This is a genomic window from Robiginitalea insularis (assembly GCF_052497835.1).
Map to the genome: position 1 here is coordinate 1,523,024 of NZ_CP199296.1, position 57,671 is coordinate 1,580,694.

Genomic DNA, 57,671 nt, shown 5'->3' on the forward strand with positions numbered 1-57,671 from the left:
TTCCAACCCGCATATTGCCATACTGGGCAGGATTAAAGGCACTAATTACTTTAAGAATATAAACCGCTTTTCGGAAAATATTGAGGTCTTTAACGACTTTCTGATCCTGAGATTTGACGGGCAATTGTTTTTCGGGAATAAGGACTATTTCAGGGTCCGCCTGGAATCTGAAATTAAGCGGAAAGGCCCACTTTTAAAATATGTTATCCTGAATGCCGAAGCTATCAGTTATATAGACAGTACGGCGGTTTTTATGCTTCGCGCTTTGGTAAAGGAGCTTAAATCCAGGAATATACGCCTGTTACTGGCCGGGGCCATTGGGCCAACACGGGATATTCTCTACACTAGCGGCTTAATTGACGATATCGGACGGGAAAACCTTTTTGTACGAACCTATGAGGCCTACGAACATTGCCTGGATGCCAGTGAGAAAACCGAGATGGAGCGGCAAATTTCAACTCAATCCGGGAAACGCCTTGTGTAACCTAAGTAACTGAATTTCAGTTTGCCAATTCCTACTTTTATAGGAAACATCATTTCCAAAAAATTAAACAAATGAAAGTAGAACAAATTTATACAGGCTGCCTGGCCCATGCGGCCTACTACATCGAAAGTAAAGGCGAAGCGGCCGTATTTGATCCGCTAAGGGAAGTACAACCCTATATTGACCGGGCCCAGATTGACAACGCGGAAATCAAATATGTCTTTGAAACGCATTTTCATGCAGATTTTGTGAGCGGACATCTGGATCTCCGGAAAAAAACAGGAGCTGAAATCGTATTCGGACCCAATGCGAAACCCGGCTATGAAGCTACGGTTGCCAAAGATGGGCAGGTATTTAAAGTAGGTGATTACAAGGTTAAGGTTATTCATACCCCGGGGCACACCATGGAGAGCACCACCTATCTCCTGATTGATGATAAAGGAAAGGAACACGGGATTATAACCGGGGATACTTTGTTTATAGGGGATGTTGGAAGGCCTGACCTGGCCCAGCATGTGGTTTCAGATTTAACCGAGGAAAAACTGGCAGGACATTTATACGATAGCCTTCGCAATAAGATCATGCCGCTTTCAGATGACCTTATTGTATATCCCAATCATGGCGCAGGTTCTGCCTGTGGCAAAATGATGAGCAAGGAAACTACAGATACCCTAGGACACCAGAAAGAGGTAAATTATGCCCTGCAACCAGATATGAGCAAAGAGGAATTCATTAAAGAATTGCTTACCGGGCTGACTGCACCTCCAGGATATTTTCCCCAAAATGTGCTTATGAATATCAAAGGATACGAGTCCCTGGATACCATTATGGAAAGGGGTACTCAGCCGTTGTCTGCCGAGGCTTTTGAGGCAGCGGCCAATGAAACCGGTGCCCTGGTCCTGGATACCCGGAATGCCGAGGATTTTGCCAAAGGTTTTATTCCCAATAGCATCAATATAGGGTTAGAGGGTAGTTTTGCCCAGTGGGTTGGCGAGATGATCCCGGATGTAAAACAACCTATCTTACTAATCACAGAACCCGGTAAAGAAGAAGAAGCGGTTACCCGCCTTTCAAGGGTTGGTTACGACAATACCCTTGGATACCTCAAAGGGGGTATTGACAGCTGGAAGAAATCAGGCAAAGACATGGAGCAAACCCGCAGGTCAACTGTTGAGCAGGTAGTAGATCAATATGAAAAGCATCAGCTCCCTATGGTTATTGACGTTCGCAAAAAGAGCGAGTTTGATTCGGAGCACCTTATCGATGCAGTCAATATTCCTTTGAATGAGATAAACCAACATTTGGCAGAAATCCCAAAAGACAAGCCGTTCCTGCTTCACTGTGCCGGGGGCTATCGCTCTATGATTGCTTCTTCCATACTGAAGCAAAGAGGCTGGGATAATTTCGCAGACATCAGAGGCGGCTTTGATGCCTTAAAGGAAACAGAACTTCCTAAATCGGAATATGTTTGCCCTACCACTCTCTTGTAATAACAGATGAAAGTATAAAAGCCCGGCTCTGTTAGCCGGGCTTTTTCTTGTGTAACTGTGGTTACTGTAAGATTGCGGACATCTTTGTTTTTTTGTATAGAATTTTAATACAGTATTTATGAAAATCGAACAGATTTATACCGGTTGCCTTGCCCAGGGAGCTTATTATATTGAAAGTGAAGGGGAAGTTGCTATAATAGACCCGTTGCGGGAGGTGACCCCCTATATCATGAAAGCACGGCAGGAAGGAGCCGAAATTAAATACATTTTTGAAACCCATTTTCATGCAGACTTTGTAAGTGGGCATGTTACCCTTTCAGAGAAAACCGGGGCCCCCATAATCTATGGTCCTTTGGCCAACCCCAGCTTTGAAGCCATCATTGCGGAAGACGGACAGGAATTCAAACTGGGAGCGATTAGTATCATTGTATTGCATACCCCGGGCCATACCATGGAAAGCACTACTTACCTTTTAAGGGATGAAAACGGGAAGGACCACGCTATATTTAGTGGGGACACTCTTTTCCTGGGTGACGTTGGACGCCCAGACCTTGCTCAGAAGGCAGCCGATATGACCCAGGAACAATTGGCGTCTACCCTTTTCGACAGCCTGAGGGAGAAAATCATGCCCCTGGCCGACGATGTAATTGTTTATCCTGCTCATGGTGCAGGCTCTGCCTGTGGGAAAAACATGATGAAGGAAACCGTGGATACACTGGGGAATCAGAAGAAAATGAATTATGCGCTCCGAGCCGATATGAGCCGGGAAGAATTTATTAAGGAAGTTACCGATGGCTTGCTGCCACCTCCGCAATACTTCCCTTTAAATGTGAAATTGAATAAAGAGGGATATGAGGATGTGGAAAAGGTATTAGAACGTGGAACACGCGAACTCAGCCCGGAGGCTTTCGAAGCGGCAGCCAACGAGACCGGGGCACTGGTTCTGGATGTCCGCAGCGAGGATGAATTTTCTAAAGGGCATATCCCAAGATCCGTATTTATAGGGCTTGACGGAAGCTTTGCGCCCTGGGCAGGAGCCCTGATTGCCGATGTAAACCAACCCATTCTCCTGGTTGCCCCTGAAGGAAGGGAAGAAGAAGCCGTTACCCGTTTATCACGCGTAGGGTTTGACAATACCCTAGGCTATTTAAAAGGGGGATTTTCGGCCTGGAAAAATGCGTCTATGGAATACGATATCGTGAGCCCGATTAAGGCAGATGCGTTAAAAACCCGCTTAAAGGAGGAAAATATTCAGGTGTTTGACGTACGCAAAGAAAGCGAATACCTTTCTGAACACCTGGAGGGGGCCGAGAACACACCTCTCGATTTCCTCAACGATCACCTGAGCGCTTTCCCCAGCGAAAGAGTTTTCTACCTGAATTGTGCCGGGGGGTATAGAAGTATGATAGCCGCTTCCATTCTCAAGAGCCGGGGGATACACAACCTGGTGAATATTGAAGGAGGCTTTAAGGCCATGAAGGAGGCCGGGCTGCCGGTAACAGATTACGTGTGTCCGTCAACCCTGTAGGCCGTTTGCCTGGAGTTGAAGAAAATAACAGCTTGTGTAACCATTGTTACTGTGCCCGGAAGTTGGAAGTAGTACTTTAGAGTTATAAGTGTTAAGAGCACCCTGTCTTCGACAGGAAGACTTTTAGAATGGTTGAGTTGATTGTTTTTAGTGAAGAGCGGCCTGTCAGAATGCAGGCCGCTTTTTTTGTTCAAATCTTTAAAAGAAATTAGTATGAGAACCATAGGACTAATAGGAGGGACCTCATGGCACTCCACTATCCCTTACTACCGCCTGATTAACGAAGGGGTTGGAAAAGTCATAGGTGAACAGGCCAATCCTGAACTGATCATTTACAGTATTAATATTGAATTGATGCGGGAGCAAGACCGGCCAAAAATTTATCGGAAATATACTGAGGTGGCACAGAAGCTTGAAGCGGCAGGAGCAGAAGCTATTGTGATCTGTGCGAACACCCCGCACATGGTTTATGAACATGTACAGCCAAAAATAGGGATACCGTTTTTACATATCGCCCATGCAATTGGGGCCGAAGCGAAGCGCCTGGGGCTTAAAAAGCTTGGGTTGCTGGGCAATAAACCCACCATGACCGGAGATTTTATCCCTAAAATCCTCGAGAGGTCTTATGGTATTGAAACCATCATACCCGAAGCCCACTCCCTGCAACAGTCACATCGATATGTTTCAACGGAGTTGACACAAGGTAAATTCACACCCGAGGCAAGAAAATTCTTCCTCGATCAGGTACATTTGCTAAAAAAGAGGGGGGCTCAAGGAATTATTTTGGGCTGCACAGAATTACCACTTTTGTTAAAAGAAGGGGATGCAGATATTCCGCTGATCCCTACCACCCAGTTACACGCTCAGATGGCTGTAGATTACATTTTGGAAAATGACCATAACACATAGACTTTTATCAGTAATATTTTCAGCAGCCTGCTTTATTTCTGGCCTGACCGGGATTATGGCACAGGTAACGGATGCTGCCTACGAGGCTACCCTGAAACGCTTACTCTCAGACCGGGTTCCCACCATTGGGGTATCCGAGGCAGTAAAACAAGACAACACCATTTTTCTGGATGCCCGGAAAAAGGAAGAATATGAGGTTAGCCATATCCCAGGGGCTATTTGGGTGGGGTTTAGCAAGTTTGATTTTGAAAATATCCCTGAAGGGCTTAAAGGGAAGGATCTTGTGGTCTATTGTTCAGTAGGGTACAGAAGCCAGAAAATTACACAAAAACTCAGGAGGGCTGGATATACCGGCGCACGTAATTTATACGGGGGGATTTTTGAATGGATAAACCAGGGCCATCCTGTGGTTGATCAGCAGGGGGCCACCCAAAACATCCATGGGTATAGCAAAAAGTGGGCGATCTGGCTCCGCAACGGGAATATCGTCTACTGAGTGGACACAAAAAATAACCATCTGAATGTTGGGAAACCCCTAAAACAAAACTTCTTTAGTTGGACTTGTCCCGCTTGCCAAAACCGTAAATATTCTGATGTACAAAATCCTTTGGGAAGTTTTCATCGCCGGGGAAACCCAGGGGTATGGTGCCGCTGTCTTCCGGGATATAATTGGTTTTAAAAAGGTAATCCCAAAGACTGAGGCTGATCCCGAAATTGACTCCGTATTTCCCCTCGGGCAAGGTGTATGAATGGTGATACAGATGCATGACGGGATTATTGAAAATATATTTTAACGGCCCCCAGGTAATTTTAATATTGGAGTGGTTCAGGTGGCCGATGGCGATTGCTGCAAAATGGACAATATAAGCCTGTTCCGGTTCAAAGCCACCCAGGATCATAACCCCAAAAGTCTTCAGGGGCTTATACAGGATGTTTTCCATCCAGTGATATCGCAGGTGCGCTGCAAACCCCATTTCCTTAACACTGTGGTGAACCTTGTGAAACTGCCATAGAACCGGGTATTTATGCAGTAAAATATGGGTGAACCACTGTACAAAATCCAGCACAATAAAAAACACAAGTAATTGAACCCAGGCGGGCCAGGCTCTGGTGTCGATAATAGCCAGGGCGTTGGCCGCAATGCCAAGATCTCTGAAAAGGACTTCCAGTAATTTATAGAATCCGCTGATGGCAATAGCAAAGAGGAAAAAATTGAAAAACATATAAAAGGCATCCAGCCAGAAATCCTTGCGGAATATGGACTGTTCTTTTCGCCAGGGGAATAAAATTTCCAGCCCCCAGACGATAAGGGAAATTGCGATCAATCCCCAAAAATAATTGGTATACCAGGGGACCTCAAAAAGGATGGATTTCCAGGTCCAGTTTATCGTTCCCATAAATGCTTTGCCAAAGGCTTCCAGATACTTTTCCATAACTATTGAAATATTGTTGTAATGCTGTCTTTTGTTACCGGTGCTGAAGGATCAGCACTCCATTCGAGCCAGGAACCGTCATAATTCCTTACCTGTCGGTATCCCAGCAATTCGGAGAGCACAAAGCTGGTATGTGCAGACCGAACCCCGGAATGGCAATAGGCTATAATATTAGATTTACTTTTTAACTCTCCGTATATGTTTTGAAGTTCTTCCGGTTTTTTAAAGGTTTTATTTCCATTATAATCCACTGCACTGGCCCAGTCCAGGTGCAGGCTTCCGGGAATCCTCCCCGCCCGGGCGGCTCCTTTCTTCTGTCGTTTCCCACAGTATTCATCTGCCGTCCGGGCATCCAGGATCGCCCAGTTTTCGTCCCCCAGGATGGCTGTTACTTCTTCCTTGTTTATGAGTAAGTCCGGATTTGAAGGCCCTTCGAAATGAAAATCCCCGGCTTCCATACGGGTGTAAACGTCTGTGATTTTGCCACCGGTGGCCTGCCAGGCATGCAGCCCGCCATTGAGCAGGCGAACCCTGTTAAAGCCGTATACCTTCAGCACCCACCAAAGTCTTGCAGCGTCGCAATTCGCCTGGTCATCATAAAGGATCAACTGATCATTTTGGCCAACCCCAAGCCCTGAAAGCAGCGATTCAACAGCCTCCTTTCTGGCCATCAGCCCTTTTCCGGGAAACTGCTGATCCTCTATATCACTTCGCCACATTGGAATGGAATTGGGAATGTGACCCGCATTGAAATCCGCCATTCTGCGAAAATCGATGATTTTTACTCCGTCACTGCCTATGATTTCCTGCAAATCCGCAACCTCAATCAGAGCCTCCTCGTTGTAGTATTTAAGTACAACCGGCTCGGCTTCCTGCCTGCAGGAAGCCATGACCAACCAAAGAATCACTATGTATTTAGTCTTCCAGGGCATACCACTCTATATCTTCTAAGTTTTGTCTGCGGCCTTTGTTTTCAGGGGCATAATAAGTAGCCAGGTAGTTTACTATAATGGCTTCATTATTCCCGAGGTCCCATAAATTCTGAGTTTCCTGCATCCAGCGTATGGTGGCGGTCCACCCTTCTGCTGACATACGGTTTTGGGTTACCAGCCGTGCAGAATGGCAATTGGTGCAATTATTGACCACGGTCATCAGGCCCTCTCCTTCAACAAAGCCGGTACGCAAGTGTACCCCGTTTTCAATCTTATCAAAGTCATCTTCAGCAACCACAGTTTGTTCGGCTATGGCCATCTCGGGCTGTGGTTTAAAAGCACTGAGGTCCGGATCGATCATCAGATAGACCAAAAACCCGCCTATAAGAGTAAACACCGCAAATACAACTCCCATCATACGGTAAATCTGCCGGGCGCTCTCCTGAAATTTGTCTGGACCTTCCATCAGGTTATTTTTATTGCAATCCGGTGGCAGGCATTATTGAGGTATCCTTTTGGATTCCACCCGGGGAGCACCATGGGTTGTGAGTTCCCCTGGCTGTCTTCTGCCTTTGCCCATAGCTCGTAATAGCCTTTTTTTGGAAATCTCACCGAGCCCGAAAAACGCTGCCAGGCCAGCCGATTAGCCGGAGGTTCCAGGCGGCATTCCTGCCAGCTGCTTCCGAAGTCTATGGAATAATAGACTTTGCTGACTTCCAGTTCCCCTGCCCAGGCATGTCCTCTGAATTCCAAAGACCGACCCAGTGGAAGGGTGGCACCTGTTTTGGGATAGGTGATCAACGATTTTACAGGCATGGATTCAATAATGCACATATCTTCATCTGCCACTTTTTCGCCCGGGGCAACTGGTGTGCAGGGAACCCTGTAAGAGGTTCCGCCCATTTTTTCCCCATCGTGTACTTTGTTTCGTATACTGAGCCGGTTAAGCCATTTCCCGGATACCGAAGCAGGCCATCCGCCGGCGACTAGTCTGAGAGGATATCCATGTGCCAGGGGGATATCAGCCCCGTTCATTTGGAAAGCTACAAGAGTTTCATCCTGCAGTGCTTTTTGCATAGGAATCCCCCTTGAAATGGGCTCCTTTTCAGGATCTCCGCTGAGGTGCTGGTCGGCAGCGTGGTAACCTATATAGACTGCATCCGATTGGTAACCCACATCCTCCAGCAGGTCTTTGAGTCGAACCCCTGTCCACTCGGCACAACCCACTGCACCAACCGTCCATTGGTTTCCCTTTGCGGGTGGGTTAAATTCACTGCGACCATTCCCACCACATTCCAGTGTTAACTGATAGGTATAATGCGGGAACCTGGACTTCAATTCCTGCAGGCTGTAGGTTTTTGGATTTTTGACCGATTCCCCGTCAAAACGGAGTTCCCAATTTGCCACATCGATATTTTCAGGAATCTTGCCATTATTGCGAATAAAAAGAACCTTATTAGGGGTAATGGCGTCATCCAACAAATGGGCCCTGGCCTCAATATTCCAGGGTTTATCGTTAAGCACCACCATGTCGGGGTCCTTGTTGAACATTTTAAAGGGATCGGGATCCTGTAGCCCCAATAGCGGAATACCCGGAGGCAAGTAATTCCCAAATACGATTTCCGTTCCCAGGGCAGCGGCAAAAACGGACAGTGTGGATCTCTCAATAAATTTACGACGTTCCATAGAGACTGATGCTTGAATTTATAAACTTAGGTTTTTTTCAAAAAAAGCTTTGTAACCTTTGTTACAGATTTGAATTTTAGGGTTGCCCGGGGCTTATATACGGCTGTTCCCAGTGGGATGAAACGTGATTGATTCAGAATAAAAACGGGAGTGCAGAATAAGGGTACCAATGTAACAAAGGTTACAATTTTCCGATAGAGGGTTTCGTAAATTTACTGTTGAATAAATGACTTAGCCATGGATAAACATTTTGAAATTTTAGTTATCGGTGGAGGAACGGCTGGCATTATGACATCAGCCCAGTTTCTTCAAAAAAACAAAGCCCTGAAAATCGGGATTATTGACCCTTCTGATACCCATTATTATCAACCTGCCTGGACCCTGGTCGGAGCGGGTACATATGATTACAAGAAAACCGCCCGCCCCATGAAATCCGTTATCCCAAAAGGGGCAACATGGATACAGGACAGCGTTGAGGCTTTTAAGCCTGAATCCAATTCAGTGACTACTGTTTCCGGAGCGCAATACACATACGATTATCTGGTAGTGGCCCCCGGGCTGACCTATGATTTAAGCCTTGTACCCGGTCTGGCAGAAGCGCTTGACAAAGGAGTAGTTTGTAGCAATTATACCGACCCGGAACATACCTGGGAGGTACTAAAGAATTTTAAGGGAGGCACAGCCCTGTTTACGCAACCAACCACACCCATAAAATGCGGGGGTGCCCCACAGAAAATCATGTACCTGGCCGAGAGCCATTTCAGAAAAGCAGGGGTTCGCGAGAATACCACAGTGGTCTTTGCAACACCGGGGACAACCATTTTTGGGGTCCCTGAGGTCAAGAAAACCCTTTTAGAAGTAGTAGACCGAAAAGACATCAATTTGCGTTTTGGATATAAACTGGTTAAGATTGACGGGCCCAATAAAATTGCCTGGTACCAGTTTGCCGATCACGAGCACGAATACAACCATAAGAATATCAAAATCGAAAAGGATGGAGACCTGACCGGAATTCATTATGACATGCTTCATTTGGCACCTCCCTCGGTAGCCCCCAAATGTGTACGGGAATCTTCCCTGGCCAATGAGGCTAAGTGGCTTGATGTGGATAAGCACACCTTACAGCATCACAAGTTTCCGAATGTGTTTGGTCTGGGAGACGTTGCCGGGATACCGGCATCCAAAACAGGGGCTGCTATCCGCAAACAGGTTCCTGTGGTAGTTGCCAATATAATGGCGCTTATTGCTACCCGGAATATCACTGAGAAATCCTACAACGGTTATTCCTCATGCCCCATTGTAACTGACTATGGGAAAATGGTGTTGGCTGAATTCGATTACGACAACAATTTTACTCCGGACCCAAAACTAAAGCAGATGCTGATCTGGGATTCTTCCAAAGAACACTGGAGGTTATGGATGCTCAAGAAGTATGGCCTTCCCTATCTTTACTGGAACAAAATGCTGAAGGGGAAAGAGGTTTAACATTTAGCCTGTGTGACTCAGGTTACACGGGAATCACATAAATGTTGCTAATATTGCGCTTTTAATTAATACAAAAACAACAAACTCTGATGGACTGGATTATGCAACCCTGGCCCTGGTACGTATCCGGGGCGGCCATTGCAATTGTAATGTTATTACTGATGCTGGTTGGCAAAAACTTTGGTATGTCGGCCAACCTGCGTACGTTTTGTACCATTTGCGGGGCCGATAAAAAATCTGATTTTTTTAAGTTCGACTGGGCCACCCAGAAATGGAACCTGATCGTAGTTGCCGGGGCAATTATCGGTGGATTTATAGCCTCTCAATGGCTGACGGCAGATCCGGCAGTTATGATCAACCCGGATACGGTCGCCGAATTACAAACCCTTGGATTTAACAGTGCTGGAAAGGCCTATATGCCAGACGAACTATTCTCCCTGGACGCCATGACAAATGTTAAAAGTATCGGCTTACTGGCATTAGGAGGGTTTTTGGTAGGTTTTGGCGCGAGATATGCGGGGGGCTGCACCTCCGGGCATGCCATTTCGGGACTGAGCGACCTCCAATGGCCGTCTCTGATAGCCGTTATCGGATTTTTTGTAGGCGGTATGATTATGATTTACTTCCTGTTCCCCTTAATATTTTAAAAAATGAGAAGCTTTATATACTTATTGATCGGAATCTTTTTCGGGATTACCATGTTTAAATCGGAGGCAGCTTCCTGGTTCAGGATTTACGAAATGTTCAAGTTTGATGCCTTCCATATGTATGGTATTATCGGCACGGCAGTGGTACTAGGGGTCATATTTGTTCAGATACTAAAAAGGTTCCGCCTGAAATCCTTTTACGGGGAACCCATAGAATTTTGTCCCAAGGCCAAGAGTGTCCCCAGATATGCTATTGGCGGGGTGCTCTTTGGTTTGGGATGGGCCCTTGCGGGAGCTTGTCCCGGCCCGATGTTTACCCTCGTAGGGGCGGGCTATGCACCCATTTTAATCGTGATTGTGGCCGCAGTTCTGGGCACTTTTGTATATGGTCTGTTACGGGATAAATTACCACATTAATACTATCGGAATAACAGTATAACTGCACCGGCGGCCGTAAGGATGAGGATCATTTTCCGGTAGAAGTTGTCCGTTATCCACCTGACCAGGCGGATCCCTGCAAATAATCCCGCCAACAAGGCCGGGAGCAGGAAAAAATTGGTTTGGATTACCTCAAAAGTGATGGTTTCCCAGACAAAAATATGCAGTGGCAATTTTACCAGGTTGATGATCAGGAATAGCCAGGCGGCTGTTCCGATAAAGACGTTTTTGGGTAATCGCATCGCCAGGAAATAGATGTTTGAAAACGCCCCGGCAAGGTTCCCGATCATGGTTGTAATTCCTGCCATGATTCCCATAAAGCCTGCAAAAGCCCAATGGGAAGGCACGCTTTTGGACCTTCGCAAATCCCACCAGTACATCATAAGCACACTAAACATAATGATTCCGGCCATCGCCCATTTGAACTGTTTTTCCGGAAGGTCTTTCCCGATTAGCATGCCAAAGAAAATTCCCAGAAGTATCCAGGGCAGGAACCTTCTGATATATTGCCAGCGGGCATGACGGTTGTAATACACCACGGCGAAAATATCACCGCAAATCAAAAGGGGTACCAGGGTACCGGTTGATTGTCGCGCCCCAAAGGCAAGGGCCATAAGGGTAACGATCAAAACCCCAATCCCCTTGATCCCGGACTTGGAAAGCCCCAGCACAAAACTTCCCGAAAGCGCGAGAATAAATGTAGCAGCCGTAAGGTTGAGGGCGTCTGGGAGGATGCTCATAGGTTGGTTTCCTGCTGTAAAGGTATCCCAAAAAATAATATCTTTATCGCGTAACCACAACCAACCTATGCAACTCAGCACCTTAGATTACGCACTGATCATTGGGTTTTTCAGTATCGTTTTAATCATTGGGATTGTCGTTTCCAAGAGGGCCGGAAAGGACACTACCGAATTTTTTCTCTCCGGTAGGAATATGCCCTGGTGGCTGCTGGGCTTCTCCATGGTTGCCACTACCTTTTCTACTGATACCCCAAACCTGGTGACCGATATTGTGCGCAGCAACGGGGTGTCCGGGAACTGGGTTTGGTGGGCTTTTTTGCTTACCGGGCTGTTAACTGTGTTTGTATACGCCAAGTTATGGCGGCGTTCCAATGTGGCAACAGATATGGAATTCTATGACCTGAGATATGGCGGAAAACCAGCTCACTTTCTAAGGGGCTTCCGATCTATTTATCTCGGGATTTTCTTCAATATAATGGCCATGTCGGCAGTAACCCTGGCTGCGATTAAGATCGGGCAGGTAATGCTTGGGCTCAGCCCGGTGCAAACGGTCCTGATCGGAGGGGTAATTACAGTTATTTTTAGTGCCGTCGGAGGATTCAGAGGGGTAGTCTATACAGATCTGATCCTCTTTTTTGTTGCTATTATCGGAGCGGTTGGTGCGGCGATTTATCTGGTAAATCTGCCTGAAGTAGGGGGTGTTTCCGCCCTGGTCAACCATGAAAATGTACGGGGGAAAATATCTATTTTACCCAATTTTTCGGATACTGAGGCCCTGATTGGGATACTGGTAATCCCACTTGCAGTACAGTGGTGGAGTGCCTGGTATCCGGGAGGAGAACCTGGAGGAGGGGGTTATATAGCCCAGCGGATGCTGGCTGCAAAAAATGAAAAACACGCTATTGGAGCGACCTTCTTTTTCAATATCATGCATTATGCACTCAGGCCCTGGCCCTGGATCCTGGTGGCCCTTGCATCCCTTATTGTATTTCCGGACATCGCCAGTATACAGGAGGCCTTTCCCAATATTGACAACTCCAAACTGGGGAACGACCTTGCGTATTCCGCCATGCTGACCCTTTTGCCCAGCGGCCTGCTGGGGATTGTTCTGGCCTCGCTGGGAGCAGCTTATATGTCTACCATATCTACCCACCTGAACTGGGGTTCTTCATATGTCGTAAACGATTTTTACAAACAACAAATACATCCCGGGGCGTCGGAAAAGGAACTTGTACTGGTGGGACGAATTACTACAGTGCTCCTTATGGTCTGTAGCGCCATCTTTGCGCTGTTCCTGACCAATGCCCTGCAGCTCTTTGATATTATCCTGATGTTTGGAGCCGGAACCGGCTTGATTTTTATCCTGAGATGGTTTTGGTGGCGCATCAATGCCTGGAGTGAAATATCTGCCATGTTTGTGAGCGGGCTGGTTTCATTGCTTTTCAATCTGAGCGACTTGGGATCACAGCTTTTCGGGGGTGAACTCAGCAATGGTGCAATGGCTGAAGGACTGTTGCCGGGATGGAGCAAATTCCCTTCAGTTGTCCTGATTACAACGGTGGTATGGCTGGCAGTAACTTTTCTGACCCCTTCCGAAAAACCGGAGATCCTGCGTTCCTTTTACAAAAAAATCCAACCGGGAGGTCCGGGCTGGAGAAAGGTGGTTGAGGATGCTGCGGCGGAAGGAGAGCAGATCGTATTGCAGCCGGGGAAATGGAGTGTCCCCAAGGGTGTTCTGGCCATGATTCTGGGCTGCATCCTGGTATATAGCTGCATGTTTGCCACCGGGAACTGGATTTATGGAAATTATACCCTGGCACTGATACTTACAGCAGTGGTGCTCCTGGCAGGCTGGCTGTTATTGAAGGTTTGGAAACAATTAAAAGGCGAAATACTGTAAAACTATGAAGGAAAGAATCATTTCGGTTGACATTTTCAGAGGGCTTACCATTGCCCTCATGATCCTTGTGAATACCCCGGGTACCTGGTCTGCGGTTTACCCACCACTGCTGCATGCCGAGTGGCATGGGTACACGCCAACAGACCTCGTATTTCCCTTCTTTCTTTTTATTGTAGGGACTTCAATTGTATTTGCCTACCGCAACAAACAGGCCGGGCCGGCAGCTATCCGAAAGATCAGCATCCGCAGTTTGAAGTTGATTGGCCTGGGGATTTTTCTGGGGGCTTTCTCCCTGGATTTCCCATTTTTTGTACCCTTTGAGGAAATACGGTTTCCGGGGGTGCTACAGCGGATTGGGGTCGTTTTCTTTATCACTGCCTTATTGTTTCTCTATACGAATTGGAAAGTCCTTTTTGGGGTAAGTATCAGTGTCCTGCTCGGTTATTGGATATGGATGGGATTTATCCCCCTGGATGGAGTGGCACCAACCCTGGAACGGGCTGCAAACAACTGGGCCAACTATATTGATTTGCAGGTATTCGGTACGCATATGTACAAAGAGGACTATGACCCGGAAGGCCTTCTCAGTACCTTGCCAGCCGTGGTCACTGCCATTCTCGGGGTCTTTACCGGCTTGCTGCTTTCATCAAAGAAACAGGGAAAACTCAAATGGATGATTGTAATGGGCATCGCTTTGTTGCTGCTGGGCAGTCTGTGGCATATGGTTTTCCCGATCAACAAAGCCCTCTGGAGCAGTAGTTTTGTACTGGTTACTGCCGGCTGGGCGAATCTGGTGCTGGCCCTGATCTATTATCTTACCGATATCCGGGGGATACAGTTTGGGAGCATCTTCAAATATGCGGGGGCAAATGCTATAACAGTCTATTTCCTGTCCAGCTTTTTTACCAAATTGTTTTACCTGATCGATATGGGCAATGGACAATCCCTGCATGAATGGTTGTTCAGGAACATTTATGTGTATGAGGGGGTATCCATGAAATTTTCGTCCCTGATGTACGGGCTAACAGTAGTTTCCTTTTACCTGCTGCTGGGCCTGTATATGTATAGAAAGAAGATCTTTATCAAGGTCTGAGCCTAGTTTTTTTCAAGCAATCGGGCCACGTATTTCCCGATGAGGTCAAATTCAAGGTTTACGATACTGCCTACCTCATACTCCTTAAAACGCGTATGTTCATAGGTATATGGAATTATCGCCACACTGAACTCACCGGGGGAGGAATGTACGACGGTCAGGCTAACCCCATCTACCGTAATGGAGCCTTTCTCAATAGTAACCTGCCCGTTTTCTTGCGGGTATTCAAAAAAATATTCCCAGCTTCCATCCCGGGTTTCGATCCGGGTACAACGCGCGGTCTGGTCTACATGCCCCTGAACCAAATGCCCGTCCAGGCGGGCTCCCAGTACCATGGCCCGTTCCAGATTAACCAGGCTGCCTTGTTTAAGAGACCCCAGGTTGCTTCTGTTAAGGGTTTCTTCTATGGCGGTAACGGTATAGGTGTCGCCACTAATTTCAACTACCGTCAGGCAAACCCCGTTATGTGCCAGGCTTTGGTCTACTTTGAGCTCTGGAGCCAGGGAGGAGGTCAGGCTGATATGCAGGTTACTGCCTTCTTTTCTTAGTTCACTCACCTTCCCGAGGGTTTCGATTATTCCGGTAAACATAGTATAGCTAAATTGAGTAAGTTTGCGATGCTTTCTAATTCGCAAAGTTACATCTTTCATGCAGGACCGCGAGGATAAAATTAAAGTTGGAATATCCATTGGAGATCTCAATGGTATCGGGGGCGAGGTTATTTTAAAAAGTTTCGAGGATACCCGAATGCTTGATTTTTGCACCCCGGTGATATTTGCCTCCACCAAAACCATTTCTTTCCAGAAATCCCATTTGGGCATGGAGATGAATTTTCATGGAATACAGGATGCTTCGGATGCCATCGACGGGAAAATTAATGTTGTAAACGTGTGGAAAGACAGCCCGGATATTCACTTCGGAAAGGCAACCGAAACGGGCGGAAGTTATGCCATACAGTCTTTGAAGGCAGCAGTAAAGGCCCTTCAAGAGGAAAAGGTGGATATTTTGGTCACTGCACCTATAAACAAAAAGACCGTTCAAAGCGAAAATTTCAGTTTCCCGGGACATACGGATTACCTCGCAAAGGAACTGGGAGGGAAAAGCCTGATGTTTATGGTTACCGATACTTTAAAGATCGGGCTCTTAACAGACCATGTTCCCGTAAAGGATGCCCCGTCACTTATTAGCCCTGAACTGATAAATGATAAGGTGAAGGCCATGGATGATTCTCTTAAGCGGGATTTCGGGGTTCGAAAACCCCGGATTGCCGTTCTGGGAATCAATCCGCATAGTGGGGATGATGGGGTCATCGGAAAGGAAGATGAGGAGGTCCTGAAACCCAGCCTTAAAAAACTAAACGATTCCGGCTATCTGGTATACGGACCCTATGCGGCGGATACTTTTTTTGCCTCGGATAACTATCTCAGCTTTGACGGGATCCTCGCCTGTTATCACGACCAGGGATTGATCCCCTTCAAAACCCTGTCTTTTGGAAAAGGGGTTAATTTTACTGCCGGTCTGTCCCGCATCAGGACGTCTCCCGATCATGGAACAGCTTTTGAGATAGCCGGGCAAGGCAAAGCAGATCCCTCGTCCTTTAAAGAAGCAATATTTACAGGGATACAGATATACCGCCATAGATCAGAATTTGAAGAGCTTCATAAAAACCCCCTGAAAAAGCAAAAATTAAGGCGGTCCGGAAAGGGAGCGAAGGAGTCATAAATAAGTGACAGAATAATTGACTTTTTACAAAAAAAGGGTATCTTTGCACGCCCTAATTGAATGGATACGACGATGAGGCATAAGGAATTTACGATTCCTTTTTCGGGTTTGAAACTAGGGAAGCATCATTTTGAATTTCAAATTGATAACGCGTTCTTTGAGTCTTTTGATTACGATGAGTTTAATGCAGCAAGTATTAAACTCGATGTAGTTCTCGAGAAAATGAGCACCATGATGGAATTGGAAATCCGGTCTTCGGGCTGGGTAAACCTGGCGTGTGACATCACCAATGAGCCGTATGACCAGTCCATTTCATCTACCCTGGAATTGGTAATTAAGTTCGGGGAAGAGTACAATGATGAGGATGACGAAATATTGGTTTTACCCCACGGGGAACACCAGTTCAACATCTCGCAGTACGTTTATGAAATGCTTGTTCTGGCAGTACCTACAAAACGGGTCCATCCCGGGGTTGCCGACGGAAGCCTTAAGTCTGAGGCTTTAAAAAAACTTGAGGAATTACAACCCAGAGAGACCAAAGGAGATAAAGAGAATACCGATCCCAGATGGGACGCTTTAAAAAATTTATTAACGGATAAAAAATAGATTAGAATGGCACATCCTAAAAGAAAAACTTCGAAGACCAGAAGGGATAAGAGAAGGACGCATTACAAAGCATCTGCTCCTACGCTTGCCACTGACCCGACTACCGGTGAAGTACACTTGTACCACCGAGCGCACTGGCATGAAGGTAAGCTGTATTATCGCGGCCAGGTTCTGGTAGACAAGACTGAGGAGGCCAGCGCCTAATCAAGAAAATGTTGTGTATTGAACTCCCACTTAGAGAAGTGGGAGTTTTTTTATAGCCATGCTACATTCAAAAAGGCTTATTTTTGGGATGGAATTCCCAAAAAATACTTATTTTTCACGAATTTTGAAGGATTTTCAAAGGCTTCCTTTACAAAAACGACGATTGTAATGAGTACTATTTCGGCAGCGATTACCGCTGTAGGAGCATATGTTCCCGAATATAAACTTACCAATGCCATTCTTGAAACCATGGTAGATACCAATGACGAGTGGATTACCACCCGCACCGGGATCAAGGAACGAAGGATTTTAAAGGATAAAGATAAAGGAACCTCCTATCTGGCAATAAAGGCAGCTGAAGACCTTATAAGGAAGCGCAATCTGGACCCGGCAGAGATAGACCTGGTACTTTTGGGAACAGCTACACCGGATATGCCCGTTGCCGCTACTGCCGTTTACGTTGCCGCCAAAATAGGAGCCGTAAACGCTTTTGCTTATGACCTGCAGGCAGCCTGTTCCAATTTCCTCTACGGGATGTCCACCGCTGCCCGATATATTGAATCCGGTCGTTACAAAAAGGTACTGCTTATCGGTGCTGATAAAATGTCATCCATAATTGATTACACAGACCGAACCACCTGTATTATTTTTGGAGATGGTGCGGGTGCCGTTTTATTTGAACCCAATACGGAGGGCCTGGGCCTGCAGGATGAATTTTTGCGGTCCGATGGTAACGGGAGGGAGTTTTTAAGGATTGAAGCCGGGGGGTCGCTGATGCCACCTTCCGAAGAAACCGTAAAAAACAAGCGGCACTATGTATATCAGGATGGAAAATCCGTATTCAAGTTTGCAGTATCTAATATGGCCGATGTTTCTGCTAAAATAATGGAGCGCAATAATCTGACACATGCAGATGTGAACTGGTTGGTTCCGCACCAGGCCAATAAACGTATTATTGATGCTACGGCAAAGCGGATGGGCCTGGAACATTCCAAGGTAATGATGAATATTGAAAAATACGGGAATACCACTTCCGCAACGCTTCCTCTTTTGTTACACGATTATGAGAAGCAGCTTAAAAAAGGAGACAACCTGGTATTCGCCGCTTTCGGAGGCGGATTTACCTGGGGAGCCATTTACCTGAAATGGGCATATAATTCGTAAATTACTAACAACAAACTAAACCTTAACTCATGGATATCAAAGAAATTCAAAGCCTGATCAAGTTTGTGGCCAAGTCAGGAGCCAGTGAAGTAAAGCTGGAAACGGATGATATTAAGATAACCATTCGCACAGGGGGCAGTGGTGGCAGCGGAGAAACTACTTACGTACAGCAAATCCCGATGCCTGCACAGGCGATGCCTCAGATGGGGGCCGCACAACCTGCTGCACCAGCCACTCCGGCACCTGCTGAACCCAAAAAGGAATCGGAAGAAGACTCCAAATACATAACTATAAAGTCTCCCATTATCGGAACTTTTTATCGCAAACCCTCGCCGGATAAACCTTCTTTTGTTGAAGTGGGGGACACCATCTCTAAAGGAGATGTACTCTGTGTGATTGAGGCGATGAAACTCTTTAACGATATTGAGTCTGAAGTTTCCGGGAAAATCGTAAAAGTACTGGTAGACGATTCGTCTCCTGTTGAATTTGATCAGCCACTCTTCCTGATAGATCCTTCTTAGGCATTGTTTACGCAATTCTGGGAACTCTGGACTGAGTAAAAAAAAGAACTACCAAGAGAAGAAGCACTATGTTTAAAAAGATATTGATTGCCAACCGGGGAGAAATAGCCCTCAGGATTATCAGAACCTGCAAGGAAATGGGCATAAAAACGGTTGCAGTATATTCCAAGGCCGACGAGGAAAGCCTGCATGTTCGCTTTGCAGATGAGGCAGTTTGTATCGGGCCTGCCCCCAGCAGTGAATCCTACCTGAAAATACCAAACATTATTGCAGCTGCCGAAATCACCAATGCTGACGCAATTCACCCGGGTTACGGATTCCTTTCCGAAAACTCAAAGTTCTCCAAAATCTGTGCGGAACACGAGATAAAATTTATAGGGGCTACAGGGGATCAGATCGATAAAATGGGGGATAAGGCTACCGCAAAGGCTACCATGAGGGAGGCCGGGGTACCAACCATTCCCGGTTCGGAAGGCCTGTTAAAGGATGCTGCAGACGCCAAGAAGATTGCTAAAAAAATGGGTTATCCCGTTATGATAAAGGCCACAGCCGGAGGTGGAGGAAAAGGGATGCGGGCCATCTGGAAAGAAGAAGACCTGGAGAAGCAGTTTGAAAGTGCTGTAAAGGAAGCAACCGCAGCCTTCGGAAACGGAGGGATGTACATGGAAAAACTTATTGAGGAGCCCCGCCATATTGAAATACAGGTTATCGGAGACCAGTACGGGAAGGCCTGCCATCTGTCTGAGAGAGATTGTTCCATACAGCGACGCCATCAAAAACTTACTGAAGAGACCCCGTCCCCTTTTATGACCGATAAATTGCGGGATGCTATGGGGAAAGCAGCTGTAAAGGCTGCGGAATATATCAAATACGAAGGAGCGGGGACCGTTGAATTCTTGGTGGACAAGCACCGTAACTTCTATTTTATGGAGATGAATACGCGGATTCAGGTGGAACACCCCATTACGGAACAGGTGATCGATTACGATCTGATTCGCGAGCAAATCCTTGTAGCCGGAGGTGTCCCCATTTCCGGGAAAAATTATACGCCAAACCTGCACTCCATCGAATGCCGGATAAATGCGGAGGATCCCTACAATGATTTCAGGCCGTCCCCCGGAAAAATAACTACCTTACATACTCCCGGAGGGCATGGTATCCGCCTGGACACACATGTTTACAGTGGTTATACGATTCCTCCAAATTACGACTCCATGATTGCCAAACTGATTACTACTGCCCAGACCAGGGAAGAGGCGATCAATAAGATGAAAAGGGCTTTGGATGAGTTCGTGATCGAAGGGATTAAAACCACCATCCCCTTCCATCGCCAGCTGATGGACCACCCGGATTATCTTGCGGGGAATTACACCACCAAGTTTATGGAGGGCTTTAAAATGGCCCCTCCGCCTGAAGACTAGTCTCAGAACAGAAAAAGAATAGCTTAAGCCAACAGCCGGATGAAAATCAGTTACTGGGAATACCAAACCTGGCTTTCAGAGCTGGATTACTGCATTATCGGCAGTGGTATTACGGGTATATCCTGTGCCCTGGAACTACGTGAAAAGGAACCCCAGGCCAGGATACTCATCCTCGAGAAGGGAAGCTTCCCCCAGGGAGCCAGTACCAAGAATGCAGGTTTTGCCTGTTTTGGCAGCCTTACCGAAATCCTGGATGACCTGAAAACCCATTCTGAAGAAGAAGTCCGGGATTTGGTTACCCGTCGCTGGAATGGAATCCGAATGCTCAGAGACCGTCTTGGGGACAGGGCAATAGGATATGAAGGGCTGGGCGGCTACGAATTGTTTCAGGAATCAGAGAGCGGGGAAACTTCGCGATACTTGGATAAGATTAACTATATAAATGCTCTCCTCAAGCCGGTTTTTGGAGCTAATCCCTTTAAAATTGTCCCGAATACTTTTGGTTTCAAAGGGGTTTTACCTCAATTGGTCTATAATCCTTTTGAAGGTCAGATTGATACGGGAAATATGATGAATGCCCTTTTAAGTAAGGCAGGCGAAAAAGGTGTTCATATATTAAACGGGGTTTCCCTGCACGAATTTGAAGACTGCCCTTCAGGAGTCTTCCTGCAAACATCAATAGGTGAGCTCAGTTGTCGAAAATTGTTACTGGCAACAAATGGCTTTGCCGGGCAGCAAACAGAGCTACCCGTATCTCCTGCCAGGGCTCAGGTGTTGGTTACCACGCCTGTCGTAAATTTACCGTTCAGGGGGGCCTTCCACCTGGATAAGGGCTATTACTATTTTCGAAATATCGGAAACAGGGTATTGTTTGGAGGAGGGAGAAACCTGGATAAAGCTGGGGAGACCACCACAGAGTTTGGGCAAACAGAGCTGATACAGTCACAGTTGGAGAAATTGCTCAGAGAGGTTATCCTTCCGGATACAACCTATGAAATCAGTCATCGCTGGAGTGGAATCATGGGAGTTGGCAGTCAGAAAAAACCCATTCTCCGTAAGCTTTCAGACAATGTTAGTTGCGGGGTCCGGCTGGGCGGTATGGGCGTAGCCATCGGGAGTCAGGTAGGAGCCGAATTGGCTCAATTGGGAATGCAGCACTAATGGAAGATGTTAAGGCCTTTTTAAGGGAATATTGCAGTAAGTGGTTGCATTCAAAAGAATCCCTTTTACAGGCAAGGATAGCCGAACTAAAACAGGCGCTGGATTCCGAAACAAAAAGCTCTGCCGGAGACAAACATGAAACCGGGCGGGCAATGCTACATTTGGAACTGGAGAAAACAGCCCGGGCGCTTGCGGAGCTACAGCAAATGTATGCGGTGCTAAAACGCATTCCGCAACCCATATCCAGACAGGAAATCGCAGGACTAGGCAGCCTGGTGATTTCGGATTCGGGACTATATTATCTGGCTGTATCTGCCGGAGCAGTACGCTTTGAAAATACGGATTACTGGTGTATTTCCACGGCCAGTCCGGTAGGTAAAGCCCTGATTGGGAAGGCTGCCGGGGAGGAGGCTGCCTTCCAAAACAAGCAAGTCAGAATTCTTGAAATTTTCTGAAGCAGGGGAACCTCTTCTAAAAGCCGGGATTTTTTTTGCTGGATTTTTTAGCTGATATTAAGGGTGCTGAAAACCTATCCCCGTCATGGAAATCTTCTTGTTAGTCCTTGCCGTTATCGTAATCATTTACCTGACCACACGCCTTAGTTTGCATCCCTTTCTGGCCTTATTCCTGGTTTCCATAGCCTATGCGCTGGCTGTCGGGATGCCCCTGGAGGCAATTATCCTGGCCATAAATGACGGCTTTGGGGGGACGCTGGGGAAGATAGGCCTGATCATCGTTCTGGGGATCATTATTGGGGCATTTTTGGAGCACAGCGGCGGAGCGCGAACCCTGGCAGAGAGAGTGCTTAAATGGATTGGCAGCAAACGGGTCCCATTGGCTATGGGAATTCTGGGGTATATAGTATCTATTCCCGTCTTTGCGGATTCAGGCTTTATGTTACTGGACCCCCTGGGGAAAAGCCTGAGCCGGAAAGCGCGAATTTCCCTGGCCGGAGCGGCCATTGCCCTCGGACTGGGCCTGATGGTGTCACACACCCTTGTGCCACCTACCCCGGGGCCCATAGCTGCAGCCGGAATCCTGAATGCAGATCTGGGGATGGTGATTCTTTTTGGGTTACCGGTCAGCTTGCTGGCACTATTCAGCTCCGTCCTGTTTGCAAGCCGCTATGCGTCACGTACCCAACTTGACCCGGGCACCTTGCCGGAAACTACAGCGAATGCGGAAGCTACTGTAAAGGCTCCGGGATTTGCCAAGGCAACCTTGCCTATTGTGGTCCCTATTTTACTGATCGTCTTAAAATCGGCATTCATTCGCCCGGGCGATTCAGACTTATCCGGGATAATGACGCTGATCGATTTTCTTGGGGAACCGGTCATTGCCCTGCTCATAGGGGTTTTCTTTTCGCTCCTACTACCTTCAAAACTCAAAAAAGATATGCTTTCCAGCAGCGGATGGGTCGGGAAAGCCATACGGGATTCTGCTTCCATTCTGCTGATAACCGGAGCCGGAGGAATTTTTGGGACCGTATTGCAGCGTTCCGGCATTGCAGAAACCCTGGGGACTGCGCTGGTGGAATTCAATCTGGGAATATTTCTTCCCTTTATCCTGGCAGCAGCCCTGAAAACGGCACAGGGATCCTCTACGGTTGCCCTGATAACCGCCGCCTCCATTTTGTTGCCAATGATGCCTGCACTGGGGCTGGAAAGTGAGGTGGAGAAAGCGCTGGCAGTAGTCGCCTTAGGGGCAGGATCCTCTGTCATTTCCCATGCCAATGATAGTTTTTTCTGGGTGGTTACCCAAATGAGCGGGATGGATGTTAAAACGGGATACCGGCTCTTTGGGCTGGGCACCCTGGTTTTGGGAAGCACAGCTGCTCTGGGCGTATTTATATGCTCTTTATTGTTTGCTTAAGGGGTACTTAAGTCTCAGATAGGCATTCGCTTGTTTATAGTATTCAAAGAAACATTCAAAAAGACTTTTTTCCCGCCTTGAACGGGCGTCTCCGAATTGAAATAAACGCCTCTGTCTCCATCAAAAGTTCCATATACCCGATAATACCCTCCCAGATAATAGGAATGGGACACTACCACTTCCAAACCCGATTTGGCGGATACCTTGAGTTCGTGGGCATACACTACGATGTTGCGGGTAGTGGAGGCATATGATTTGAGAATATTGATTGGGATCAGGTTTGCCTCCCCAAGCAGGGAAGCTGTATACAGGTTTCCGGGCTGTTCATAGATTTCCTTGACAGGCCTCAGATCAAGGACCTGCCTGTCCTTTAAAACCATTATTGAATCCGCATAGGGCAGTACATCGTGGTAATCGTGGGTGGCACAGATACAGCTGATCCTTTCTTTTTTCAGATAGGCAAAAAGACTGCGACGCAGCTGATTTCTCCTGAAATGATCTATATGTCCGAAAGGCTCGTCCAGTAAAAGCAATTCTGGCTTTTGTGCAAGAACGCGGGCAAGGGCCACGCGCTGTTGTTGGCCCCCGCTGAGGTATTTAACTTTTTTATTCCGGTATTCCGTCAGCTCCATGGTATGCAACAACTCATCTATACGGCGGGCTGTATCTTCGGGATAATTAACAGAAAGGTATTTTCCGATATTTTCTTCAACGCTGATAAAGGGCATCAGGTCAAAGTCCTGAGCCAGGTATTTCAAAAAAGGGGCTCCGGGAAGCAGTTGGAATGCAGGGCCTTTTATGGCCTGGTCTTTCCAATGGATGCTGCCTCTTTCGAAAGGCAGCATCCCGTAGAGGATCTTAAGCAGTGTACTCTTTCCACATCCGCTTTCCCCCATCACGGCAAGATGTTCCCCTGCCTGAAGTGTAAAACTGATATCTTCCAGCACTGGCTCCTGCTCATACCCAAAGTATATTTCAGAAACGTTAAGCATACCTACAAAAAAATCCGTTTCCCGGGAAACGGATTTTTGATCCTTTTGGTTATCCTAATTTTTAAATTCTTTTAGTACCAACTGGTTGGGGAGGGATTCGAATCCCATATTGTACAGGGTGAATCCAAAAACATCTGCGTATTGTTCAATTGATTTGCTGATAGGAGTCCCCGCCCCGTGTCCGGCCTTGGTCTCAATGCGGATGAGCACCGGGTTTTCCCCTGCTTGTTTTTCCTGCAAATTGGCTGCAAATTTAAAACTATGTGCCGGTACTACCCTGTCATCATGGTCTCCTGTGGTAACCAGGGTTGCCGGGTAGGATACGCCTTCTTTCACATTGTGTACCGGGGAATAGCCCTTAAGGTACTCAAACATTTCCGGGCTGTCTTCAGCAGTTCCGTAATCATAAGACCAACCGGCTCCGGCTGTAAAGGTGTGATAGCGCAACATGTCCAAAACCCCTACTGCCGGCAGGGCCACCTGCATTAGGTCCGGGCGCTGGGTCATTACGGCGCCCACCAGCAGGCCGCCGTTGGATCCTCCGCGTATGGCCAGGTACTCCTTGGAAGTATAGTCTTCTGCAATTAAATATTCCGCCGCCGCAATGAAGTCATCAAAGACATTCTGTTTTTTCATTTGGGTTCCTGCATCATGCCATTCTTTGCCATATTCCCCGCCGCCCCGGATATTGGGAACAGCATAGATACCTCCCTGTTCCATCCAGATGGCGTTAGGGGTGCTGAAACTGGGGGTCAGACTAATGTTGAAACCGCCGTATCCATAAAGGATGGTTGGGTTCTTCCCGTTTCGTTCAATCCCCTTTTTATAGGTGATGATCATGGGGATTTTAGTTCCGTCTTTGGAATTATAGAAAACCTGCTCGGACACGTATTCCGAGGAATTAAAATCGATATCAGGTTTCCAGTACAGCTCGTATTCCCCGGTATCCACATTGTATTTATAGGATGAAGTAGGGGTGTTGTAATTCGTAAAATAGAAATAGAATTCCTTTTCTTCTTTTTTACCGCCAAAACCGCCTGCACTTCCCACCCCGGGCAGTGGTACTTCGCGGACGAGTTTTCCATCGTAATCAAACTGTTTTACCTGTGAAATGGCATCTACCATATATTCTGCAAAAAAGTAACCTCCACCGGTGCTGGGGCTGAGGACGTTTTCGGTTTCAGGAATAAAATCCACCCAGTTTTCCGGACCGGGATCCGAGGCGTCTACGGTAACAATTTTCTGGTTGGGCGCATTGAGGTTGGTAACGATATAGAGTTTGGAACCAACATTTTCGATTATATAACTCTCAGTGTCTTCATTATTCAGGATAGGGATTATTTTCCCATTGGGATCTTCGAGGTCTTTTATAAATAATTTATTGCCTGAAGTAGTGTTTGAGGCCGACAGCACCAGGAATCGATCATCTTCGGTAACCCGGCCACCTATATAACGATGTTTTTGATCAGGGCTTCCTCCGAATATCAGTTCGTCTGCTTCCTGGGGGGTTCCAATTTTGTGATAATAGACCTTGTGCTGATCCGTTTTTGCGGAAAGCTCACTCCCATCCGGTTTATCGTAACTGGAATAATAGAAGCCCTCCTGGCCCTTCCAGGAAATACCGCTGAATTTTACATCTACCAGGGTATCCTCGACTATTTCCCTGCTTTCTGCATCCAGAACAATGATCTTGCGCCAGTCACTGCCTCCTTCTGAAATGGAATAGGCAGCCAGGGAACCATCTTTTGAAAAACTGAGCCCGGCCAGTGAGGTGGTCCCGTCTTCTGAGAAACTGTTTGGATCCAGGAAAACTTCGGCTTCCTCTTCCTCGCTTTTTTGCCTGTAGACCACAGATTGGTCCTGAAGGCCATTATTCTTGTAGAAATAGGTAATGCCACCTTCTTTAAAAGGGGTTCCCAGTTTTTCGTAGTTCCACAACTTTTCGAGCCGTTGCTTGAGCTGGTCGCGGAAAGGAATCTGATCCAGGTAACCAAAGGTAACCTCGTTCTGGGCGCTTACCCAGGTCTCCGTTTCGGCAGACATGTCGTCTTCGAGCCAGCGATAGGGGTCCGGTACTTCATTCCCGAAATAGGTATCCACGGTATCTACCTTATTGGTTTCCGGATAAGCAATTGCCATTTTATTGTTTTTTTTGGTATTGCAGCCCAAAAGGAACAGGGCGGCACAGAAAATAGTTGCACAGTATTTCATAAGGGTTTTTTAAATGTGGTCTTCTCAAAAATACCATATTTAAGGCGCTCAACCCGAATCTGAAGGTTGTATTTAACAGTATTTTAAGGAGATTCAAACAAGGCTTTGCGCCAGGAGGTATTCTGCAATTTGAACTGCATTGGTGGCGGCACCTTTCCTGAGGTTATCTGCCACAATCCAAAGGTTCAGGCTGTTTGCCTGGCTCTCATCCCTGCGTATCCGGCCCACAAAAACCTCATCCTTATCGTGGGCTGTTACGGGCATAGGATACCGGTTTTGGGAAGGTTCGTCCTCCAAAATGACACCTGGGGTGTTAGCCAGGATATTCCGGACCTCAGCCAGTTCAAAATCGTTGTGGAATTCAATATTTACAGCTTCGGAATGCCCGCCCGCCGTAGGGATACGAACGGCAGTGGCTGTTACTGAAAAGGTTGGGTCGTCGAGAATTTTCTGTGGTTCGCGGGCCAGCTTCATCTCTTCTTTCGTATACCCGTTGTCCATGAAAATATCGCAATGGGGGAGGGCATTTCTGTGTATAGGATACGGATAGGCCTTCTCACCCTCGATTCCAGCCATCTCATTTTCCAATTGACGGACCGCTTTAATACCTGTTCCGGATACCGACTGGTAAGTGGAAATCACGACCCTTTTAAGTTTGTATCGCGCATGCAGCGGAGCCAGGACCATAACCAGCTGTATGGTGGAGCAATTGGGGTTTGCGATGATCTTATCCGATGCCTGCAGTGTGCCGGCATTAATTTCGGGCACAACCAGTTTTTTATCTGGATCCATCCTCCAGGCGGAAGAATTATCGATGACTGTTGTCCCTGCCTCTGCAAATCTGGGCGCCCACTCCAGGGAGGTGTCACCCCCGGCTGAGAAAAGGGCAATGTCGGGCCTTGCCGCCACCGCTTCCTCCAGGCCGATGACTGTGTGCTCCTTTCCCTTGAAGGGTATCTTTTTACCTATTGATTTTTCAGAAGCTACCAGCAGTAACTCCCCAACCGGGAATTTTCGTTCTTCCAGAACCCGAAGCATAATCTCTCCCACCATTCCGGTGGCTCCCACAACTGCAAGTTTCATAAATGAATGATTCAAGTGGTAAAGGTAGTCAAGCCCCGGATTCCGGACAAGAAATCATAGGGCGACATTTAAAAATTAAAACATATTGTTTAATTTGTAACAAAAGTATTTTCGTACTGATCAAAAAAGAACCGCCGTGAGGTCTTCACAGCGGTTTGATTAAAATGGTGTAGCGGTTTCCGCTGAGCGGATTATTTCTTTTTCAGCAAATCCCGGATTTCTGCAAGTAACTCTTCCTGGGAAGGGCCTTTTGGAGCCGGAGCTGCTTCTTCTTTGGGCTTTTTGGTCTTGTTGTACGCCTTTACGATCACAAAAAGGACAAAACCAACAATCACCAAATTGATGAGTGTATTTACCCATGCGCCATATCGGATCGCACTTTCAGGGGTAGTTACGCTACCATCTGCTGCCACCACAGCTTCGGAGAGGATGATCTTCATATCTGAAAAATCAACTCCCCCGGTAAAATACCCCACAATGGGCATCATAATGTCATTTACAAAGCCGCTTACCACAAGGCCTGCCGCTCCTGCAAGTAATACCGCAACCGCCAGGTCAATGACGTTTCCGGTCATGATAAAATTCTTGAATTCTTTTAGCATGGTTATAGTGTTTAATGTTTTACGGGTAGGAAGATACTAAAATATTTAACTGATTTTAAGGCTAATCGGTATCTAATATTACCCTCGGTACCCGTTGGGAAATCCCGGCAAGTAGCTCATAAGATATGGTCTGCGCCCCTTTGGCAAATAATTCTGCCGAATGCATGTTTCCAAATAAGATGACCTCATCCCCCTCCCGGCAATCGATCCCACTAATATCCACCATCAGCATGTCCATACACACATTGCCGATAATTGGTGCTTTTTTGCCCTGAATCCAGACAAAGCCCCTGCCCTGTCCGTACTGCCGGCCAATCCCGTCGGCATGACCGATGGGCAGGGTAGCCGTGTTGCGGAAATCGGGGGCTACATACCCCTTATTGTATCCTACCCATTCTCCTGGCTCGATCTGGTGGATCTGGGAAATTCGCGTCTTCAACCGGGCCACCGCCTTTAATTTGGAATCTGTTTCCAAATCATTCGAATATCCGTATAATCCGATCCCGCTGCGAACCATATCCCATTGGGCCTCGGGATAATTGAGAATGCCCGATGTGTTTAGCAAGTGTTTTAAAACCGGAGCCGGGAAAAGGGTTTCATACTGCCCGACTATCTTCCCGAAGGCTTCTATCTGCATGCGGGTAAAGCCTTCCTGATCCGGATCATCTGAGGCGGCCAAGTGAGATAAGATGGAACGCACCTGCAGGCAGGAGGTATCTTTTAACTGGTCTTTTATCCAGTTGAGGTCATTTTCCCAAAATCCAAGCCGGTTTAGTCCTGTATTAAACTTTAAGTGTACCGGATATTCTTTCTGCTTCAGAGCTTCCAGGGTTTCAACAAATAATTTCAGGATACGGGGGGCATACAATGCCGGTTCCAGGCAATGTTCGATAAGGGCATGGAATCCGGATGGCTGCGGATGCAAGACCATTATGGGTAATCGCACCCCTCCTTTTCTCAATGTAACCCCTTCTTCCGTATAGGCTACAGCCAGATAGTCTGCCCCCAGGCTTTCAAGTTTACGGGCAACAGCCAGGGATTCACTCCCATAGGCAAAGGCTTTTACGACCCCTAAAAGACGGGTGTCCGGATGAAGTCGGGAGCGTATGAACTGGTAATTGTGAGCGAGAGCCCCAAGGTCTATTTCCAGAATAGTATCACTGGTTTGCAGCATTCCTGGGGTTTTTAGGGGTCACTTCTTCTGCATCGGTAACATCCAGTTTGCGAATTTTTTCTTTGAGCATGGCTTTGTAGAATGCTGCCCGGCTCAAGGGTTCATATTCATCCGTTTCCCCTAAAAGGACCAGTCTGTCGTTCTGGGATTTGCGATAGCTGTAATTGGCAAGGTTTCCGGTTCGGGTACAAATAGCGTGTACTTTGGTTACATATTCTGCCGTGGCCATAAGGGCTGGCATGGGGCCGAAAGGATTGCCTTTGAAGTCCATATCCAATCCGGCGACCACTACCCTTACCCCTCTGTTTGCCAGATCATTGCATACCGTAACGATTTCGTCATCAAAAAACTGAGCCTCATCTATGCCCACAACATCGCAATCGTCTGCCAGGAGCCGGATGTTAGCGGCGGCAGGGACGGGGGTGGACCGAATCTCATTTTCGTCGTGCGAGACTACCATTTCCTCATGGTAGCGGGTATCTACTATGGGCTTGAAAATTTCTACCTTCTGCCGGGCGAACTGGGCCCGTTTCAGGCGGCGGATTAATTCTTCTGTTTTCCCCGAAAACATGGACCCGCAGATCACTTCGATCCAGCCGAATTGTTCTTTGTGATTAACTGTATTTTCGAGAAACATTTCGTAATTTTAGACGAAAGTTAGCACTTTGTCCGTTCAATAAACAAACGGATACATAAAAGTATTAAAAAAGCAACACCTTCCCGGAGGAGTACAAGGCTAAATTGCTATGAAGCGAAAATTAAGAGAGGAATTGATCTTGCTGGCTACGGATATTATAACCAGCAGGGAGGAAATGGATATCCCGCGGCTGTATACCCGCTCACAGCGTTTATATGAAAAATTGGCGGTTCTAAAATTGATTGAGGAAAAGCTACAGCATGTGGAGATCGATGTGAGTAAAAGTGAGATGGCTTCCAAATTCGAATCTATTGCTTCCGCTGTAATCAATGAAAACAGGATGGTCCCGGAATCCAACCCGCATGAAGAGGATATTATTATTCCGGGAATAGATACCATAAAGCATATGGTATCTGAAATGCCGGGGGGCGAGGAACTGGAGGAAGTACTGGAGAAATTCCTTTCCCAGAATGACTTTATTAAGAACGACAAAGAGATCCTGACACCGGACATTCCCGAAAAAACCGGGATGACCGATAAAAAGTCACTGAACGATACGCTGTCTGCCAGGGAAATCTCTGTAGGGCTGAATGATCGGCTGGCATTCGTTAAACACCTGTTTAACGATAGTACGGAAGATTTCAACCGTATCCTTTCCCAATTAAACACCATAGAATCTCAACAGCGTTCAGTCGAATTTATTGAGAAGATGGTTAAGCCCGAGTACGGGAACTGGAAAGGTAAAGAGGAATTTGAAGCCCGGTTTATGGCACTTATAGAAAGACGTTTCGCCTGAAAGCAGGCTTTATGAATGTTTTGGCCGAAACCATCTGATGTGGTTCGGCCTTTTTTATTGTTAAATGGAGCAGCAAGGGATTCTTTATATTGTACCAACCCCTATCGGCAACCTTGCCGATATTACTCTGCGGGCTTTGGAAGTCCTGAAGTCTGTAGACCTCATTCTCGCGGAAGATACTCGGACTAGTGGAAAATTATTAAAGCATTACAACATAGAGACCCCTTTGCGGCCCTATCATATGCATAATGAGCATAAAGTGGTGCATCAGATTTGCAGTGATTTGGCTTCCGGTACTGCCATGGCGCTGATATCGGATGCCGGTACCCCTTCCATTTCAGACCCAGGCTTCCTGCTGGTTCGCGAATGCTTACAGCAGGGGGTAGCGGTGAATTGTCTGCCTGGAGCAACCGCACTGATTCCTGCTCTGGTCAATAGTGGTTTCCCGTCGGACCGTTTTATTTTTGAAGGCTTCCTGCCCCCTAAAAAGGGCAGGCAAAGCAGAATGGAAGCCCTGGCTTCTGAGCAGCGAACGCTTATCTTTTATGAATCACCTCATAAACTTTTAAAAACCCTGGACCAGTTTATAAGTGTTTTTGGCCCGGACAGGGAGGTGGTTGTAAGCAGGGAGCTCACCAAATTATATGAGGAAACTGTCAGGGGCAGCCTGGAGGAAGTGGCAGCACATTTTCGCGATGCCCCGCCAAAGGGGGAATTGGTAATTGTGTTAAAAGGGTCGGGTAAATAAACCTCTCTCTTTGAGTAAGCTCAGGCGTGCTTCCCTTTTTCCCAGCCGTGTTTTCCGAGGTATTTTTCACCACTTTCAACGGCCCCGGATTCAATGGTAGTGCCCATAGAATCATTCCAGCGATTCAGGTAGCCGAAAAGGGAAATAACCCCCAGCATTTCAACAATTTCGCCTTCATTCCAGTGCTTGTGCAAGCGCTCTTTGATCTTACCATCAACCGCATTGGGTACCTGCGAGGCCGCCAGGGAAAAATCCAGGGCAGCCCGTTCGGCTTCGGAAAAAGCGGGATGGGTTCTATATTCCCATATATTATCGAGTTGTTCCTGTTCGGCCCCGTAGCGCTCTGCAGCCCGAATGGCGTGGGCCTGACAGTACCGGCAGCCTGTGGCATTGCTGCTTACCCAGGCTATCATGCGCTTCAGGGCTGATGTAACCCTGCCCTGGTTGGCCATTACGGCCTTGTTTAGATTGATAAACGCCTTGGAAATGGCAGGCCTGTGCTGCATGGTAAGGATCGAATTCGGGCAGAACCCAAGGGTTTCATTAAAGAATTCGGCGAGCTTTCTGGTTTCCGGGTCGGCTGCAGGATCCAGGGGGTTAACTAAGGGCATAAGGGATATTTTTATTGTATTTTTAGGCTCACAAGAAACAAAAAATATATGGCTTCAACCAATCGTGTTACTACTAAGTGGCTGGGAGATATGGCATTTGAAAGTAATAATCCCTCAGGATTGAAATTCAAAATAGATGCCAGCCCGGAAGATGGAGGAAAAGGAGAAGGGCTTCGCCCCAAGGCACTAATGCTGAGTTCCCTGGCGGGTTGTTCAGGCCTGGATGTGGCTTCTCTTATCCGCAAAATGAAATTGGACGTTTCGGGTTTTCATATAGAGACCAATGCCGATCTTAGCGATACCCATCCCCAAACCTATACGAAGGTATCTTTGGAATTTCATTTTTTTGGAAAGAATCTCAATAGAGCCAAGCTCGAAAAGGCCGTAAATTTGTCTGCCGAAAAATACTGCGGGGTAATGGCTATGTTTCGGGAATTCGCACAGATGGGTGTGATCTGCCATTTTCACGAGGAATAAAAAACGAAAAAGGGATGTTGTTTGCCAAGCCGCTGGAATGGTGCAGCAAATGGATCTAATTTTATTGCGCAGTCAGAGAATATGCGATGGATTTATAAAGATATTCCAACGGAAGCTGCGACTTCCAAGTTGGCTTCTGCACTAAAAGTAGATCGCCTGCTGGCGGCTTTGCTTTTACAACGGGATATTTACAGCTTCGAAGAGGCAAGACTTTTTTTTCGTCCGGAACTGAGCCATTTGCACGATCCTTTCCTGATGAAGGACATGGACAGGGCCGTTGCCAGGATACAGAAAGCCATTGAGGAGGAAGAACGCATCCTGGTCTATGGCGACTACGATGTGGATGGTACTACTGCCGTTTCCCTGATGGTAGCCTATTTGAGATCATTCTATTCCCATGTAGCCAGTTATATTCCCGATCGCTACAAGGAGGGTTATGGAGTGTCTATAGAGGGGATAGACTTTGCTGCGGATAATGGGATTGGTCTGATCATCGCCCTGGATTGCGGTATTAAAGCAAACAAACAGGTAGCCTATGCCGCTGAAAAAGGGATCGATTTTATTATTTGCGATCATCACAGGCCAGGGGCAGCACTCCCTGCAGCCGAGGCCATCCTGGACCCGAAGCGGGAGGATTGTACTTATCCCTACCCGGAATTATGTGGTTGTGGGGTAGGCTTTAAGCTCATACAGGCCCTGCATGTGTCCAGAGGAAATTCAATGGAATCCCTTTTGCCCTACCTGGACCTGGTAGCAACGGCAATAGCGGCCGATATAGTGCCTATTACCGGTGAAAACAGAATTCTTGCCACCTATGGCTTGAGGGTTATAAATGATTCACCCCGTCCCGGGATTCGTGCCCTGATGCAACAGCAGGAGAAAAAGGATTTTAAGATTTCAGACCTAGTTTTTCAATTGGCGCCCCGGATCAACGCAGCCGGGCGGATGCATCATGGAGAACAGGCAGTGGAATTATTGATTGAAACAGATTTCCAGAGGGCCATAGCCCTGGCCGGAGTTATAGATTCAATGAATGCTGAACGGCGAGACATGGACCGTCAGATTACCCTGGAGGCCCTGGAGATGATTCGCAGAAACGGGGAGGAAGAAAGCTGGAGTACTGTAGTCTACAAGGAAGACTGGCACAAAGGGGTAATCGGGATTGTAGCATCCCGCCTTATCGAGACCTTCTATCGTCCCACCCTTGTATTTACCAGAAGCGGCGATAAGCTGGCTGCCTCTGCACGGTCGGTCCGGGGATTCGATTTGTATGAGGCCCTGGAAGCCTGTTCGGATTGTATAGAGCAGTTTGGAGGGCATACCTACGCAGCGGGTCTGACCATTGATAGTTCCCGCTTTGAAGAATTTAAGCTTCGCTTTGAGGAACAGGTGGCCCGCACTATGGACCCGGCCCTGCTGCAGCCCGAAATATCAGTAGACCTGCCTATAGAGCTGAAAGACATTAACGAACGCCTGTTGCGCATCCTTAGTCAATTTGCACCTTTTGGCCCGGGGAATGCTACACCCGTTTTTGGAGCAGCCCCCCTGATGGATACCGGTTATGCGAAAAAAGTGGGACAGGATGGGGCACATCTAAAACTCGCTGTAAAACAAGGGGATTCGGCTGTTTTTCAAGCCATAGGATTTGGCCTGGGGGATCGTCTCGAAATCATAAAAGGGGGCAAACCTTTTGAGGCCGTTTTTTCAATTGAAGAAAACCATTGGCAGGGCAAACGGAATATTCAGCTAAGGATCAGGGATATAAAGCCCCTATAAAGGCTTTTTATGGTATTCCAGGGTCATGGACTTACCGTCAAAAACCCCATAGCTGAAATAGCGTATCCAGTCACCGAGGTTTATATACCGGGATTGGGGAGTGAGGGAAATATCCAGCGGTAAATGGCGGTGGCCAAAAACAAAATAGTCATAGGATTTTTGCTGAAGTTTACGACGGGCATACTGTACCAGCCATTCGTTTTCTTCCCCCTGGAATTCGGCCTGTTCATCTCCTGAAATCAGTTTGTTCTTTACTGAAAAGTATTGCCCCATGCGAATGCCGATATCCGGGTGCAACCACCTGAAGAGCCATTTGGATAGCGGGTTTGTAAAGACCTTTTTCATCCGCTTAAACCCCTTATCTCCCGGACCCAGTCCATCACCATGACCTATCAGAAAATGCCGGTCGTTTAATTGGAATTCCTGCGGGCTGTGATATACAGGAATCCCCAGTTCTTCTTCAAAATAACCATTCATCCATAGATCGTGATTGCCCACAAAGAAGTAAACGGGAATGCCCTGGTCTGTAAGATCGGCAAGTTTCCCCAGGGTTCTTGTAAATCCTTTGGGCACCGCATATTTATATTCAAACCAGAAGTCAAAGAGATCGCCCAGCAGGAAAACGGCTGCTGCATCCTTTTGAATCTGCCCCAGCCAATTGACAAAATGCCGTTCCCGGGGAAGGCTCTCCTTTGAAGTTGGCGCCCCAAGATGGTTGTCACTGGCAAAATAAATCTTTTTGCCTGAAGGGATGTCAATTCTTTTCATGCCGGGTCAAAGATACAAATCGGAAAACCAATCCGACTCTAAAAGCGTTATTCCGGATTGTCACTTGCATACCATTCGGCAAAAGCAGTTCCGGTTTCCCTGAGTTTTAAGCTGTGCAATCGAATATTATCCGGCAGGCGCGTCTTTATTTTGGAAGCAAAATCAAGGACCATATTCTCACTGGTAGGCTGGTAATCGGCAAGGATTACTTTATGACCTTCGGCTGCCAGGGTATTTGCTAAAGCCACATGCGGGGTATTCTTATTAAAAATAGTGGCGTGATCGAAGGGGTCTACTATTTCTTCCTTTACAATTTCTTTAAGGTCACCAAAATCCATAACCATTCCCAGTTTAACTTCTCCGGGGGTTTCAATGGGCGTACCGATAATGGTTACAGCCAGCTGATAGCTGTGCCCATGGACATTGCGGCACTTGCCATCATAACCGTAAAGGGCATGTCCTGTTTCAAAGGTAAATTCTTTGGTAATGCGTATATTTTTCATCCGGGCATCATATGTTTACAAAAGTAGAAAATCTGAAGTATCCGCCACCATAGGTTTAAAATTAGCTTAGGAGCCGGGGCGGGAGGATTGGGGGAGGTTGTGTAACTTGCAAAGAAAAAAGGTTGGCTGCAAGACGCTTGAAATCAATTACGGAAGATCAGCGCATCCCACTGTCCGATTCCTTCAGGGCCTGGAGGGCCATTCCCAGGTTTTTCAGGGAAATTTACCAGGCGGGTCCCGGGCTTTTTGTGTTGAATCTGCTGGCGCGTATCCTCAAGGCCTTTAGTCCGGTGATTTTGCTCTGGGTCGGTAAGATTATCATCGATGAAATCGTTAGGGCCGTGCAAACAGGCCCGGAAAACCTGGAACTGCTCTGGAAGTATGTTGCAATAGAATTAGGGGTGGCTCTCGCCTCTGATCTTTTGGGTCGGTTGGTAAACCTTACCGATGGATTGCTGGGCGATTTGTATTCCAACCAGTCTTCCGAAAGGATCATTCGTAAAACCCAGGAACTAACTATAGAGCAACTGGAAAACCCGGACTTTTACGATAAGCTCGAAAGGGCCCGGACGCAAACCAACAGTCGCGTCAACCTTATGAGCAATGTGCTCGGCCAGGCTGAAAGCCTGATTTCCATTGCTTCTTTGATTGTGGGGTTGATCTATTTTGAGCCCTGGCTGATCCTGCTGTTAGTTATCAGCATTATCCCTTCTTTTATAAATGAAATCAAGTATTCCTCTGATCGTTATTCCCTCGCACGGAGCTGGACCAGCGAGCGACGGGAACTGGATTACCTGCGGTATATAGGGGCTAATAACCTGACAGCTAAGGAAATAAAACTATTTGGCCTTACTGATTTTATTGCCAGGCGTTTTTCAGTTCTGGCTCACCGCTATTATTTGCTGAATCGCAAACTGGCCATCAGGCAAAGCCTGCTTGGGTCTGTTTTTAACATTCTGGGTATTGTGGCTTATTACGGGGCGTACGTGCTGATTATCTATCGGACCATAAATGGATTCCTATCCATTGGGGAGCTCACTTTTCTATCGGGCTCGTTTAACCGGCTTCAGTCTAATTTACAGACCTTTTTTTCCCGCTTTACCCGAATTTCTGAAAGTGCACTTTATTTAAAGGACTATTTTGACTTTATAGACCTCAGGATTGAAACTGTTTCTGAAGAAGTTGTTCCGGTACCGGATACCATCCGGGATGGTTTCACCTTTGAATCCGTACATTTTACGTATCCCGGAGGGGAAAACCCTATCCTTAAAGGCGTTTCTTTTAAACTGCATGCAGGTGAAAAGATGGCCTTTGTAGGGCAGAACGGGGCGGGTAAAACAACCCTGATCAAACTAATACTCCGGTTTTATGAGCCAACGAAGGGAAGGATACTACTGGATGGGATTGACATTTCACGATATGATAAACAGCAATACAGATCCCTTTTTGGGGTAATCTTTCAGGATTATTTCAAGTATGAATTTACACTGAGGGAAAATATAGCAGTGGGTAACATAGATGCCCTGGAAGACACCCCCCGTATTGTGGACGCTTCAGAAAAAAGCCTGGCTTCTCAGGTAATAGCCGAAATGCAGGATGGCCTGGATCAACAGCTGGGCCGCCGATTTAAACGCGGACAGGACCTTAGCGGAGGACAATGGCAAAAAGTAGCGCTCGCACGGGCCTATATGAAAGATGCTGAAATCATGATTCTTGATGAGCCAACTGCTTCTCTGGACGCCCGTGCAGAATACGAGGTATTTAAGAGATTCATTGGTCTTACCCAGGGAAAGACAAGTGTTATTATCTCACATCGTTTTAGTACTGTTAGGATGGCCGATCGTATCCTGGTCCTGGAAGATGGACAAATCCTTGAATTGGGAACACATGAGGAATTACTGGCGAGAGATGGGCTATACGCTGAATTATTTAACCTGCAGGCGGCAGGCTACCAATAAGGCTATTTTTTCTTAAAATCGTCCAGGGTCCTTCGCGTTTCTTCGGAGAGGGCAAGTTTTCCCGTAAGCGCCGCACGGCTTGTTAGTAATTCTTCCCAGTGATCCGTTCCTGCCCAAAGCGCTTTTTTCATCAATGAGAGGGCTTCACTGGAATAGGAAGCAAGGTTTTGAGTATAGAATTCTGTCTCCTTATCCAGGTCTTTACGGCTTTCATATACCTTGGAATAGAGTCCTTTTTCGAGTGCCCAGTAGGCACTTTTCCATTCTTTGGGGGAAAGCGCTAATTCTGAAAGACCTGAAGCCCCTGCTTTACGGGCTACAGCCGGAGCAATTACCAGCGGGGCTATTCCTATGCTCAATTCGGAGAGTCTGATGGCCGCAGCTTCAGCAGCCAGCACATAATCACAGGCAGCGATAAGGCCTACACCGCCACCCACGGCCTTCCCCTGTACTTTCCCAATAATAGGCTTGGGGCAAAGCCGCATTTTGTTTATTAATATGGCAAAACCACTAAAAAACGCCTGGCTTTCCTCATGGTTGGATACCTGGAGCAACTCGTCAAAGGAAGCCCCGGCACAAAAAGCCCTGTCGCCTTCCGACTGCAAAAGGATTACAGCTACTTCCCGGTTTTCGCCCAGGGATTGTATTTCAGAAGCCAGCCGTGAGAGCAGTTCAGAAGTAAAAGAATTACTTGCGGGATGTCCGAATTCAACAATAGCCAGTTTCCCACTGATTTTGGTGTATAGACTACCTTCTTTCCGACTGGTTCCCATGGTTTTTTATCAAATTTACTGGTTTTACAAAAGCGGGCGAAATTTTCTTCGAAACTTCCATATCAGTGTTAAACCTCTTAATAACATCCAGACGGTAAAGGCAGCCCAAATGCCATAAAGGCCCCAATCCAGGTATTTTCCCAGATAAAGTACCGGTAAAAAGCCTAAAAAAGTTGCGATTAGCAGCACATTCCGAAGGTACCTCATTTCCCCCAGGCCTTTGAAGATCCCGTCGAATATAAAGGCTATGGTATTAAAGGGCAGCCCCAGAATAACAATTATAAAGATGCTGTTAAAACTGCCCAGCACAAGGGGATCTCCCGAAAATATCTGCCCGATTTCCCTGTAAAAAACCCCGCCCAGGACCATCAGGATAAGGCTAATCCAAATGCCATAGGTAACGGTCTTTTTGGCGAGCAACCATAGGCTGTCATAATCCCTGGCTCCCAGAAACCGGCCGCCCAGTATTTTACCAGCTGCCGAATAGCCGTCAATAAAGAATGCAGAAAATAGCCAGAGGTTAATAGCTATAGTATGTGCCCCTATATATCGGTCACCCAGTGCCGTGGCTTCCCGTACTGCAAATAAAAGGGCAATGTTCAGTGAAAGGGTCCTTACAAAGAGGTTAAGCGCCATCCCGACCAGACGTTTCATTTCGGGATGTATAGGGAATTGTACGGCAAGGCGGATGGGACTCTGCGTAAACAGCAGATAGAAGGCAAGAATTGCCATTACAAATTGCGAAATAAGGCTTGCCCAGGCAGCCCCTTCCAAATGCATGGCAGGAATGAGGCCTTCCCAACCATAGACCAGAAGAAAATCCAGGAGGATATTGAGACCAGCTCCCACCAGGGCTATAAGCATGGGCCAGGTTGTATTCTGCAACCCCTGAAATATGCCCATTATTGCGAAGGTAAACAGGGTTAGCGGAAAACCCCATACACGGATGTGGTAGTAAGACAAACAATATTCCAGGATTTTTCCGGAGGCGTTGAGTAGTTGAAAAATCTCTGCACTGAAAAATAGAGTGCTGACAAGGATCAGGATACTTACCCCTACATTTAAATAAATGGCCTGGGCCGGGAGGGAGGTGATATCGTCCAGCTTTCCGGCCCCCAGATATTGGGAAATGATGGCTGCAATTGCCGAACGGGTCTGTCCCAGAATCCAGATAAGCATAGAGAGGAAGGAGCCAACAATTCCTACTGCTGCCAGTGACTCCAGGCCATCTTCAGGGATATTTCCGACAATGGCGGTATCAGTGATACTAAGCAGCGGTTCTGCAATTCCTGCCACAATGGCCGGCAGGGCCAGCTGGTTTAGTCTTTTACGGCTCAGGGCTGGATTCAATGGGCGGGTTTTAGAAGCAGTTCATAACAGTAAAAGGGGTGCTGGCTCTGGTTGGGGAAATAAACAGAGCCGAGTCGCTGATAGCCCCGTTGCTCATAAAATCGCTCATTCCTTTTATTTTGGCTGAACGTATCCAGGCGTATAGAAACAGCCCCTTCTGTTCTGGCCTTTTCCTCTGCAAAATCCATCAGCTTACGGGCATATCCCTGGCCCTGGAATTTCGGATGGATTGCCAGGCGATGCACATAACGATTATTTTCATCAGGGCAGAGCCATTTTACCGCCTTGTACTCTTCATCCATGTGTTTGGAAAGAACTACCGATCCTATAAGCGAAGAATCTTTGAACAGGACAAAGAGTTCTTCCCTTTTCACATCATTCAGAAAGGCTTCCTCTGAGGGGTAATGATCGTTCCATTGGGCTATTCCCCTGCTGAGCATTTCTTCTCCACAGGCTTTTGTAATATTAAGAATTTCAGGTATTTCCCTTAACTTTGCCAGGCGGATCATGCGAAGCTTCAATTTTGTTGTAAATTTAGAATATTAATCGACAATCCTTTCTTATGAAAAACATTCTGGTTCCCGTAGGTAACTCCCCGGACTCGTTTGAAACCCTGCAGTACGCGGTAGATTTTGCGGCTAATTTTGGGGCTGATGTATATGTAATGGAGGTTCTTAATATTAGTACGGGTGCAGGAGACCTGGCCAATATCAAGGATAAGGTTGTTGAGAGCAGCCGTGATCGCATTCGGGAGCTGATCGAAAAGATCAAACCGGGAAATACCGAGATTAAAATCGCTACTTACAACGGGGATATCATCGATGGCCTGAAGGATATTGAAAAGGAATTGGGTATCGACCTGATTATTATTGCGCCAAGAAGTGTGGAAGTCGATGACGAATTATATTTGGGGAATACTTCGGGGCGGATTATTAAACGCACCGATATCCCGACCCTTATCGTTCCCAAAGGCAGTAAGTTCCAGAAATACAAAACGATCCTGACGGCCTTCCGGTCAGGAGTGTTGAAACGCAAACGCGTTCTTAATCCGCTGATCAACATAAAAAATTCCTTTAAGTCACAGGTAAACCTGCTACTTGTAAAAACGCCAGGCTACACCGATGATGATCTTAAGATCAATACGGCACTTATGGATATTAGTGCACAGGTTACCCTGACAGAGCACGCCACTACTTATTTGGGTGTTCTGGAGCACTTTCAGCTTCAGCATCCTGATTTGCTTTGCGTTTTCAGGCGTAAAAGGGGCTTTTTTCAAAACCTCTGGGAAAAGAATACTATCCTCAAGTCTGAGTTTTCGGTACGAATCCCGGTACTGGTCTTAAGTGTGAAAAAAGACTAAGCATCCGCTAAACTTGGGAAGTTCTGCATGGATTTTGCGGTTTGCAAGCTTAAATTAGAGCCGGGGAGGGGTGGCACCCCTTATAAATCCAATCGAAAATCCGAAGCTGCTCCAGTTTTGCTGCAGGCAAATGACAGTTAAAGATTGTAAATTGAAATGGGGGAAGGGGGAGTCCCCTAAAATTAGCCTCAGAACCGGACGACACCTTGGTTTTTACAGTAATGCAAATACAAAAATGTTGTCCGTTCCGTCCTTTGCATGCCGGACGATAACGAAAACAAAAAACCGCTTAAAGAAAGTTGTTGAATTTGACCGGAGTAACTGCGTTGCTCCGCTGAACTCCAGTCCTGCAAATACAATTCGCTTTGCCTTGTGGCTCAGGTGTCCAAAAAGAAAAAATCTGCTCAAGTTAACTTGGCAGTATGACCGGAGTAACTTCGTTGCTCCGCTGAACTCCAGTCCTGCAAATACAATTTTATTTTGCCTTTATGGCTGCTTCTCGCAGCCACAGTATTAAAAACAAAAAAACCGCTCGAATTTAATTCGGCGGTTTTTCTATTTCTAATCCTTGCAAAATAAAATTGTGCTTGATCAGTGGAGAATACCGGAGTCGAACCGGTGACCTCTTGCATGCCATGCAAGCGCTCTAGCCAGCTGAGCTAATCCCCCGAAAACTAGAAGGCAAAGGAAGTACTTTTTAGGGAAGTTTCAAAATGAAGACGAGTTTTTCTGACTGCCGGTTTAAGCCCTTATCTTTGTATTAAACCTAATAATGAAGTATGGATAATTTAGAGAATAAAGTAGCCTATATCACCGGTGGATCAAAGGGTATAGGATTAGGAATTGCGAAATCCCTGCATGCTAACGGAGTGAAGGTGGCCATAAGTGGACGTGACAAAAAAGCACTGAATAATGCAGCTGAGCAGCTGGGCTCGGAAAACGTGCTAACCCTTGTATCTGATGTCAGCAAAAAGAGCGATGAGAAGACTGCGGTGAAAACCATTCTTGACAAATGGGGACAATTGGATATTGTAATCGCCAACGCCGGGGTCGGGCATTTTGCACCCATCGACCAACTTTCTGACAGTCAATGGCACCAAATGATCGATACAAATCTGACCGGAGTATTCAACACCCTGCAAGCTGCCGTTTCGGCCCTGAAGAATTCAGAAGGTTATTATATCAGTATCGCAAGTCTGGCCGGGTGCAATTTCTTCCCTTCAGGAGCTGGCTACAATGCGACTAAATTTGGAGTAGTAGGCTTTACTCAGGCAGCCATGCTGGATTTGCGTCCCTACAACATCAAGGTCTCTACCATTATGCCCGGTTCAGTGGCTACACATTTTAACGGGAATAGCCCCTCGGAAAAGGATGACTGGAAAATTCAGCCTGAAGACATAGGGGAGCTGGTTATAGACCTGCTTAAAATGAACCATAGGACGCTACCCAGTAAAATTGAAGTTCGACCTACCCGGCCGGATAAAAAATAAGAAAGAATCAGGTTAGTGCGGGTTCAAAAGAGATATTCGGGTTAAATATCTCCTCTACAAGCATTTGAAGCTGGCTTTCAAAGTTCAGCAGTACCGATTCGTGGAGATCTGAATCGTAGTTTCGGCCTGCTTCTTTTAAACCAAACCACTGGTAACCCGTCTTGAGATTTTTAAATGAGATAACCCCTGCCATTAAATTAGGGACGGAGTGCTGCTGTTTATATAACCATGCATAGCACAACACCTGGAAGGCCTTTGACTTGTCCGGATCCGTTCTGAGGCTGTCCCAGTCTGAAATCCTCAGATTACGGGGTTCTACCATTCCCGTCTTATAGTCGATTATTCTCAAATTACCATCTACCTCCTCTATGCGGTCAACAGTACCTTTCAGGTAGACCTCCTGTCCCTGTGCTCCCGTATTGAAAGGAATTTTGAGTTTTCTTTCAACGCCAAGAAGCTTTACTTTATGCTTCTTGAGGCGGTCTTTTTCCATTAAAAGGAAGGTGTCCAGATAATGCTCCATGACCCTGAGAGCGATTAAATTCTTTCCGCTGGCTTTCATTCCCCTTAAAAAATGCTGATCAAAGGATTTTAGCGCTAATTCCGGGGCTTTCTGCCTCATGGAATGTATTGCGTCCGGACTAAGAAAAAGTCCTTCATATGGCCTGTACAGGTCCTCCAGGGCCTTGTGTAGTACCGTTCCGAATGTATTCGCAGCAACGGTTTCTTCCAATTGTTCGGAATCCTTAATACCCAGGATTACTTTCTTATAGAAAAGGATGGGATCTTTGATATAATCAGACAGAGCGGTCGGGGAAAAGCCCGATTTTGCCTTTTCATTAAGTCGAACCAACAAGCTTTCGCTCTTATCAATGGCCTTCTGAGCATCCGGATGTATGCCGGTTTTGGGTGCAATAATCCGGTGTTCTATTTGGGAGGATAAAACCGGATCATTTAGCAGTTGGCTGATAAATCGACTTGGCTCACCTCCTTCCAGCACGTCGGGTTCAGTATTGTAGCATATATGAACCGATTCGGCTCTTTGAATCAATCTGTAGAAATGATAGGTATAAACCGCATCTTTTTCCTTATAAGTTGGTAAACCAAACTCCTTTTTAACATCAAAGGGGATAAACGAACTATTGGTTTTACCAGATGGCAGAATTCCCTCGTTTACAGAAGTAATGATAACCCTTTTGAAATCCAGGTTGCGACTCTCCAGCATCCCCATAATTTGTAAGCCTTTAAGGGGTTCTCCTTCAAAATCTATACTATCCTCGGAAAGGAGTTGGTCAAACAGGAATTTCAGGGCTTTAAGGTCGCTAACAAAGGGATGTTGAAGACACAAGTCCCCCAGACGCGTAAAGAGGTTTTTGAAATGATCCAGATATTCTATGTTCAGCACATCATTCCGTTGCCGATAGGAGGGCAGGAGTTGGTCTGTAAGGCCTATAAACTGCTTTATTACCTGATGAACGCCCAGATTTTTGTGCGGGAAAAGCAGCTCCAGTATATCTTTTGAAACACCGGCTTCCAGCAGTTCTTTTTCTGAAACAAAAAGAGGGTATTCTTTGAGCAGGATGGCGCATACTTTTTCTGAATTGAGTGCCTGATCCCTGAAGAAGGGTTGCAAAAACGGATGTCTGATTATTTGCAAAGCAGATTTTACCCTCCATTTATCCTGGGTCTTTTGTTGGAATAGTCCAAACAAAGCACTAAAAAGCTGGGCAATAGAACTGTGATGAAGCGGATATCCCATGGTGATATTTACGCCTCCTATTTCAGATGGGAGACTGTGTAGCATCGGATTCAATAAGGTTTCATCTCCCAGTATCAAAGCGGTATTGTCGAGGTTTTCCATGGATTCCCGGGAAAGCTTTTGAAGTAAGTCACCACAATATTTAACCTGTGATACGGCTTTTGGTAAGCCGGTTACGAATATATTTTTTGGATTTTGGAAATGGCTTCCTATACCTCTTAATCCGTTTTTTTGCAGGTAAGGCCACTGAGATCGGTATTTGCGCATAAATAGCCCCGCATCGTGCAGTGGATCATCCAGATAATGTGTGTCGGCATCCCAGCAGATGGCAGCATTTTCCTGCTTCAGAAAATTCTGAATAATATCCTGTTCAGCTTTGTTAAGGGCATTGAATCCTATAAAAAAATAGTGTTTGCTTCTATTTTTGTCAATGAAGTCAGGGGTTTGCAATACGGCCTTACGATAAATCTGACCCTGGTACCCAAGCCCCTTTTGTTCCAGGGTATTCCTGAACTGTATATAAATAGGGTAGAGAGATTTCCAGAAGGCCAGTCTTTTACGAATCATCGGACTGCTGGTCCCGTCTGGTGTCCAATGATGCAGCTCCTGAATATTTCCGAGATAGTCGAAAAGTTTCGCACTATCGATAAGGTAACGGTCAATTTCATTAAAATCCTGGATCAGGAGTTGACCCCAGCGACTAAACTCATAAAAAGACTCTTTTTCAGTACCTTTTTGATCGAGGTATACCTTATATAATAGGAATTGCAGATCAAGCGGAGATGCGTACTGCAGCCCGGAGATTTCCTCTACAAAGGATTCAATGCTCCAGATCTCGGGCAAAATCAAGCTTTTTCCGGCCTTTAATCTCAGTTTTTCCCTCAGGAAAAAGCCAGCTCGCTTGCTGGGGAGTATAAAAACGTGGTTCCCGGGGTTTTCTCTCCAATGGGGTATTGAGTCTAAAACGTCATCCAGGAAGTAATGCATATCTAAAAATAAAAAAGCCCTGGTAAAACTACCAGGGCTCTTCTAAGATTATTGGTTTATTTTATTTAACCAGGTTTATTTCAACCCTTCTGTTCTGAGTTCTACCGGCTCTTGTATTGTTAGAGGCAATAGGACGGGATTCTCCGTATCCTACGGCAGTCAGACGATCAGCAGCAATACCTTCCTTGATCAGGAAGTCACGTACAGAATTCGCTCTTTTCTCAGAAAGTTGCTGGTTCAGTTTTTCACTACCAACGCTGTCAGTGTGACCTTCTACGGTGAACTTAGCGTTAGGATACTCGTTAAGGATTTTAATGATGTCAACGAATACTGATACTGATTCAGTTTTCAGAGAAGCTTTTCCAGTGTCAAACAGGATAGTTCTGGCGTATTCGTTCAATTGCTTCTGAACTTCTTCAGTCACTTCAGGACATCCGTTGTTAGCAACTGTTCCAGCTACATCAGGACATTGGTCATCTTTGTCAAGAACACCATCTCCGTCAGTATCAGGCCATGGGCATCCGCCGTTAGCAGCAGGACCAGCTTCGCTAGGACAGTCATCATCTTTATCAGCTACTCCGTCTCCGTCAGCATCAGGACATCCGGCTAAAGCAGGAAGACCAGCTTCGTTAGGACAAGCGTCGTCTTTGTCAGCTACACCATCTCCGTCAGAGTCAGGGCATCCGTTCATTTCAGCAGGACCTGCCTGGTTTGGACAGCTGTCCTTAGAATCTTCGATACCATCTCCGTCAGAATCAGGACATCCGTTGAATGCTTCAAGTCCGGCTACTTCAGGACAAGCATCGTCTTTGTCATAGATTCCGTCTCCGTCTGTATCGGTTCCACCAAAGCGGATAGAAACACCGGCCATGTGCTGGAAGTGTTTTACACCGTAATCTTCAAAGGCGTGCTTGTAAGAAGACTGAACGGTTAAACCGATAAAGTCGGTGAACCAGTAGTTAAGTCCAAGACCTCCGTTTACAGTACCGGCTCCGATTTCATCAACCCAGGTGTAACCTCCACCTACTTCGATAAACGGATCCAGTTTCGCATTTTTGCGAAGGTTATATTTTATTGTACCATCAACAGCATAGTGAGAAAGATCATCAACAGATACATCTCCTAATTTGCTAATTCGGTTCAGGGAACCTCTCGCGCCAATAGAAAATCCGTCACCAACGTATTTAGATACGGACACATAAGACAGTGAAGGCAAGATGTTCCAATGATCGTTAACATTGAAATATTCACTGAAAAGTGTTCCGGTTGGGTATGCGGCACTAGCATCGTTAGTAGGGTAAACATCTATGGCATTCACACCGATGCTTATCTGCCAAGGATTATTCTCATCCTGCGCTTGAATGTTGTTAAACCCTAAAACAAGTAGGCCAACAACCAATAATCTACTAAGCTGTTTCATGTTCAAATTTTTAAGTTTAAGTGTTTATTAGCTGCAAATGTAAGTTGTTAAGAATTATTAACAAAATCAATTTCTTATTTTTTTCAATGCGGTTTTTGCCTGCAAAATGGGCTTAAATCACCTTTAACTCTTTTCCAGCCACAACAAATGCCTCAATTGCTTTGTCCAGATGTTCCTTTGTATGAGCGGCCGATAATTGCACGCGGATGCGCGCCTTTCCTTTGGGGACCACCGGATAGAAAAACCCGATAACATAAATTCCCTTCTCCAGCAGGCTTGCAGCCATTTCCTGTGAAAGCTTTGCATCGTAGAGCATAACGGGAACAATGGCAGAGTCTCCGTCCACTATATCGAAGCCCGCAGCCTTCATCCCTTTTTTAAAGTATTCGGTATTGGCATCCAACTGCTTTTTAAGGGACCGATCCTTTTTGAGGAGTTCAAAGACTTTCAGGCTGCCACCCACGATGGCAGGGGCCAGACTGTTTGAAAACAAATAAGGCCGGGATCGCTGGCGGAGCATTTCTATAATTTCCTTTTTTCCGGTCGTATACCCTCCCATGGCTCCTCCAAGGGCTTTCCCCAGGGTGCCCGTAATAATGTCTATCCTTTCAAGCACCCCTTTTTCTTCCAGGGTTCCTATTCCGGTTTCCCCTATAAAACCGGTAGCATGGCATTCATCGATCATTACCAGGGCATCGTATTTATCTGCCAGGTCACAAATTTCATCCAGGGGGGCGACCAGGCCATCCATGGAAAAGACCCCGTCCGTTACAATAAGTTTAAATCTGGCGCTGTCTGCGTTTGCCTGTTGTAACTGCTTTTCGAGGTCTGCCATATCGTTATTGGCATAACGGTATCGCTTGGCCTTGCACAACCTGACCCCGTCAATGATAGAGGCGTGGTTGAGCGAGTCAGAAATAATGGCATCTTCCGGGCCTAACAGTGGCTCGAAAACACCACCGTTGGCATCAAAACAGGCTGCGTATAATATGGTATCCTCAGTACCGTAGAAATCAGCAATTGTCTGTTCCAGATTCTTGTGCAGATCCTGAGTCCCACAGATAAACCGGACTGATGACATCCCGAAGCCGTGACTGTCCATCGCATCCTTGGCGGCCTGTATCACCTCAGGGTGGGCAGACAAACCCAGATAGTTGTTTGCGCAGAAGTTCAATACCTCCTGCCCGGTGGAAACCCTGATAACAGGCCCCTGCGGAGAAGTAATGATGCGTTCGTTTTTAAATAATCCGGCCTCCCGGAGGTTTTCTAATTCTTCTGTAAGATGTTCCTTGATCTTCCCGTACATAATTATATAAATTCTGGTATTACATTATTTTCTTCAATATAAATAAGGATAGTATTTTTTAGCGTATACCCCATCGACTCCAAAATCCGGCCGTATAATTCTATCTGTTCCCGATGGCTTATCTCCCGTTTTCCCGTTTTATAATCGATTACGGTTACTTCCCTATTTTCGAATATCATTCTATCGGGCCTCAAAAGTAGTCCATTTTCACTAATTATATCCCGTTCATTCAGTATCCCGGGCCCTTCCCGGAAGTACTCCTTAAGCAAAGGATGACGGACCACGCGGTAGATGATTTCCAAAAGTGTGGCTTCGCCGGCCTGGTCAATAGCTCCTTGCTGTAACAGTACCTGAACCGCAGCGGGTACGTCCTGCTCTGTTTCCACAAGGCTAAGGGCTGTATGGATTAAATTCCCGTAGCTGATCGAAGTTTCCTGTTCTGCTGATTTATTTCTGGCAGAAGGAGTAACCACACGAACCAATTGAGACTCCTTGTTGGAATACATATAAGAGAGATAGGCTGTTTCCTGTGCTTCTTTTTTTTCAGTGGCCACAGGGAGGGAGCCTTTCTGGAAGATAGCGCCACTGTTTTCAAAATTTTCTGATTCCTGCAGGTAATTCATATAAAGACTGGAATAATCAGCCGGGTTTTGGATTTTTCCTGCTTTGGGAGCTTTGCTCAAAACGTACAGGCCTTTGGCTGCCCGGGTATGCACAACGTACAGTACATTAAAGGCATCTAGTTCCTGTTTTTCCCTCTCCTGTATGTATTGATGGGCGGCCTGCCCACCGTATTGTTCCAGATCCTTTTTCATCCCTGCCAGGATAAAGGGGAAACCGTTAAAAGCCTCCGGATTTACGGGAATCCATAACTTATCTTTTATGGCAGGATATACCGGGGCATCAGCAAAGGGAAAAATAACGATGGGGAATTCCAGTCCTTTTGATTTGTGGATGGTCATTATCCGGACTGCATCCATGTGTTCAGGAGCCAGAACACTTAGGCTCTCTTTATGGTGTTCCCAGTATTCAAGAAAAGTGTTGATGGAGTGATCGGTAGTCTGGCCCACTTCCAGAACCACATCCATTAGAAAAATCAGATAGGCATTTTCTGCAGTTGCCAGCTTAAATTGGCGTATTGCTGTCTCCAGAATATCGTAAACGGGTTTCAGAATGGCTGCCTGACAGTCAAAACCATAGGTAGTTCTGAGAAAGCCCTCTGGGTCACGGAGTTTTTCAGCTATAAAATCATGAGCTTCGGGGTTTTCAGGAGTTAAGTATTGTATTAAACCAAAACTGTGGTTTCGATCCCCGGGCTCCCTTAGAAAACAGAGTAAATGGATAAGGAATTGAACCTCCGCATGGCTTGCCAACAAAAGGGTTTCTGACGAAATAACCGGAATGCCTTCCCCAATTAGAATGTCGGAGATAAGGACACCTTCGGCACGTCTGCGCGTTAAAACGCAAATATCCCCGAATGCATATCCTTTGTTTTTTACTTCCCGGACTAAATCGAGCACCTTTAGCTGATAAGCTTCCTGGGTGTTTTCCGTTTCCTCCGGGATAAATTCGATCCGGACCATACCTTCTTCCTTTGAATGCGATTCCTGCTTATTGCCATCGATAAACAGGGATTGGTATACACGGTTGTTCAGGAATTGGCTGATATGACTGAAGAATTGGTTATTAAAGGTCACAATAGTCTGGTTACTCCTGAAGTTTGAGGGAAGCTGGAAAGTCTCAGCCGGTATGGGAAAAGGATTTCCGCCTCCCTGAAAAAGTCCGATAAATTGCTCCGCACGGCCGCCCCTCCAGCGGTATATTGCTTGTTTTGCATCTCCCACGAGCACCAGAGATCCTTTCTGGCCTGTTTCGTCAATTCCCGAAAGGGCGTTATCAATTAGGGGAACGAGATTGTTCCATTGCAGTTCCGAAGTATCCTGGAACTCGTCTATGAAGTAATGCCGGTATTTCTCTCCCAGCCGTTCGTAAATAAAGGGGGCCGGTTCGTCTTTCAATTCCCTTGCAATAATGGCGTTGAAAAAGGCAATGGGGAGCATGCCCTCTTCTGTCTGAATTGTTTTAAGCTCTTGTTGCAGCAGCCCCAGCACGGTGAAAGGTGCCAGCTGGGTATATACATTTATCAGGAAGGATCTTTCAATAACCCGCTCCTTTATCCCCTGAAAGGCCCTGTTGAACTCCGGCATTAGTTCAGTTAGGATATCCTGTGTTTGCTGCGGGGCATTTTTTTTGAAAAGCGGTTCATTCCCAAATTCCTGTTTCCATTTTGCGGTAAAATCTTGCTGGAAATCCCCTGCAGCTATTTTATTTAAAAAATCAGGGAAGTACCCGGCTTTAAAATCGAGGCGTTCCAATCCGTTTTCTTCAATTGTCTTCAGCGCTCCCTCAGCGGTTTCCAGCAATTCCTTTTCAACTCTTTGAATACGCGAACGCAATTCCGACTTCAATACCTGGAAATCCTTCATTTTTTTGCCTTCGAAGGTTTTGAGGTACTCCAGGTGGTTCTCATTAAACAGCAGCTTACCCATCTCAAAAAGATCTCTGCTGATATCCCAGCTTTTGTCCTCGGCTGCTTTTTCCAGTGCGAAATCGATAAGCACCTCGCTTAGTTCCTTATCTGAGCCGGCTTTGCTTAAAAGGTTATCTACTGCAGTTTCCAGCATAAAGTCAGAATCAATTACAACTTCAAAATTTGCCGGCAGGCTCAGGTCTTTGGAGAAGGTTCGCAGCAGTCGGTGGTTGAACTTATCGATAGTGGAAATGTCGAAAAAGGCATAATTGTGGAGTATCTCCTTTAAAATGCGCCGGGATTTATCCGAAAGGACTTTTGGGTCCATTTCCAATTCTTCCTGAAGTATTTTAAAAAGCGGGTATTCTTTTGCTGTTTCCTTCAAAGAATCGAGGGAACTGAAAGCTACCAGACTGTGGAGTATTCTTTGTTTTAGTTCAGTTACGGCCTTGTTTGTAAAAGTTATGGCCAGGATTTTTCTGAAGGCCTGGTTGGCACCAGGGCGGAGTAATAATTTGAGATACTCCAGGGTTAGCGTAAATGTTTTCCCAGATCCGGCTGAGGCGTTGTAAATACGATAAGGGCTGCTGGACCGCTTCATTAGCTGCAAAATAAGTATTCTCGGGGGGTTCTTAACAAATAATTAGCGCAAAGTATATGTTAAAATCTTTAACTTTGGAATTCACCTGTTATTAACAAAAAATATAATTCAATATGTCTTTTAATTTACCAGATTTACCTTATTCATATGATGCCCTGGAGCCGCATATAGATGCACGCACCATGGAAATTCACCATACAAAGCACCATAACGGATACACCACTAAACTCAATGCGGCCATTGAAGGCACTTCCCTGGAAGGAAAAAGTATAGAGGAAATTCTTACCGGCCTGGATATGTCCAATACGGCTGTGCGCAATAACGGAGGGGGATATTACAACCACTGTCTTTTCTGGGAAGTAATGTCAGCAGATGGTGGGGGTTCACCATCCGGCGACCTGGCTGCAGCCATAAATGATGCCTTCGGGTCTTTTGAAGGCTTTAAAGACGCCTTTACCAAGGCTGCCGGGGGACGATTTGGATCCGGCTGGGCCTGGTTATGTGCCCATAAAGGGGGAAAACTGGAAATTTGTTCAACCCCCAACCAGGATTGTCCTATCATGCCTGGTGTCGGTTGCGGCGGACACCCCATTCTCGGACTGGATGTGTGGGAGCATGCCTATTACCTGCATTATCAAAACAGGAGACCCGATTATATCGAGGCCTTTTTTAATGTGATTAACTGGGCTAAAGTGGCTGAGAATTACAATTCCGCAAAATAGAAACCACTGAATTTTGAGAAAGAAGCCCTGGATTATTTCCGGGGTTTTTTTATGGATACTCCTAAATAGAAAAGAGCAGAGAAAACTCTGCTCTTTTCATCCCAAATCTTACCATAAACTTAACCTACTTATGCTATGGCAATACTAAATTACCTGTATACCGGGAAATAACAAAGGAAAATGCTGAAATTTTAAAATGGAGTCAGGCTAAAAACACCGGAAAATCTTACATGAAACAGGGGCTTTTTGAACTGAAAGTAATGGCTGAAAAAATAAAAAGGCAAGGTTTTAACCTTGCCTTTTTCCCCAAATCTTACCATGAACTTAACCTACTTATGCTATGGTTCTTCGAAAGTAGCTGGAAGCCGATGGATAAAAAAAGGTTTTGGACGAACACCCCGTAAAACCGTTGAAATACAGCTTTGGAGGAAAAGGTTTACAGCCGGTGATACAGCTGGAATTTTACTGTGGGAACTTTCGGGTAGACACCAAATAAAAAAGGTGGAGAGTTCTCCACCTTTTTTGCCCCAAATCTTACCATGAACTTAACCTACTTATGCTATGGCTATCCTAAAGTAGTTGGCTTATTGCCCGGGTTTTGATAAAGACGATGAAATGCACATATTATCGATGAAATGCATCAGACCATGCATTTCACCGAATTTATTTTAGTATGCACGTTGGTTTTTTCCTTCGTAAAAATTGATAAAGGCCTGATTTACTACCCTGTTTCCACCCGGTGTGGGATAATTCCCGGTGAAGTACCAGTCACCCAGGTTTTTAGGACAGGCTATATGCAGATTTTCAATGGTTTGATAGATAATCTGCACCTCTGCCTGTATATCGGGAGGACTCAGAAGTTCTGCAATTTTGGACGAAATCTCTTCTGCACTGAAGGGGGCGTAAAATTCTTTGACGTGATTAATGGCTTCTGCATCAGATGAGCCATTTTCCCTTTTGCACTTTCGATAAATGTTTTCTACGATTTCCATACTACCCTGTTCCTTGTGTAGTTCGAGGGCGGCTTTGAATGCTATAAAATCCTCCAGTTTAGCCATGTCTATCCCATAGCAATCGGGATAACGGATTTGCGGGGCGGAGGAAATCACGATAATCTTTCCGGGATGGAGCCGGTCCAGGATACGTAAAATACTTTTTTTCAGGGTGGTTCCCCTAACAATGCTGTCATCAATTATGGCCAGATAATCGCCCTTGTTTACAGATCCGTATGAAATGTCATAGACATGGGTAACCAGGTCATCGCGGCTACTGTCCTGAGTAATAAAGGTCCGTAATTTGGCGTCCTTGATCGCAACCTTCTCTATCCTGGGGCGTACTTCAAGGATTTCATGCAACTGTTCGCTGCTTATTGAGGGTCCCAGGGCGAGTATTTGTTCCTCCTTTTTTTTATTCAGGTAATTCTGTGCTTCCCGTACCATTCCCAGAAAGGATGTTTCAGCAGTGTTCGGGATATAGGAAAATACAGTGTTCTTAATATCGTTGTCTATGGCCTTCAGGATTTGGGGGAAGAGCAATCGGCCTAATTCCTTACGTTCCTGATATATTTCCTTGTCACTGCCTCTGGAGAAGTAGATCCTCTCAAAAGAACAGGCCAGTCGTTCCCTGGGTTCCTGTATCTGCTCTATACCTACCCGCCCGTCATTTTTAATAATAATGGCATGCCCGGGTGGAAGTTCCTTTACAGTATCATAGGCAACGTTAAATACGGTCTGTATGGCGGGTCGCTCCGAAGCTACTACAACCACTTCATCATCCTGGTAATAGTAGGTAGGCCTGATTCCCGAAGGATCCCGCAAAACAAAGGCGTCGCCGTGCCCCAATAAACCGGCCATGGCATACCCCCCATCCCAGTTTTTCGAGGATTTCCTGAGAATTTTCGAAACTTTCAATCGTTCGGCGATGAGCGGGGAGGCTTCCATCTTCGTAAAACCTTCCTTCTTTATTTGTTTATAGAGCTTGGCAACGGCATCATCCAGAAAATGTCCGATTTTCTCCATTACTGTTATGGTATCTGCCAATTCCTTGGGATGCTGGCCCAACTGTACCAGGTTGTCAAAAAGCTCCTTTACGTTGGTCATATTAAAGTTCCCGGCAACGATCAGGTTTCTGTGCATCCAGTTGTTCTGCCTCAAAAAGGGGTGAACACTTTCGATACTGTTCTTGCCAAAAGTTCCGTAGCGGACGTGGCCCAATAATAATTCCCCCACGTAAGGGATATGCTTTTTTTGCCAGGCAACATCTTCCTTGGCTTCAGGATTTTCCTTTAAAGCGGTATTGATGCGGTTGTTTATGGTGTCGAAAATATCCTGTATAGGCTGAGATTCAATAGAACGCACCCGGCTCATATAGCGCTCCCCTGGCTGCATGTTCATCTTTATGCTGGCAAAACCAGCACCGTCCTGTCCGCGGTTGTGCTGCTTTTCCATCATCAGGTACATCTTATTTACTCCATAAAAAGCAGAGCCGTATTTCTCCTGATAATACTCAAGCGGTTTCATCAACCTGATCAGCGAAATTCCGCATTCGTGTTTAATAGCATCACTCATGTAAGGGCGTCGTTATAAAGATCTTTATTCAGGCTATTCTAATTCAATATCAAATTGTGTCAATTCTCTGAATTGCTTCAGTCTTCCATTTATTTCACCAGCCTGAAGATTCTGCAAACGCTCCGTTCCAAATTTTTCAACACAGAAAGAGGCCAGGTTGGATCCATGAATTACGGCATTTTTCATATTTTCAAAGGAGATGTTTTCACTTTGGGTAATATACCCGGCAAAGCCGCCTGCAAAGGTGTCTCCGGCTCCTGTGGGGTCAAAAATGTTCTCAAGGGGAAGGGCAGGGGCAAAGAATATGCGGTCTTCGTGGAATAACAAAGCCCCGTTTTCTCCTTTTTTTATTACCACATATGCAGGTCCCATTTTACTTATTTTTTCAGCAGCTTTAACCAGTGAATATTCCCCGCTCAATTGACGGGCCTCCTCATCGTTGATAGTTATGACGTCAATTTTGGCAATAACTTTCATCAGGGAATCCCAGGTGTGGTCCATCCAGTAATTCATGGTGTCCAGAATGCTGAGTTTTGGCCTTTTCGGCATTTGTTCTATTACGCTCATCTGAATGTCCGGGTGCAAATTGCCCAGCATCACCACATCGGAATACTGGAATGCTTCCGGTACCCTTGGCTGAAAATCGGCGAGCACATTGAGTTCTGTGCTCAGGGTGTCTCTTCGGTTAAGATCGTTGTGGTAACGACCGCTCCAGAAAAAAGTCTTCCCCCCCTTCACCTTTTCCAGGCCCGATATGTCAATTCGTTTATTTTTCAGCAATTCCAGGTAAGATTCCGGAAAATCATCCCCCACTACCGAAACAATAGCAGATTGTTGCCGGTAATAAGAGGCAGCCAGGCCTATAAAGGTGGCAGCACCTCCCAGGATTTTATCTGTTTTGCCGAAAGGGGTTTCTATGGCATCAAAGGCAACAGTGCCGACGATTAAAAGTTTACCCATGGGGTCCTGAATTTGCTGCAAATATACGCTTTTGTTAGTCGTTAGCTAAAGGCTTTGGAGACAGCTTGGTTCCCAACTTATTTTCTCCCGAAATCTGCAGGAATTTCCCCCCATGCCCTGGTTTCCCATTTCACAATTTTGGTGCTGTAATGGTTATTTCGCAGCCAGGATTCGGCCCGGTGAACCAGTTCAAACAGCGTCTGGTTGGTTTCTGTTTGGACCAGTTTGGTATTGCAATGCTTTTTTTTAACCCAACTGATGGCTGTACGCGAATCTGTATATATGATACGGGAGCTGCCTTTCTTTTTTAAAAATGCCAGGCCGTGAACAATTGCGAGAAACTCTCCTATATTATTTGTTCCCTGCTCAAAGGGTCCCTGACGGAATAAGCGCTTCCCGCTTCGGGTATCCACCCCCTGGTATTCCATTTTGCCGGGGTTGCCACTGGATGCAGCATCTACAGCAATAGAATGGTAATTGGGTTTGCCAACCCGTTTTTGCAATTCCTCAGAAGGTTCTGAGGCCTTCTTTTTTTCTTTTTGTGCTGTTTGATAGGAATGTTTAAAGGCTTTTTTGGCAGCTTCCTCAGTGGGAAAGCCCATATATTGTGCGCCCTGGAACTCGCGAATTTGTTTCTGACATTGCTCCCAACTATTGTAAATACCGGGTTTCAGGCCTTTCCATACCACGTAAAACTTATTTTTTTGGGCCATACTCAGCGAGATAACAGCTTTTCTATGGTTTTAGGGAAGTAGGTATATTCCAATTCATGTATTTTTTCAGCCAGCCGCTGCGGACTATCGCTTTTTTCGACTGCCACCCTTTCCTGCAGAATAATTCCCCCCTGGTCGTATGCTTCATTTACATAATGAATACTGATACCGGATTCCCTGGCCCCATCTGCAATGACCGCATTGTGAACATGCATTCCATACATGCCTTTCCCCCCATATTTTGGAAGTAAAGCGGGATGTATGTTTATTATCTTATTGGGGAATGCCTTTACGTATGACTCCGGAATTTTCCATAAAAAGCCGGCAAGAACGATCAGGTCCGGGTTTAAAAATGTCAGGATTTCCAGCAAGGCCCCTGGCTTGCTAAAGGCAGTTTTATTAAAGCTGTAAACAGGGGTTTGCAGTCGGTTACACCTTTCGATTACACCGGCTTTCGGGTTATTGGTGAAAACAGCTGTAACTGTTACTCCTGGCTTATCCTCAAAATATTTGATGATGTTCTCTGCATTGGAGCCTGAACCTGAAGCGAATAAAATTAGATTACCGGAAGGAGTAGGTTGCATGAATTCTGCTGTAAAAACAAGGACAAATTTACTATAGATGTTATTAATTTATGTAAATTGAAGGACATTTTGCCGCGAAAAGGTGTATTTAAACCAAAGTTTTTTATTTTTGCCAACAATTTAAATTTAAAACCAATAACACTATGTCAGACATTGCATCAAGAGTAAAAGCTATCATCGTAGATAAGCTGGGTGTTGACGAAAATGAGGTTGTGGCTGAAGCTAGCTTCACCAATGACCTGGGAGCAGATTCCTTGGATACCGTGGAGTTAATAATGGAATTTGAAAAGGAATTTGATATTCAGATCCCTGACGATCAAGCAGAAAACATTGCAACTGTTGGCCAGGCTATAAGCTATATCGAGGAGGCCAAATAAATACATGATATTTTGTCTTCAGATCTAAAATTATCCATGCGGTAATCAGGCTGCGTGGATAATTTTTTTTAATTTACGCTGAGGTTAGACGTCAACAAAATAGTATCGTTCCATGCAAATAAAACGAGTAGTAGTTACCGGAATGGGGGCCCTTACTCCCATTGGCAACAACTTACAATCTTATTGGGAGGGCCTTAAAAACGGTAAAAGCGGTTGTGCTCCGATAACTTATTTTGACACCGAAAAATTTAAAACCAAGTTCGCCTGCGAACTGAAGGGTTACGACCCCAACGAATATTTTGATCGCAAGGAAGTCAGAAAGCTGGACCGTTTTGCCCAATATGCACTGGTTTCTTCGGATGAGGCTATTGCCGATTCCGGGCTGGATCTGGATAAAATT

General features: G+C 46.1%; 55 protein-coding genes and 1 tRNA gene (2 of these 56 running past the window's edge). 29 read left to right on the plus strand and 27 right to left on the minus strand.

The window, feature by feature from the left end:
• From ACT6NV_RS06950 to ACT6NV_RS06970, 5 genes are all read left to right on the plus strand, one after another.
• Positions 1–484: the 3' portion of a SulP family inorganic anion transporter gene (locus ACT6NV_RS06950; RefSeq protein WP_445386534.1), read on the plus strand. Its footprint begins 1,250 nt before the window's first position; the window shows 484 of its 1,734 coding nt (coding positions 1,251–1,734); its start codon lies off the left edge, out of view; it ends in the stop codon at positions 482–484.
• 71 nt (positions 485–555) lie between these two features.
• Positions 556–1,974, plus strand: coding sequence for an MBL fold metallo-hydrolase (locus ACT6NV_RS06955; RefSeq protein WP_445386535.1), 1,419 nt, complete (start codon positions 556–558; stop codon positions 1,972–1,974).
• A gap of 118 nt (positions 1,975–2,092) precedes the next feature.
• Positions 2,093–3,502: an MBL fold metallo-hydrolase gene (locus ACT6NV_RS06960; protein WP_445386536.1), complete on the plus strand. Its 1,410-nt coding sequence runs from the start codon at positions 2,093–2,095 to the stop codon at positions 3,500–3,502.
• Positions 3,503–3,715: 213 nt separating this feature from the next.
• Complete coding sequence (locus tag ACT6NV_RS06965) at positions 3,716–4,411, plus strand: aspartate/glutamate racemase family protein (RefSeq protein ID WP_445386537.1); 696 nt, start codon at positions 3,716–3,718, stop codon at positions 4,409–4,411.
• Positions 4,412–4,466: 55 nt separating this feature from the next.
• A complete protein-coding gene (locus ACT6NV_RS06970; RefSeq protein WP_445386538.1) occupies positions 4,467–4,907 on the plus strand; it encodes a rhodanese-like domain-containing protein in 441 nt (146 codons plus the stop codon).
• 55 nt (positions 4,908–4,962) lie between these two features.
• Here the strand turns inward: ACT6NV_RS06970 and ACT6NV_RS06975 are convergent, their stop codons facing one another.
• The 4 genes from ACT6NV_RS06975 to ACT6NV_RS06990 are packed head-to-tail and all read right to left on the minus strand — an operon-like array spanning position 4,963 to position 8,462.
• Positions 4,963–5,844, minus strand: coding sequence for a sterol desaturase family protein (locus ACT6NV_RS06975; RefSeq protein WP_445386539.1), 882 nt, complete (start codon positions 5,842–5,844; stop codon positions 4,963–4,965).
• Between the two features lie 2 nt (positions 5,845–5,846).
• Entirely contained in the window at positions 5,847–6,776 is a 930-nt protein-coding gene (locus ACT6NV_RS06980) for a sulfurtransferase (RefSeq protein ID WP_445386540.1), read from the minus strand.
• Entirely contained in the window at positions 6,760–7,242 is a 483-nt protein-coding gene (locus ACT6NV_RS06985; protein WP_445386541.1) for a monoheme cytochrome C, read from the minus strand. The genes ACT6NV_RS06980 and ACT6NV_RS06985 overlap by 17 nt, the downstream gene beginning before the upstream one ends.
• A complete protein-coding gene (locus ACT6NV_RS06990) occupies positions 7,242–8,462 on the minus strand; it encodes a sulfite oxidase (protein ID WP_445386542.1) in 1,221 nt (406 codons plus the stop codon). The genes ACT6NV_RS06985 and ACT6NV_RS06990 overlap by 1 nt, the downstream gene beginning before the upstream one ends.
• A gap of 237 nt (positions 8,463–8,699) precedes the next feature.
• On the opposite strand from ACT6NV_RS06990, the gene ACT6NV_RS06995 reads away from it, so the two are divergent.
• From ACT6NV_RS06995 to ACT6NV_RS07005, 3 genes are all read left to right on the plus strand, one after another.
• A complete protein-coding gene (locus ACT6NV_RS06995) occupies positions 8,700–9,947 on the plus strand; it encodes an NAD(P)/FAD-dependent oxidoreductase (protein ID WP_445386543.1) in 1,248 nt (415 codons plus the stop codon).
• Between the two features lie 89 nt (positions 9,948–10,036).
• Positions 10,037–10,594, plus strand: a complete 558-nt coding sequence (locus ACT6NV_RS07000; protein ID WP_445386544.1) for a YeeE/YedE family protein — start codon at positions 10,037–10,039, stop codon at positions 10,592–10,594.
• Between the two features lie 3 nt (positions 10,595–10,597).
• Positions 10,598–11,011: a DUF6691 family protein gene (locus tag ACT6NV_RS07005; protein WP_445386545.1), complete on the plus strand. Its 414-nt coding sequence runs from the start codon at positions 10,598–10,600 to the stop codon at positions 11,009–11,011.
• Positions 11,012–11,013: 2 nt separating this feature from the next.
• Here ACT6NV_RS07005 and ACT6NV_RS07010 read toward each other — a convergent pair whose 3' ends face one another.
• Positions 11,014–11,772: a sulfite exporter TauE/SafE family protein gene (locus tag ACT6NV_RS07010; protein WP_445386546.1), complete on the minus strand. Its 759-nt coding sequence runs from the start codon at positions 11,770–11,772 to the stop codon at positions 11,014–11,016.
• A 67-nt stretch (positions 11,773–11,839) separates the two neighbouring features.
• Here ACT6NV_RS07010 and ACT6NV_RS07015 point away from each other — a divergent pair, with 67 nt between their 5' ends.
• Together ACT6NV_RS07015 and ACT6NV_RS07020 are read left to right on the plus strand one after the other, a co-directional pair.
• Entirely contained in the window at positions 11,840–13,672 is a 1,833-nt protein-coding gene (locus tag ACT6NV_RS07015) for a sodium:solute symporter family protein (RefSeq protein WP_445386547.1), read from the plus strand.
• A 4-nt stretch (positions 13,673–13,676) separates the two neighbouring features.
• Positions 13,677–14,765, plus strand: coding sequence for an acyltransferase family protein (locus ACT6NV_RS07020; protein WP_445386548.1), 1,089 nt, complete (start codon positions 13,677–13,679; stop codon positions 14,763–14,765).
• Positions 14,766–14,767: 2 nt separating this feature from the next.
• On the opposite strand, the gene ACT6NV_RS07025 is transcribed toward ACT6NV_RS07020, so the two are convergent.
• On the minus strand, positions 14,768–15,355 hold the full coding sequence (locus ACT6NV_RS07025) for a riboflavin synthase (protein WP_445386549.1): 588 nt from the start codon (positions 15,353–15,355) through the stop codon (positions 14,768–14,770).
• A 58-nt stretch (positions 15,356–15,413) separates the two neighbouring features.
• Between ACT6NV_RS07025 and pdxA the strand changes: the two genes are divergently transcribed.
• The 9 genes from pdxA to ACT6NV_RS07070 all read left to right on the plus strand — a co-directional run bounded on the left by pdxA (position 15,414) and on the right by ACT6NV_RS07070 (position 23,436).
• Positions 15,414–16,487 (plus strand): 4-hydroxythreonine-4-phosphate dehydrogenase PdxA, encoded by a 1,074-nt coding sequence (gene pdxA, locus ACT6NV_RS07030; RefSeq protein WP_445386550.1) that lies wholly within the window; start codon positions 15,414–15,416, stop codon positions 16,485–16,487.
• 60 nt (positions 16,488–16,547) lie between these two features.
• On the plus strand, positions 16,548–17,093 hold the full coding sequence (locus ACT6NV_RS07035; protein WP_445386551.1) for a YceD family protein: 546 nt from the start codon (positions 16,548–16,550) through the stop codon (positions 17,091–17,093).
• A gap of 6 nt (positions 17,094–17,099) precedes the next feature.
• Positions 17,100–17,297: a 50S ribosomal protein L32 gene (gene rpmF, locus ACT6NV_RS07040; RefSeq protein WP_445386552.1), complete on the plus strand. Its 198-nt coding sequence runs from the start codon at positions 17,100–17,102 to the stop codon at positions 17,295–17,297.
• Positions 17,298–17,465: 168 nt separating this feature from the next.
• Positions 17,466–18,461: a beta-ketoacyl-ACP synthase III gene (locus ACT6NV_RS07045; protein ID WP_445386553.1), complete on the plus strand. Its 996-nt coding sequence runs from the start codon at positions 17,466–17,468 to the stop codon at positions 18,459–18,461.
• A gap of 29 nt (positions 18,462–18,490) precedes the next feature.
• Positions 18,491–18,982, plus strand: a complete 492-nt coding sequence (gene accB, locus ACT6NV_RS07050; RefSeq protein WP_445386554.1) for an acetyl-CoA carboxylase biotin carboxyl carrier protein — start codon at positions 18,491–18,493, stop codon at positions 18,980–18,982.
• 68 nt (positions 18,983–19,050) lie between these two features.
• Positions 19,051–20,403 carry an acetyl-CoA carboxylase biotin carboxylase subunit gene (gene accC, locus ACT6NV_RS07055; protein WP_445383699.1) on the plus strand — a complete coding sequence of 451 codons (1,353 nt, stop codon included), beginning with the start codon at positions 19,051–19,053 and terminating at the stop codon, positions 20,401–20,403.
• A 39-nt stretch (positions 20,404–20,442) separates the two neighbouring features.
• Entirely contained in the window at positions 20,443–21,564 is a 1,122-nt protein-coding gene (locus tag ACT6NV_RS07060) for an NAD(P)/FAD-dependent oxidoreductase (protein WP_445386555.1), read from the plus strand.
• Entirely contained in the window at positions 21,564–22,019 is a 456-nt protein-coding gene (locus tag ACT6NV_RS07065; RefSeq protein WP_445386556.1) for a 3-oxoacyl-ACP synthase, read from the plus strand. Before ACT6NV_RS07060 ends, ACT6NV_RS07065 begins: the two co-directional genes overlap by 1 nt.
• An 85-nt stretch (positions 22,020–22,104) precedes the next feature.
• Positions 22,105–23,436 (plus strand): GntP family permease, encoded by a 1,332-nt coding sequence (locus ACT6NV_RS07070; RefSeq protein WP_445386557.1) that lies wholly within the window; start codon positions 22,105–22,107, stop codon positions 23,434–23,436.
• Between the two features lie 14 nt (positions 23,437–23,450).
• Here the strand turns inward: ACT6NV_RS07070 and ACT6NV_RS07075 are convergent, their stop codons facing one another.
• The 6 genes from ACT6NV_RS07075 to ACT6NV_RS07100 all read right to left on the minus strand — a co-directional run bounded on the left by ACT6NV_RS07075 (position 23,451) and on the right by ACT6NV_RS07100 (position 30,135).
• Positions 23,451–24,428 (minus strand): ABC transporter ATP-binding protein, encoded by a 978-nt coding sequence (locus ACT6NV_RS07075; RefSeq protein WP_445386558.1) that lies wholly within the window; start codon positions 24,426–24,428, stop codon positions 23,451–23,453.
• A gap of 54 nt (positions 24,429–24,482) precedes the next feature.
• Complete coding sequence (locus ACT6NV_RS07080) at positions 24,483–26,639, minus strand: prolyl oligopeptidase family serine peptidase (RefSeq protein ID WP_445386559.1); 2,157 nt, start codon at positions 26,637–26,639, stop codon at positions 24,483–24,485.
• Positions 26,640–26,732: 93 nt separating this feature from the next.
• Entirely contained in the window at positions 26,733–27,722 is a 990-nt protein-coding gene (locus ACT6NV_RS07085) for an aspartate-semialdehyde dehydrogenase (protein ID WP_445386560.1), read from the minus strand.
• Positions 27,723–27,913: 191 nt separating this feature from the next.
• Entirely contained in the window at positions 27,914–28,324 is a 411-nt protein-coding gene (gene mscL, locus ACT6NV_RS07090) for a large conductance mechanosensitive channel protein MscL (protein WP_445386561.1), read from the minus strand.
• Between the two features lie 61 nt (positions 28,325–28,385).
• Positions 28,386–29,498: an alanine racemase gene (alr, locus tag ACT6NV_RS07095; protein WP_445386562.1), complete on the minus strand. Its 1,113-nt coding sequence runs from the start codon at positions 29,496–29,498 to the stop codon at positions 28,386–28,388.
• A complete protein-coding gene (locus ACT6NV_RS07100; RefSeq protein ID WP_445386563.1) occupies positions 29,482–30,135 on the minus strand; it encodes a thymidine kinase in 654 nt (217 codons plus the stop codon). The genes alr and ACT6NV_RS07100 overlap by 17 nt, the downstream gene beginning before the upstream one ends.
• A gap of 109 nt (positions 30,136–30,244) precedes the next feature.
• On the opposite strand from ACT6NV_RS07100, the gene ACT6NV_RS07105 reads away from it, so the two are divergent.
• On the plus strand, positions 30,245–30,931 hold the full coding sequence (locus tag ACT6NV_RS07105; protein ID WP_445386564.1) for a hypothetical protein: 687 nt from the start codon (positions 30,245–30,247) through the stop codon (positions 30,929–30,931).
• A gap of 64 nt (positions 30,932–30,995) precedes the next feature.
• Positions 30,996–31,679, plus strand: a complete 684-nt coding sequence (gene rsmI, locus ACT6NV_RS07110; protein ID WP_445386565.1) for a 16S rRNA (cytidine(1402)-2'-O)-methyltransferase — start codon at positions 30,996–30,998, stop codon at positions 31,677–31,679.
• Positions 31,680–31,699: 20 nt separating this feature from the next.
• Here the strand turns inward: rsmI and ACT6NV_RS07115 are convergent, their stop codons facing one another.
• The gene (locus ACT6NV_RS07115) at positions 31,700–32,290 is read right to left on the minus strand and encodes a carboxymuconolactone decarboxylase family protein (protein ID WP_445386566.1); all 591 of its coding nucleotides are present in this window, start codon (positions 32,288–32,290) and stop codon (positions 31,700–31,702) included.
• Between the two features lie 48 nt (positions 32,291–32,338).
• Between ACT6NV_RS07115 and ACT6NV_RS07120 the strand changes: the two genes are divergently transcribed.
• Entirely contained in the window at positions 32,339–32,767 is a 429-nt protein-coding gene (locus ACT6NV_RS07120; RefSeq protein ID WP_445386567.1) for an OsmC family protein, read from the plus strand.
• A gap of 81 nt (positions 32,768–32,848) precedes the next feature.
• Positions 32,849–34,543: a single-stranded-DNA-specific exonuclease RecJ gene (recJ, locus tag ACT6NV_RS07125; RefSeq protein WP_445386568.1), complete on the plus strand. Its 1,695-nt coding sequence runs from the start codon at positions 32,849–32,851 to the stop codon at positions 34,541–34,543.
• Here the strand turns inward: recJ and ACT6NV_RS07130 are convergent.
• On the minus strand, positions 34,538–35,302 hold the full coding sequence (locus ACT6NV_RS07130) for a UDP-2,3-diacylglucosamine diphosphatase (protein ID WP_445386676.1): 765 nt from the start codon (positions 35,300–35,302) through the stop codon (positions 34,538–34,540). The genes recJ and ACT6NV_RS07130 overlap by 6 nt on opposite strands.
• 56 nt (positions 35,303–35,358) lie before the next feature.
• Complete coding sequence (locus ACT6NV_RS07135) at positions 35,359–35,814, minus strand: 6-pyruvoyl trahydropterin synthase family protein (protein ID WP_445386569.1); 456 nt, start codon at positions 35,812–35,814, stop codon at positions 35,359–35,361.
• A gap of 122 nt (positions 35,815–35,936) precedes the next feature.
• On the opposite strand from ACT6NV_RS07135, the gene ACT6NV_RS07140 reads away from it, so the two are divergent.
• Positions 35,937–37,772, plus strand: coding sequence for an ABC transporter ATP-binding protein (locus ACT6NV_RS07140; protein WP_445386570.1), 1,836 nt, complete (start codon positions 35,937–35,939; stop codon positions 37,770–37,772).
• A gap of 2 nt (positions 37,773–37,774) precedes the next feature.
• Here ACT6NV_RS07140 and ACT6NV_RS07145 read toward each other — a convergent pair whose 3' ends face one another.
• From ACT6NV_RS07145 to ACT6NV_RS07155, 3 genes are read right to left on the minus strand one after another with little or no spacing between them, the layout of a single operon-like run.
• Positions 37,775–38,545, minus strand: a complete 771-nt coding sequence (locus ACT6NV_RS07145; RefSeq protein WP_445386571.1) for an enoyl-CoA hydratase/isomerase family protein — start codon at positions 38,543–38,545, stop codon at positions 37,775–37,777.
• 24 nt (positions 38,546–38,569) lie between these two features.
• On the minus strand, positions 38,570–39,895 hold the full coding sequence (locus tag ACT6NV_RS07150; protein WP_445386572.1) for an MATE family efflux transporter: 1,326 nt from the start codon (positions 39,893–39,895) through the stop codon (positions 38,570–38,572).
• Positions 39,892–40,404: a GNAT family N-acetyltransferase gene (locus tag ACT6NV_RS07155; protein WP_445386573.1), complete on the minus strand. Its 513-nt coding sequence runs from the start codon at positions 40,402–40,404 to the stop codon at positions 39,892–39,894. The genes ACT6NV_RS07150 and ACT6NV_RS07155 overlap by 4 nt, the downstream gene beginning before the upstream one ends.
• Before the next feature lie 53 nt (positions 40,405–40,457).
• Between ACT6NV_RS07155 and ACT6NV_RS07160 the strand changes: the two genes are divergently transcribed.
• On the plus strand, positions 40,458–41,255 hold the full coding sequence (locus ACT6NV_RS07160) for a universal stress protein (protein ID WP_445386574.1): 798 nt from the start codon (positions 40,458–40,460) through the stop codon (positions 41,253–41,255).
• Between the two features lie 595 nt (positions 41,256–41,850).
• On the opposite strand, the gene ACT6NV_RS07165 is transcribed toward ACT6NV_RS07160, so the two are convergent.
• Positions 41,851–41,924, minus strand: a tRNA-Ala gene (locus tag ACT6NV_RS07165).
• A gap of 110 nt (positions 41,925–42,034) precedes the next feature.
• Between ACT6NV_RS07165 and ACT6NV_RS07170 the strand changes: the two genes are divergently transcribed.
• Positions 42,035–42,745 (plus strand): SDR family oxidoreductase, encoded by a 711-nt coding sequence (locus tag ACT6NV_RS07170; RefSeq protein ID WP_445386575.1) that lies wholly within the window; start codon positions 42,035–42,037, stop codon positions 42,743–42,745.
• 7 nt (positions 42,746–42,752) lie between these two features.
• Here the strand turns inward: ACT6NV_RS07170 and ACT6NV_RS07175 are convergent, their stop codons facing one another.
• From ACT6NV_RS07175 to ACT6NV_RS07190, 4 genes are all read right to left on the minus strand, one after another.
• Positions 42,753–45,491, minus strand: a complete 2,739-nt coding sequence (locus tag ACT6NV_RS07175) for a PD-(D/E)XK nuclease family protein (protein ID WP_445386576.1) — start codon at positions 45,489–45,491, stop codon at positions 42,753–42,755.
• A 61-nt stretch (positions 45,492–45,552) separates the two neighbouring features.
• Positions 45,553–46,911 carry an OmpA family protein gene (locus ACT6NV_RS07180; protein ID WP_445386577.1) on the minus strand — a complete coding sequence of 453 codons (1,359 nt, stop codon included), beginning with the start codon at positions 46,909–46,911 and terminating at the stop codon, positions 45,553–45,555.
• 112 nt (positions 46,912–47,023) lie between these two features.
• The gene (kbl, locus tag ACT6NV_RS07185; protein ID WP_445386578.1) at positions 47,024–48,217 is read right to left on the minus strand and encodes a glycine C-acetyltransferase; all 1,194 of its coding nucleotides are present in this window, start codon (positions 48,215–48,217) and stop codon (positions 47,024–47,026) included.
• 2 nt (positions 48,218–48,219) lie between these two features.
• Complete coding sequence (locus ACT6NV_RS07190; protein ID WP_445386579.1) at positions 48,220–51,348, minus strand: UvrD-helicase domain-containing protein; 3,129 nt, start codon at positions 51,346–51,348, stop codon at positions 48,220–48,222.
• A 113-nt stretch (positions 51,349–51,461) separates the two neighbouring features.
• Between ACT6NV_RS07190 and ACT6NV_RS07195 the strand changes: the two genes are divergently transcribed.
• Positions 51,462–52,070, plus strand: a complete 609-nt coding sequence (locus ACT6NV_RS07195; protein WP_445386580.1) for a superoxide dismutase — start codon at positions 51,462–51,464, stop codon at positions 52,068–52,070.
• 668 nt (positions 52,071–52,738) lie between these two features.
• Here the strand turns inward: ACT6NV_RS07195 and ACT6NV_RS07200 are convergent.
• The 4 genes from ACT6NV_RS07200 to purN all read right to left on the minus strand — a co-directional run bounded on the left by ACT6NV_RS07200 (position 52,739) and on the right by purN (position 56,894).
• Positions 52,739–54,637 (minus strand): amidophosphoribosyltransferase, encoded by a 1,899-nt coding sequence (locus ACT6NV_RS07200; RefSeq protein ID WP_445386581.1) that lies wholly within the window; start codon positions 54,635–54,637, stop codon positions 52,739–52,741.
• A gap of 33 nt (positions 54,638–54,670) precedes the next feature.
• A complete protein-coding gene (locus ACT6NV_RS07205) occupies positions 54,671–55,597 on the minus strand; it encodes a PfkB family carbohydrate kinase (protein WP_445386582.1) in 927 nt (308 codons plus the stop codon).
• Positions 55,598–55,674: 77 nt separating this feature from the next.
• Positions 55,675–56,310, minus strand: a complete 636-nt coding sequence (locus ACT6NV_RS07210; RefSeq protein WP_445386583.1) for a ribonuclease H1 domain-containing protein — start codon at positions 56,308–56,310, stop codon at positions 55,675–55,677.
• A 2-nt stretch (positions 56,311–56,312) separates the two neighbouring features.
• Positions 56,313–56,894, minus strand: coding sequence for a phosphoribosylglycinamide formyltransferase (gene purN, locus ACT6NV_RS07215; protein WP_445386584.1), 582 nt, complete (start codon positions 56,892–56,894; stop codon positions 56,313–56,315).
• 143 nt (positions 56,895–57,037) lie between these two features.
• Between purN and ACT6NV_RS07220 the strand changes: the two genes are divergently transcribed.
• Both ACT6NV_RS07220 and fabF read left to right on the plus strand, forming a co-directional pair.
• Positions 57,038–57,271 carry an acyl carrier protein gene (locus ACT6NV_RS07220; protein WP_009778413.1) on the plus strand — a complete coding sequence of 78 codons (234 nt, stop codon included), beginning with the start codon at positions 57,038–57,040 and terminating at the stop codon, positions 57,269–57,271.
• A gap of 112 nt (positions 57,272–57,383) precedes the next feature.
• Positions 57,384–57,671, plus strand: partial view of a beta-ketoacyl-ACP synthase II gene (fabF, locus tag ACT6NV_RS07225; RefSeq protein WP_445386585.1) — the 5' end (the start) only. 963 nt of this gene lie beyond the right edge of the window; 288 of the gene's 1,251 nt are visible here — the first part of the coding sequence; the start codon lies at positions 57,384–57,386; the stop codon falls past the right edge of the window.

Coding starts and splice junctions, on each gene's coding strand:
- ACT6NV_RS06955 (WP_445386535.1), top strand. CDS start 556: ATGAAAGTAGAACAAATTTATACAGGCTGCCTGGCCCATGCGGCCTAC.
- ACT6NV_RS06960 (WP_445386536.1), top strand. CDS start 2,093: ATGAAAATCGAACAGATTTATACCGGTTGCCTTGCCCAGGGAGCTTAT.
- ACT6NV_RS06965 (WP_445386537.1), top strand. CDS start 3,716: ATGAGAACCATAGGACTAATAGGAGGGACCTCATGGCACTCCACTATC.
- ACT6NV_RS06970 (WP_445386538.1), top strand. CDS start 4,467: ATGGCACAGGTAACGGATGCTGCCTACGAGGCTACCCTGAAACGCTTA.
- ACT6NV_RS06975 (WP_445386539.1), bottom strand. CDS start 5,844: ATGGAAAAGTATCTGGAAGCCTTTGGCAAAGCATTTATGGGAACGATA.
- ACT6NV_RS06980 (WP_445386540.1), bottom strand. CDS start 6,776: ATGCCCTGGAAGACTAAATACATAGTGATTCTTTGGTTGGTCATGGCT.
- ACT6NV_RS06985 (WP_445386541.1), bottom strand. CDS start 7,242: ATGGAAGGTCCAGACAAATTTCAGGAGAGCGCCCGGCAGATTTACCGT.
- ACT6NV_RS06990 (WP_445386542.1), bottom strand. CDS start 8,462: ATGGAACGTCGTAAATTTATTGAGAGATCCACACTGTCCGTTTTTGCC.
- ACT6NV_RS06995 (WP_445386543.1), top strand. CDS start 8,700: ATGGATAAACATTTTGAAATTTTAGTTATCGGTGGAGGAACGGCTGGC.
- ACT6NV_RS07000 (WP_445386544.1), top strand. CDS start 10,037: ATGGACTGGATTATGCAACCCTGGCCCTGGTACGTATCCGGGGCGGCC.
- ACT6NV_RS07005 (WP_445386545.1), top strand. CDS start 10,598: ATGAGAAGCTTTATATACTTATTGATCGGAATCTTTTTCGGGATTACC.
- ACT6NV_RS07010 (WP_445386546.1), bottom strand. CDS start 11,772: ATGAGCATCCTCCCAGACGCCCTCAACCTTACGGCTGCTACATTTATT.
- ACT6NV_RS07015 (WP_445386547.1), top strand. CDS start 11,840: ATGCAACTCAGCACCTTAGATTACGCACTGATCATTGGGTTTTTCAGT.
- ACT6NV_RS07020 (WP_445386548.1), top strand. CDS start 13,677: ATGAAGGAAAGAATCATTTCGGTTGACATTTTCAGAGGGCTTACCATT.
- ACT6NV_RS07025 (WP_445386549.1), bottom strand. CDS start 15,355: ATGTTTACCGGAATAATCGAAACCCTCGGGAAGGTGAGTGAACTAAGA.
- pdxA (WP_445386550.1), top strand. CDS start 15,414: ATGCAGGACCGCGAGGATAAAATTAAAGTTGGAATATCCATTGGAGAT.
- ACT6NV_RS07035 (WP_445386551.1), top strand. CDS start 16,548: ATGGATACGACGATGAGGCATAAGGAATTTACGATTCCTTTTTCGGGT.
- rpmF (WP_445386552.1), top strand. CDS start 17,100: ATGGCACATCCTAAAAGAAAAACTTCGAAGACCAGAAGGGATAAGAGA.
- ACT6NV_RS07045 (WP_445386553.1), top strand. CDS start 17,466: ATGAGTACTATTTCGGCAGCGATTACCGCTGTAGGAGCATATGTTCCC.
- accB (WP_445386554.1), top strand. CDS start 18,491: ATGGATATCAAAGAAATTCAAAGCCTGATCAAGTTTGTGGCCAAGTCA.
- accC (WP_445383699.1), top strand. CDS start 19,051: ATGTTTAAAAAGATATTGATTGCCAACCGGGGAGAAATAGCCCTCAGG.
- ACT6NV_RS07060 (WP_445386555.1), top strand. CDS start 20,443: ATGAAAATCAGTTACTGGGAATACCAAACCTGGCTTTCAGAGCTGGAT.
- ACT6NV_RS07065 (WP_445386556.1), top strand. CDS start 21,564: ATGGAAGATGTTAAGGCCTTTTTAAGGGAATATTGCAGTAAGTGGTTG.
- ACT6NV_RS07070 (WP_445386557.1), top strand. CDS start 22,105: ATGGAAATCTTCTTGTTAGTCCTTGCCGTTATCGTAATCATTTACCTG.
- ACT6NV_RS07075 (WP_445386558.1), bottom strand. CDS start 24,428: ATGCTTAACGTTTCTGAAATATACTTTGGGTATGAGCAGGAGCCAGTG.
- ACT6NV_RS07080 (WP_445386559.1), bottom strand. CDS start 26,639: ATGAAATACTGTGCAACTATTTTCTGTGCCGCCCTGTTCCTTTTGGGC.
- ACT6NV_RS07085 (WP_445386560.1), bottom strand. CDS start 27,722: ATGAAACTTGCAGTTGTGGGAGCCACCGGAATGGTGGGAGAGATTATG.
- mscL (WP_445386561.1), bottom strand. CDS start 28,324: ATGCTAAAAGAATTCAAGAATTTTATCATGACCGGAAACGTCATTGAC.
- alr (WP_445386562.1), bottom strand. CDS start 29,498: ATGCTGCAAACCAGTGATACTATTCTGGAAATAGACCTTGGGGCTCTC.
- ACT6NV_RS07100 (WP_445386563.1), bottom strand. CDS start 30,135: ATGTTTCTCGAAAATACAGTTAATCACAAAGAACAATTCGGCTGGATC.
- ACT6NV_RS07105 (WP_445386564.1), top strand. CDS start 30,245: ATGAAGCGAAAATTAAGAGAGGAATTGATCTTGCTGGCTACGGATATT.
- rsmI (WP_445386565.1), top strand. CDS start 30,996: ATGGAGCAGCAAGGGATTCTTTATATTGTACCAACCCCTATCGGCAAC.
- ACT6NV_RS07115 (WP_445386566.1), bottom strand. CDS start 32,290: ATGCCCTTAGTTAACCCCCTGGATCCTGCAGCCGACCCGGAAACCAGA.
- ACT6NV_RS07120 (WP_445386567.1), top strand. CDS start 32,339: ATGGCTTCAACCAATCGTGTTACTACTAAGTGGCTGGGAGATATGGCA.
- recJ (WP_445386568.1), top strand. CDS start 32,849: ATGCGATGGATTTATAAAGATATTCCAACGGAAGCTGCGACTTCCAAG.
- ACT6NV_RS07135 (WP_445386569.1), bottom strand. CDS start 35,814: ATGAAAAATATACGCATTACCAAAGAATTTACCTTTGAAACAGGACAT.
- ACT6NV_RS07145 (WP_445386571.1), bottom strand. CDS start 38,545: ATGGGAACCAGTCGGAAAGAAGGTAGTCTATACACCAAAATCAGTGGG.
- ACT6NV_RS07155 (WP_445386573.1), bottom strand. CDS start 40,404: ATGATCCGCCTGGCAAAGTTAAGGGAAATACCTGAAATTCTTAATATT.
- ACT6NV_RS07160 (WP_445386574.1), top strand. CDS start 40,458: ATGAAAAACATTCTGGTTCCCGTAGGTAACTCCCCGGACTCGTTTGAA.
- ACT6NV_RS07170 (WP_445386575.1), top strand. CDS start 42,035: ATGGATAATTTAGAGAATAAAGTAGCCTATATCACCGGTGGATCAAAG.
- ACT6NV_RS07175 (WP_445386576.1), bottom strand. CDS start 45,491: ATGCATTACTTCCTGGATGACGTTTTAGACTCAATACCCCATTGGAGA.
- ACT6NV_RS07180 (WP_445386577.1), bottom strand. CDS start 46,911: ATGAAACAGCTTAGTAGATTATTGGTTGTTGGCCTACTTGTTTTAGGG.
- kbl (WP_445386578.1), bottom strand. CDS start 48,217: ATGTACGGGAAGATCAAGGAACATCTTACAGAAGAATTAGAAAACCTC.
- ACT6NV_RS07190 (WP_445386579.1), bottom strand. CDS start 51,348: ATGAAGCGGTCCAGCAGCCCTTATCGTATTTACAACGCCTCAGCCGGA.
- ACT6NV_RS07195 (WP_445386580.1), top strand. CDS start 51,462: ATGTCTTTTAATTTACCAGATTTACCTTATTCATATGATGCCCTGGAG.
- ACT6NV_RS07200 (WP_445386581.1), bottom strand. CDS start 54,637: ATGAGTGATGCTATTAAACACGAATGCGGAATTTCGCTGATCAGGTTG.
- ACT6NV_RS07205 (WP_445386582.1), bottom strand. CDS start 55,597: ATGGGTAAACTTTTAATCGTCGGCACTGTTGCCTTTGATGCCATAGAA.
- ACT6NV_RS07210 (WP_445386583.1), bottom strand. CDS start 56,310: ATGGCCCAAAAAAATAAGTTTTACGTGGTATGGAAAGGCCTGAAACCC.
- purN (WP_445386584.1), bottom strand. CDS start 56,894: ATGCAACCTACTCCTTCCGGTAATCTAATTTTATTCGCTTCAGGTTCA.
- ACT6NV_RS07220 (WP_009778413.1), top strand. CDS start 57,038: ATGTCAGACATTGCATCAAGAGTAAAAGCTATCATCGTAGATAAGCTG.